The organism is Mesorhizobium sp. WSM4311 (genome assembly GCF_002295115.1).
In the GTDB taxonomy this organism is placed as follows: domain Bacteria; phylum Pseudomonadota; class Alphaproteobacteria; order Rhizobiales; family Rhizobiaceae; genus Mesorhizobium.
The window spans coordinates 169,286-225,299 of record NZ_NSFV01000008.1; the positions used below are offsets into that span (position 1 = coordinate 169,286).

The 56,014-nt window shown below is 62.7% G+C and carries 56 protein-coding genes, 2 tRNA genes and 2 pseudogenes (2 of these 60 cut by a window edge); 26 read left to right on the forward strand and 34 right to left on the reverse strand.

From position 1 onward, the window contains the following. Positions 1-665 carry the 3' portion of an alpha/beta hydrolase gene (locus CK226_RS22060; protein ID WP_095774430.1) on the forward strand. It extends 247 nt beyond the left edge of the window, so only the last 665 of its 912 coding nucleotides appear in the window; the start codon falls outside the window, past its left edge; the stop codon is at positions 663-665. Between the two features lie 70 nt (positions 666-735). Here CK226_RS22060 and CK226_RS22065 read toward each other — a convergent pair whose 3' ends face one another. Continuing rightward, the gene (locus CK226_RS22065) at positions 736-1,131 is read right to left on the reverse strand and encodes a rhodanese-like domain-containing protein (RefSeq protein WP_032930276.1); all 396 of its coding nucleotides are present in this window, start codon (positions 1,129-1,131) and stop codon (positions 736-738) included. Positions 1,132-1,195: 64 nt separating this feature from the next. Beyond that, positions 1,196-1,306: pseudogene (locus tag CK226_RS35610) on the reverse strand (TetR/AcrR family transcriptional regulator); the annotation flags it as partial. 5 nt (positions 1,307-1,311) lie between these two features. Here CK226_RS35610 and CK226_RS35615 point away from each other — a divergent pair. Then, positions 1,312-1,419, forward strand: a pseudogene (locus CK226_RS35615) (oxidoreductase); the annotation flags it as partial. Between the two features lie 210 nt (positions 1,420-1,629). After that, positions 1,630-3,510, forward strand: coding sequence for a murein L,D-transpeptidase (locus CK226_RS22080; protein WP_095793069.1), 1,881 nt, complete (start codon positions 1,630-1,632; stop codon positions 3,508-3,510). 4 nt (positions 3,511-3,514) lie between these two features. On the opposite strand, the gene CK226_RS22085 is transcribed toward CK226_RS22080, so the two are convergent. The 5 genes from CK226_RS22085 to CK226_RS22105 form a co-directional block, all read right to left on the reverse strand. Further along, the gene (locus CK226_RS22085) at positions 3,515-3,997 is read right to left on the reverse strand and encodes a hypothetical protein (protein ID WP_179295965.1); all 483 of its coding nucleotides are present in this window, start codon (positions 3,995-3,997) and stop codon (positions 3,515-3,517) included. A 111-nt stretch (positions 3,998-4,108) separates the two neighbouring features. Continuing rightward, a complete protein-coding gene (locus tag CK226_RS22090) occupies positions 4,109-4,816 on the reverse strand; it encodes a lysozyme inhibitor LprI family protein (protein WP_245437819.1) in 708 nt (235 codons plus the stop codon). A gap of 182 nt (positions 4,817-4,998) precedes the next feature. Then, entirely contained in the window at positions 4,999-5,256 is a 258-nt protein-coding gene (locus CK226_RS22095) for a PepSY domain-containing protein (protein WP_095774432.1), read from the reverse strand. A 160-nt stretch (positions 5,257-5,416) separates the two neighbouring features. Continuing rightward, positions 5,417-5,491: transfer RNA gene (locus CK226_RS22100), tRNA-Val, on the reverse strand. A 137-nt stretch (positions 5,492-5,628) separates the two neighbouring features. Next, positions 5,629-6,312: a phosphoglycolate phosphatase gene (locus CK226_RS22105; RefSeq protein ID WP_095793070.1), complete on the reverse strand. Its 684-nt coding sequence runs from the start codon at positions 6,310-6,312 to the stop codon at positions 5,629-5,631. 179 nt (positions 6,313-6,491) lie between these two features. Between CK226_RS22105 and rpiA the strand changes: the two genes are divergently transcribed. The 3 genes from rpiA to gor all read left to right on the forward strand — a co-directional run bounded on the left by rpiA (position 6,492) and on the right by gor (position 9,345). Beyond that, positions 6,492-7,223: a ribose-5-phosphate isomerase RpiA gene (rpiA, locus tag CK226_RS22110; RefSeq protein WP_095774434.1), complete on the forward strand. Its 732-nt coding sequence runs from the start codon at positions 6,492-6,494 to the stop codon at positions 7,221-7,223. Further along, positions 7,210-7,833: a DUF2059 domain-containing protein gene (locus CK226_RS22115; protein ID WP_095774435.1), complete on the forward strand. Its 624-nt coding sequence runs from the start codon at positions 7,210-7,212 to the stop codon at positions 7,831-7,833. Before rpiA ends, CK226_RS22115 begins: the two co-directional genes overlap by 14 nt. 120 nt (positions 7,834-7,953) lie before the next feature. Beyond that, entirely contained in the window at positions 7,954-9,345 is a 1,392-nt protein-coding gene (gene gor, locus CK226_RS22120; protein WP_095774436.1) for a glutathione-disulfide reductase, read from the forward strand. A 102-nt stretch (positions 9,346-9,447) separates the two neighbouring features. Here gor and mgtE read toward each other — a convergent pair whose 3' ends face one another. From mgtE to CK226_RS22140, 4 genes are all read right to left on the reverse strand, one after another. Further along, on the reverse strand, positions 9,448-10,812 hold the full coding sequence (gene mgtE, locus CK226_RS22125; RefSeq protein WP_095793071.1) for a magnesium transporter: 1,365 nt from the start codon (positions 10,810-10,812) through the stop codon (positions 9,448-9,450). A gap of 272 nt (positions 10,813-11,084) precedes the next feature. Then, positions 11,085-12,977, reverse strand: coding sequence for an ABC transporter ATP-binding protein/permease (locus CK226_RS22130; protein WP_179295973.1), 1,893 nt, complete (start codon positions 12,975-12,977; stop codon positions 11,085-11,087). A 502-nt stretch (positions 12,978-13,479) separates the two neighbouring features. Next, positions 13,480-14,160 (reverse strand): DsbA family protein, encoded by a 681-nt coding sequence (locus CK226_RS22135; RefSeq protein ID WP_095788755.1) that lies wholly within the window; start codon positions 14,158-14,160, stop codon positions 13,480-13,482. Positions 14,161-14,176: 16 nt separating this feature from the next. Then, on the reverse strand, positions 14,177-15,997 hold the full coding sequence (locus CK226_RS22140) for an extracellular solute-binding protein (RefSeq protein ID WP_095793072.1): 1,821 nt from the start codon (positions 15,995-15,997) through the stop codon (positions 14,177-14,179). Positions 15,998-16,231: 234 nt separating this feature from the next. Between CK226_RS22140 and CK226_RS22145 the strand changes: the two genes are divergently transcribed. Continuing rightward, entirely contained in the window at positions 16,232-16,861 is a 630-nt protein-coding gene (locus CK226_RS22145) for an invasion associated locus B family protein (RefSeq protein WP_027046833.1), read from the forward strand. A gap of 99 nt (positions 16,862-16,960) precedes the next feature. On the opposite strand, the gene hspQ is transcribed toward CK226_RS22145, so the two are convergent. Then, positions 16,961-17,284, reverse strand: a complete 324-nt coding sequence (hspQ, locus tag CK226_RS22150) for a heat shock protein HspQ (protein WP_179295972.1) — start codon at positions 17,282-17,284, stop codon at positions 16,961-16,963. A 149-nt stretch (positions 17,285-17,433) separates the two neighbouring features. Continuing rightward, positions 17,434-18,648: a UbiH/UbiF family hydroxylase gene (locus tag CK226_RS22155; protein WP_095774440.1), complete on the reverse strand. Its 1,215-nt coding sequence runs from the start codon at positions 18,646-18,648 to the stop codon at positions 17,434-17,436. A gap of 112 nt (positions 18,649-18,760) precedes the next feature. Here CK226_RS22155 and CK226_RS22160 point away from each other — a divergent pair, with 112 nt between their 5' ends. From CK226_RS22160 to CK226_RS22195, 8 genes are all read left to right on the forward strand, one after another. After that, positions 18,761-19,648 (forward strand): DUF2182 domain-containing protein, encoded by an 888-nt coding sequence (locus tag CK226_RS22160; RefSeq protein WP_179301108.1) that lies wholly within the window; start codon positions 18,761-18,763, stop codon positions 19,646-19,648. A gap of 14 nt (positions 19,649-19,662) precedes the next feature. Next, positions 19,663-20,277 carry a DUF1326 domain-containing protein gene (locus tag CK226_RS22165; protein ID WP_095774442.1) on the forward strand — a complete coding sequence of 205 codons (615 nt, stop codon included), beginning with the start codon at positions 19,663-19,665 and terminating at the stop codon, positions 20,275-20,277. A gap of 23 nt (positions 20,278-20,300) precedes the next feature. Further along, positions 20,301-21,107, forward strand: coding sequence for a phosphatidylcholine synthase (pcsA, locus tag CK226_RS22170; RefSeq protein ID WP_179295971.1), 807 nt, complete (start codon positions 20,301-20,303; stop codon positions 21,105-21,107). A gap of 28 nt (positions 21,108-21,135) precedes the next feature. Next, entirely contained in the window at positions 21,136-22,113 is a 978-nt protein-coding gene (locus CK226_RS22175) for a quinone oxidoreductase (RefSeq protein WP_095793074.1), read from the forward strand. 133 nt (positions 22,114-22,246) lie between these two features. Continuing rightward, a complete protein-coding gene (locus tag CK226_RS22180; RefSeq protein ID WP_179295963.1) occupies positions 22,247-23,824 on the forward strand; it encodes an ABC transporter ATP-binding protein in 1,578 nt (525 codons plus the stop codon). Next, positions 23,821-24,951, forward strand: a complete 1,131-nt coding sequence (locus CK226_RS22185) for an ABC transporter permease (protein ID WP_095774445.1) — start codon at positions 23,821-23,823, stop codon at positions 24,949-24,951. The genes CK226_RS22180 and CK226_RS22185 overlap by 4 nt, the downstream gene beginning before the upstream one ends. Next, positions 24,951-25,871 carry an ABC transporter permease gene (locus CK226_RS22190; RefSeq protein ID WP_095774446.1) on the forward strand — a complete coding sequence of 307 codons (921 nt, stop codon included), beginning with the start codon at positions 24,951-24,953 and terminating at the stop codon, positions 25,869-25,871. The genes CK226_RS22185 and CK226_RS22190 overlap by 1 nt, the downstream gene beginning before the upstream one ends. Before the next feature lie 51 nt (positions 25,872-25,922). Continuing rightward, positions 25,923-26,990: a BMP family ABC transporter substrate-binding protein gene (locus CK226_RS22195; protein WP_095774447.1), complete on the forward strand. Its 1,068-nt coding sequence runs from the start codon at positions 25,923-25,925 to the stop codon at positions 26,988-26,990. A gap of 77 nt (positions 26,991-27,067) precedes the next feature. Here CK226_RS22195 and rimO read toward each other — a convergent pair whose 3' ends face one another. From rimO to CK226_RS22230, 7 genes are all read right to left on the reverse strand, one after another. Continuing rightward, positions 27,068-28,381: a 30S ribosomal protein S12 methylthiotransferase RimO gene (rimO, locus tag CK226_RS22200; RefSeq protein WP_095774448.1), complete on the reverse strand. Its 1,314-nt coding sequence runs from the start codon at positions 28,379-28,381 to the stop codon at positions 27,068-27,070. A 164-nt stretch (positions 28,382-28,545) separates the two neighbouring features. Next, positions 28,546-29,232 carry a TerC family protein gene (locus CK226_RS22205; RefSeq protein WP_095774449.1) on the reverse strand — a complete coding sequence of 229 codons (687 nt, stop codon included), beginning with the start codon at positions 29,230-29,232 and terminating at the stop codon, positions 28,546-28,548. 185 nt (positions 29,233-29,417) lie between these two features. Then, positions 29,418-29,825, reverse strand: coding sequence for a DUF930 domain-containing protein (locus CK226_RS22210; protein WP_179295962.1), 408 nt, complete (start codon positions 29,823-29,825; stop codon positions 29,418-29,420). Between the two features lie 127 nt (positions 29,826-29,952). Next, entirely contained in the window at positions 29,953-30,216 is a 264-nt protein-coding gene (locus CK226_RS22215) for a TfoX/Sxy family protein (protein WP_210202250.1), read from the reverse strand. Positions 30,217-30,304: 88 nt separating this feature from the next. Then, positions 30,305-30,976 (reverse strand): DUF2161 domain-containing phosphodiesterase, encoded by a 672-nt coding sequence (locus CK226_RS22220; protein WP_095774451.1) that lies wholly within the window; start codon positions 30,974-30,976, stop codon positions 30,305-30,307. Between the two features lie 67 nt (positions 30,977-31,043). Then, positions 31,044-31,850 carry an alpha/beta hydrolase gene (locus CK226_RS22225; protein WP_095793076.1) on the reverse strand — a complete coding sequence of 269 codons (807 nt, stop codon included), beginning with the start codon at positions 31,848-31,850 and terminating at the stop codon, positions 31,044-31,046. 143 nt (positions 31,851-31,993) lie between these two features. Continuing rightward, positions 31,994-32,791 (reverse strand): sterol desaturase family protein, encoded by a 798-nt coding sequence (locus CK226_RS22230; RefSeq protein ID WP_095793077.1) that lies wholly within the window; start codon positions 32,789-32,791, stop codon positions 31,994-31,996. 333 nt (positions 32,792-33,124) lie between these two features. On the opposite strand from CK226_RS22230, the gene CK226_RS22235 reads away from it, so the two are divergent. Further along, the gene (locus CK226_RS22235; RefSeq protein ID WP_010909424.1) at positions 33,125-33,358 is read left to right on the forward strand and encodes a hypothetical protein; all 234 of its coding nucleotides are present in this window, start codon (positions 33,125-33,127) and stop codon (positions 33,356-33,358) included. Between the two features lie 306 nt (positions 33,359-33,664). Here CK226_RS22235 and CK226_RS35000 read toward each other — a convergent pair whose 3' ends face one another. Then, the gene (locus CK226_RS35000; RefSeq protein ID WP_179295961.1) at positions 33,665-33,823 is read right to left on the reverse strand and encodes a hypothetical protein; all 159 of its coding nucleotides are present in this window, start codon (positions 33,821-33,823) and stop codon (positions 33,665-33,667) included. Positions 33,824-34,093: 270 nt separating this feature from the next. On the opposite strand from CK226_RS35000, the gene CK226_RS22245 reads away from it, so the two are divergent. Then, a complete protein-coding gene (locus tag CK226_RS22245; protein ID WP_142887649.1) occupies positions 34,094-34,378 on the forward strand; it encodes a hypothetical protein in 285 nt (94 codons plus the stop codon). Between the two features lie 131 nt (positions 34,379-34,509). Here CK226_RS22245 and CK226_RS22250 read toward each other — a convergent pair whose 3' ends face one another. Together CK226_RS22250 and CK226_RS22255 are read right to left on the reverse strand one after the other, a co-directional pair. Continuing rightward, entirely contained in the window at positions 34,510-34,752 is a 243-nt protein-coding gene (locus CK226_RS22250) for a hypothetical protein (protein WP_095788745.1), read from the reverse strand. Positions 34,753-34,978: 226 nt separating this feature from the next. Continuing rightward, positions 34,979-35,068: transfer RNA gene (locus CK226_RS22255), tRNA-Ser, on the reverse strand. Between the two features lie 275 nt (positions 35,069-35,343). Here CK226_RS22255 and CK226_RS22260 point away from each other — a divergent pair. From CK226_RS22260 to CK226_RS22290, 7 genes are all read left to right on the forward strand, one after another. Continuing rightward, entirely contained in the window at positions 35,344-36,567 is a 1,224-nt protein-coding gene (locus CK226_RS22260; protein WP_095793079.1) for a septal ring lytic transglycosylase RlpA family protein, read from the forward strand. Positions 36,568-36,650: 83 nt separating this feature from the next. Beyond that, positions 36,651-37,817, forward strand: a complete 1,167-nt coding sequence (locus CK226_RS22265) for a D-alanyl-D-alanine carboxypeptidase family protein (RefSeq protein WP_095793080.1) — start codon at positions 36,651-36,653, stop codon at positions 37,815-37,817. A gap of 76 nt (positions 37,818-37,893) precedes the next feature. Next, on the forward strand, positions 37,894-38,568 hold the full coding sequence (gene tmk / locus CK226_RS22270; RefSeq protein WP_095793081.1) for a dTMP kinase: 675 nt from the start codon (positions 37,894-37,896) through the stop codon (positions 38,566-38,568). Next, the gene (locus CK226_RS22275) at positions 38,565-39,620 is read left to right on the forward strand and encodes a DNA polymerase III subunit delta' (RefSeq protein WP_095793082.1); all 1,056 of its coding nucleotides are present in this window, start codon (positions 38,565-38,567) and stop codon (positions 39,618-39,620) included. Before tmk ends, CK226_RS22275 begins: the two co-directional genes overlap by 4 nt. Positions 39,621-39,710: 90 nt before the next feature. Next, complete coding sequence (gene metG, locus CK226_RS22280; protein ID WP_095793083.1) at positions 39,711-41,264, forward strand: methionine--tRNA ligase; 1,554 nt, start codon at positions 39,711-39,713, stop codon at positions 41,262-41,264. Next, the gene (locus CK226_RS22285; protein WP_095793084.1) at positions 41,264-42,058 is read left to right on the forward strand and encodes a TatD family hydrolase; all 795 of its coding nucleotides are present in this window, start codon (positions 41,264-41,266) and stop codon (positions 42,056-42,058) included. The genes metG and CK226_RS22285 overlap by 1 nt, the downstream gene beginning before the upstream one ends. 3 nt (positions 42,059-42,061) lie before the next feature. Then, positions 42,062-42,880 (forward strand): MBL fold metallo-hydrolase, encoded by an 819-nt coding sequence (locus CK226_RS22290; RefSeq protein WP_095793085.1) that lies wholly within the window; start codon positions 42,062-42,064, stop codon positions 42,878-42,880. 426 nt (positions 42,881-43,306) lie between these two features. Here the strand turns inward: CK226_RS22290 and CK226_RS22295 are convergent, their stop codons facing one another. From CK226_RS22295 to CK226_RS22320, 6 genes are all read right to left on the reverse strand, one after another. Beyond that, positions 43,307-44,086 carry a pyrroline-5-carboxylate reductase gene (locus CK226_RS22295; RefSeq protein ID WP_095793086.1) on the reverse strand — a complete coding sequence of 260 codons (780 nt, stop codon included), beginning with the start codon at positions 44,084-44,086 and terminating at the stop codon, positions 43,307-43,309. Positions 44,087-44,123: 37 nt separating this feature from the next. Beyond that, positions 44,124-45,008: an aldose 1-epimerase family protein gene (locus tag CK226_RS22300; RefSeq protein WP_095793087.1), complete on the reverse strand. Its 885-nt coding sequence runs from the start codon at positions 45,006-45,008 to the stop codon at positions 44,124-44,126. A gap of 165 nt (positions 45,009-45,173) precedes the next feature. Then, positions 45,174-45,890 carry a Bax inhibitor-1/YccA family protein gene (locus CK226_RS22305; RefSeq protein WP_095775749.1) on the reverse strand — a complete coding sequence of 239 codons (717 nt, stop codon included), beginning with the start codon at positions 45,888-45,890 and terminating at the stop codon, positions 45,174-45,176. A 23-nt stretch (positions 45,891-45,913) separates the two neighbouring features. Further along, a complete protein-coding gene (locus CK226_RS22310; RefSeq protein WP_095775750.1) occupies positions 45,914-46,687 on the reverse strand; it encodes an anti-sigma factor in 774 nt (257 codons plus the stop codon). Continuing rightward, positions 46,684-47,235: a sigma-70 family RNA polymerase sigma factor gene (locus tag CK226_RS22315; RefSeq protein ID WP_095775751.1), complete on the reverse strand. Its 552-nt coding sequence runs from the start codon at positions 47,233-47,235 to the stop codon at positions 46,684-46,686. The genes CK226_RS22310 and CK226_RS22315 overlap by 4 nt, the downstream gene beginning before the upstream one ends. Positions 47,236-47,313: 78 nt before the next feature. Beyond that, a complete protein-coding gene (locus tag CK226_RS22320; RefSeq protein WP_095793125.1) occupies positions 47,314-47,907 on the reverse strand; it encodes a histidine phosphatase family protein in 594 nt (197 codons plus the stop codon). A 177-nt stretch (positions 47,908-48,084) separates the two neighbouring features. Here CK226_RS22320 and CK226_RS22325 point away from each other — a divergent pair, with 177 nt between their 5' ends. Continuing rightward, positions 48,085-49,269, forward strand: a complete 1,185-nt coding sequence (locus CK226_RS22325) for an amino acid aminotransferase (protein WP_095793088.1) — start codon at positions 48,085-48,087, stop codon at positions 49,267-49,269. Positions 49,270-49,349: 80 nt separating this feature from the next. Then, positions 49,350-50,174, forward strand: coding sequence for a nucleoside triphosphate pyrophosphohydrolase (gene mazG, locus CK226_RS22330; RefSeq protein ID WP_095775753.1), 825 nt, complete (start codon positions 49,350-49,352; stop codon positions 50,172-50,174). A 61-nt stretch (positions 50,175-50,235) separates the two neighbouring features. Here the strand turns inward: mazG and hflX are convergent, their stop codons facing one another. The 5 genes from hflX to CK226_RS22355 all read right to left on the reverse strand — a co-directional run. Next, on the reverse strand, positions 50,236-51,627 hold the full coding sequence (gene hflX / locus CK226_RS22335; RefSeq protein WP_095775754.1) for a GTPase HflX: 1,392 nt from the start codon (positions 51,625-51,627) through the stop codon (positions 50,236-50,238). Then, positions 51,628-51,873, reverse strand: coding sequence for an RNA chaperone Hfq (gene hfq, locus CK226_RS22340; RefSeq protein WP_006202172.1), 246 nt, complete (start codon positions 51,871-51,873; stop codon positions 51,628-51,630). A 145-nt stretch (positions 51,874-52,018) separates the two neighbouring features. After that, complete coding sequence (locus tag CK226_RS22345; protein ID WP_095775755.1) at positions 52,019-52,882, reverse strand: D-amino-acid transaminase; 864 nt, start codon at positions 52,880-52,882, stop codon at positions 52,019-52,021. A gap of 100 nt (positions 52,883-52,982) precedes the next feature. Then, on the reverse strand, positions 52,983-54,344 hold the full coding sequence (locus CK226_RS22350) for a sigma-54 dependent transcriptional regulator (RefSeq protein WP_095775756.1): 1,362 nt from the start codon (positions 54,342-54,344) through the stop codon (positions 52,983-52,985). Beyond that, positions 54,334-56,014 carry the 3' portion of a PAS domain-containing sensor histidine kinase gene (locus tag CK226_RS22355; protein ID WP_095775757.1) on the reverse strand. The gene runs 605 nt beyond the window's last position, so 1,681 of the gene's 2,286 nt are visible here — the last part of the coding sequence; its start codon lies off the right edge, out of view — the gene reads right to left on this strand; its stop codon occupies positions 54,334-54,336. Before CK226_RS22355 ends, CK226_RS22350 begins: the two co-directional genes overlap by 11 nt.

Genomic DNA, 56,014 nt, shown 5'->3' on the forward strand with positions numbered 1-56,014 from the left:
CCGCACTTGGCACGGTGCTTGTCGTTCATGGCTGGCGTTCGCGCACCGAATATATGCGCGCCTTGATCGAGGGCTATCGCGCCGCCGGCTACAGGGTCGTTTCCCTGGACCTGCCGGGGCACGGCCATTCGCAGGGCCGGCACCTGAACATGGTCAACGCGGTCGACGCGGTGCGGGTCGCCGGCGAATGGTTCGGCCCGTTCGTCGCGGCGGTGGGTCATTCCTTCGGCGGCGCCGTTGCCGCCAATGCCATTGCCGGTTCCGTCAAGAACATTCCGCCGCTGGCGGCCGGACGTCTCGTGCTGATCGCCGCACCCAGCTCCCTGCCGGCTATCTTCGCCGATTTCAGCCGCATGCTCAACGTCGGGCCGCGCTCGCAGGTGGCGATGGCGGACCGCGTCCAGCACCTGTCCGGCCGGCCGCTGCATGAATTCACCGGTGACCGCCAGCTCGCCCAGGCGCCGGTGCCGACGCTGGTCATCCACGCGCCTGACGATCGCGAGGTGCCGGCCGAGCACGCGAAACGCTACGCCGGCGCTGGCGGCCATGTGCGGCTGCACTGGGCCGACGGTCTCGGCCACCGCCGCATCCTTGCGGACAAGGGCGTTGTCGAACGCGCCGTTGCCTTCGTCGCGGAACACCGCGAGCCGTCGCGGCTGCATTGAGACGCAATCCTCGTTCCAGGCATGTCGTTGTCTCAAAACCGGGACCACTCTCGAGCGACATGCATTGGGGCTATTTCTTCTTCTCGCCGGGCTCGACAGGCAGTCCGGCCGCCTTCCAGGCGGTGTAGCCGCCAAGGATGTGCTTGACGGGCACAAGCCCCATGTCCTGCGCCGTCTTGGTGGCGAGCGCTGAACGCCAGCCGCCGGCGCAGAAGAACACGAAGCTCTTGCCCGAGGCGAAGAACGGCTTGTGATAGGGACTTTCCGGATCGATCCAGAATTCCAGCATGCCGCGTGTCACATGTTTGGCGCCGGGAATCCTGCCGTCGCGTTCGACCTCGCGCGGGTCGCGCAGGTCGACGAAGATGGTGCCTTCGTCCTCGAGCAGTCCCGCGGCTTCTTCAGGTGAAACCACTTCGATCTCGGCGTTGGCTTCATCCAGCAGTTCGCGATAACCCTTTTTCACAGCTTGTTCCTCCCGACCGCGCGTTTGGCTGGATTTCCACCATAATGGCCAGCGTTTGTCACGCTCAGTCGGGGCCTGCCAGAGTTTGCCAGGCAGCCATCGCGCCAGTGACGGTGGCCATCAGCGCTGGGCGCGACGCGCCGTCGCGCGCCTGGATCGACATGCCGTGCTGCACCGCGATTCGGCAAGGCCGATGACATCGCCGGCATGGTTGCCTGGCTCGCCGGTCCGGAGGGGCGTTTCGTTACCGGTGCCGCATTGACCATCGATGGCTGCGCCAACGCCTGAATTTTGGGGATTTCTCCAGGCTGGAGCGAAACGCCCGCGCTCCAGCCGACACGATCTTGTGAAACCGTTCTGCAACAGGCTTTCCAAAATTTATGAAAGCTTAACCAAATCGGTATGAATCGGTATAGTCGCGCCTTACATCCGCCATGCGGTGAGCGAGACGGTCTAGCGTGCGGAACGGGAACCGGTTGCGACCGGAGCGGGTGATCCATGAAATTCCTCGGTAAAAAAGCAACCGCGATGCCGCTTGTGGCGATCGCGGCAACGCTCGCCCTGGGCGCGCCTCAGGCAGGCGCCCAGGGGCTCTTCGACATGCTGTTCGGCGGCGGCATCAGGCATGAGCCGCAGGGCGAATTTCCGCCTCCGCCAACGCACAAACCCAAAGCCCCGGCTGGCGGCGGCGGCGGCGCAAAGATCAGCGGGCCGTCCTATTACACCTACAAGGCTGACAAGCTTATTCGCGTCGACTTCTCGACGCTGTCCGCCGCGCCGCAGCCGGCGACGGCGCAGGACGCGGCGTTCGTTCCGTCAGCAACGGGGGCTGCTTTCCACGATGCCATTGCCGGTCTCAGCGACTACGAACTCTACGCCGAGCCCGACATCGCCAAGGCGTTGATCGCCTATTACTCGGCCAATCCGGACTTCATCTGGGTGAACGGACCCAGCCCCAACAACCGCGCCCAGGATGCGGTGCGGGTGCTGGGCGAGGCCGCGAGCTACGGCCTGACGCCCACCGACTACACCGTCGATGTGCCGGCCACGACTTCGGCGTCGACGGATGACGCGGCCAAGCTCAGGGAACTCGTGCGCTTCGAGATGGCGCTGTCGGCACGCGTCCTGCGCTATGCCCATGACGCCCAGAACGGCCGTGTCGAGCCCAACCGGATGACCGGTTACTATGATTTCCCGGCCAAGCCGCTCGACATGGTCGGCGTGCTGAAGACGCTGGCGCATACACAGGAAGTGCGCACCTACCTCGAATCGCGGCATCCGCAGAATGCGGAATATCAGGCGCTGCGCGTCGAGCTGGAGGCCCTGCAGGCCAGTGCCGAAAATGAGATCGTCGTCGATCCCAAGCTGCTGCTGAAGCCGGGCGAGACCAGCCCCGAACTGCCGAAGCTGCTGTCGCTGATCGCGCGCAATCTCGATGACGGCATGGGCGGCACCTATGGCGAGCTCTTGTCGCGGCTGGCGACCAGCGAGGTTTATGTCCCCGAGCTGGTGCCGCTGATCAAGGCGGTGCAGGTGAAGGAAGGCATGAAGGGCGACGGCGTCATCGGTCCGCGCACTGTCGCCTTGCTGGCCGGCACGTCGAAGGCTGACAAACTGCTCAAGGTGCAGGTGGCGCTGGAGGAGCTGCGCTGGCTGCCTTCCGATCTCGGCAGCCCACGTGTCTTCATCAACCAGCCGGCGTTCACTGCGAGCTACATCGACAACGGCGAGGAGAAGCTGAAGACGCGCGTCGTCGTCGGCCGGGTGACCAACCAGACGGCTTTCTTCTACGACCAGATCAAGCAGGTAGACTTCCATCCCTATTGGGGCGTGCCGCAGTCGATCATCGTCAATGAGATGCTGCCCAGATTGCGCAGCGATCCCGGCTATCTCGATCGGGCCGGCTACGAGGTGACGGATTCGCGCGGCAAGCGCATTCCGTCGTCGGCGGTCAATTGGGGCGGCTATGGCGCCAACATTCCCTACAGCGTGCGCCAGCAGCCGAGCGAGGCCAATGCGCTGGGCGAACTGAAGATCCTGTTCCCCAACAAGCATGCGATCTACATGCACGATACGCCGCAGAAATCGTTCTTCAAGGAGGACATGCGCGCGCTCAGCCATGGCTGCGTGCGCCTGCAGGATCCGCGCGGCATGGCGGCGGCGGTGCTCGGCACCACGGTCGACTATGTCGCCGAAAAGCTGAAGCACGGGCATTCGACCGAGGATGTGACGCGCAAGATTCCGGTCTATGTCGCCTATTTCACCGCATGGCCCGACATGTCCGGCAAGGTCGAGTATTTCAGCGACGTCTACGACCGCGATTCGCGGTTGAAGCAGGCATTGGACGCCACCGAGGCCGTGCGCTCGCCGTCGAGCTGATCGTTTAGAATTGCGACAACGGGCGGCGGAACCCCGCCTCCCGCCCGGCGATTAGCCAGTAGATCAATCCGGCGACGAGGCCGGCCGCGGCGATGATGCCGATATCGGCCCAGCGCTCCGGGTCTATGTCTTCCGCTGAACTCGGCCAGATCAGGAAGAAGCCGCCGGCGGCGGCAGCGGCGCCGAAGACCATGTGCATCAGGGCATTGCGCAGCGAGAAGAACTCGGCGATCAGCGCGAAGATCAGTGTCTGCAGCCCGGTCACGACAATCGTCAGGAAGTAGACGAACATGCCGAGCGGCGGCACCACCAGGACGGCGATCGGGCTGACGCCCATGATGTCGAAATAGGCCGGCGCGTTGGGCAGCGAACTGAGCGCGGCGTAGATCGCCGCCACGGCGACCAGGCCGACCAGCACGGCGACCAGATAGCCGGCCAGCATCATCAGGATGCGTTTCATCACATGCTTCGCCGTCGCCATGCCCATCCCCCATGCGGCGCAGTCAACCGTTCCAATCAGCCATCAAAGACGATCCGGCGCAAGGGCAGGCACAGAGCGGATGCTTTGGCAGGCTTCGTGGATTGGGAAGCACGCCGATCAGGCGCCGCCGCACAGATGCTCGGAGTCCGGCAAGGCCCAGGAACCTTTTGCAACCAGATCGATCGAATAATAGACCCGGCCGCGGTCGTCATCCCTGGGACAATCCCTGGGAATCGCGATCAGGCAAGTCACGACGGGTTCGCCGACCTTCGAGGCGGCAAGGCCCGGTTCGCGATCATAGGAGACGGCCCCACCGCCATTGGTGAAGGTGGCTGCGCTGCCGGCGTCGGGCGAGGCGGTTTCCAGCGGATCGTCGCCAAGCCGCGTGGTCAGCGTCTTGATGTGCGTGGACGCGCATTGTCCGACGGCCGAGGGCAGGGGCTGATCGTTGTTGCCGGGATTGCCCGCGGCGGTATCCAGAGCCTTCTTGCCGATCAGGGCGATGTTGTAGTCCTGTACCCATGAGGGCGCATTGCCATAGGTCTGCAAGGCGTTGTTCAGCGCGCTGACGATGCAGGCTGTATCGCTCCTGCAGGCATTGCGGTCGGCAATCAGCCCGCGGGCGATCTTGCGCTTGTCGCCGCCAAAGGCCGGCTCGAACCCCTTGTAGGCCTTGGCGACCAGCAGATCGATCGCCGACAGCTGCGGATCGGCGCAGATCGCCTTCTCCGCCGGCAGGCTGGCCTTGGCGCAATCGAAGGATGGCCCGTCCGCGCGCGCCGAAGGCGCCGCAAGCATGCCGCCAGCCAGGATGACAGCAAGCACAAGCAAGACTTTGGTTTGGATGGAAGATCGCATCGGTGCCCCCAAGCATCAGGATAGCGCAAGGCACGGCCGCGCCTCGGCGTACATATCACACGCCAAGGATGGACAATTTGCGGCACGCCGATTGGTCCATCGAGCGTGTGCAAAAGCGGATCCGTCTATCGGATATCTGCCGGCGGCTCCTACCTGGGCTCGGCGGTCACCGGATCATAGGTGATTTCGACCTTCGCCTTGTCCGACGTGTAATAGGTGACGGTGTAGGCGCCATCGTCCCAGTCGACCTCTTTCACATAGCGAAAACCGTCGCGGTGCTCGACCTTGGCGAGGATCTCCGACAGCTTCTTGGCATTGGGCGGCGGCAACGGCTTGTCATCCGCCGCCAGGGCCGGTCCGGCGGCGAGAAGAACGGCAACGCTGGTTGCCACGAGAAATCTGGACATAGTTTTCCCTCAAGTTTCGACGCAAGGAAACGAGCTGGTGCGGTGGTTGGTTCCGGATGGGACGCCATGCGTGCCCGGCCATGTCCGCACAAGCTGCAATTCGCCGCGCCGCTGCCAACAGAGCGTCAACGGGCTAAGGCTGGAAAACCATTTGGGAAAATGGTGGGCGATGCAGGGATTGAACCTGCGACCCCACCCGTGTGAAGGGTGTGCTCTCCCGCTGAGCTAATCGCCCGCTCGTTGCCCGAAGGCCAAGCGAGCCGCGATATAAGGGAGGCCGGCCGGTTAAGTCAAGGCGCTGTCTGGCGTTCTCACAGCGATCGGATTCTTCGCTCCTCGAGCCGTCCCGATGGGATGCCGGTCGCCGTCGGCTCAGTGGCCCGCGGCGCGGATCAGCCGCTCGGCCAGTTCCACGGTCAGCGCGTCGAAATGCGAGATCACCGCCGAAGGTTCGAATTCGCGGACATGCCGGTCGGTGTAGCCGAAATCGACGGCCACCACCGGAATGCCGGCGGCCTTGGCGGTGTCGATGTCGGTCTGCGAATCGCCGACCATCAGGGCGCGGTGCGGGTCGCCGCCGGCCAGCCGGATGGTTTCGGTCAGGTGACGCGGATCGGGCTTGCGGAAGGCGAACGTGTCCTGGCCGGCGATGGCCGCGAAATGCCTGGTCAGGCCGAGCGCCTCGATCAGCGCCAGGGAATTGGCCTCGTATTTGTTGGTGCAGATGGCAAGGAGATAGCCAGCCTTCTCGAAACGCCCGATCGCGTCGACGACACCGGGGTAGGGGCGCGATTTGCCGGGGATGTTGTCGGTGTAGTGATCGAGGAACAGCTTGAGCAGCCGGTCATGCTCGGCGACGTCAAGCGAGCGCTGCTGGGCGGCGTGCGCCCGCTCTATCATCACGCGGCCGCCATGGCCGACAAAGCGCCTGAAGCCGGCCTCGTCGACGGCCGTGAGTTCGCTGGCAGCCAGGCTGTGGTTGAGGCTGTCGAGCAGGTCCGGCGCCGTGTCAATCAGCGTTCCGTCGAGGTCGAACACGATGATCGGGCGACTCATGATCCATCCTGCGCAGGTTTGTACATCCGGAGGCGATAGCGGCTGCGGCGCGTCAAGGCAAGCAAAGCGGTGGACAGGCGCCCAATGGTCAAAGGCTTTGGCCACGGTCAAAAGCTTTGACCCGGCCGGCAAAAATGCTAGGAGCCCGAAACACAAGGTTCCCCGGGGCAGCAAGCGGCATGGATGCAAGACAGTTGAAGGTCGAGGCCGCGCGGGCCGCCCTTGCCCATGTCAGCGACGGCATGCGGCTCGGCATCGGTACCGGCACCACTGCGGAAGAGTTCGTACGGCTGCTCGCCGACAAGGTCGCCACCGGCATGACCGTCATCGGTGTGCCGACTTCGGAGCGCACCGCAGCACTTTGCCGCGAGCTTGGCGTGCCGCTGTCGACATTGGAGGAAACCCCCGAGCTCGATCTCACCGTCGACGGCGCCGACGAGGTCGACCCGGAGCTGACCCTGATCAAGGGCGGCGGCGGCGCGCTGCTGCGCGAGAAGATCGTTGCCGCGGCCTCGCAGCGCATGATCGTCATCGCCGACCGCTCGAAGATGGTCGAGACGCTCGGCCGGTTTCCGCTGCCGATCGAAGTCAACAAGTTCGGCCTGCGCGCCACCGAGATCGCCGTAGCCAAGGCGGCTGCAGAGCTCGGCCTTTCCGGTCCGATTACATTGAGGATGACGGGAGGCCAGGCTTTTGTTACAGACGGCGGCCATTTTATCCTCGATGCATCTTTTGGCCGCATTCCGGATACAAGAGCGCTTTCGAATGCTCTCCACGCCATTCCGGGCGTGGTCGAGCATGGTCTTTTCATCGGGCTGGCGTCAGCGGCCATCATCGCCGGCGGCGACGGTATCCAAACCGTCCATGCCGCCCGAAAACCAGGGAGTTCTACCAACCATGATGTTGCATAACCGGGTTCGCGGCCTTTGCGTCGTTCTGGCGGCTTCGGCCGTTTTGGCCTTGTCGTCGCCGGCGTTTTCGCAGGACGTCACCGAATCGCACCTGAAGGCGGCCCGCGCCGCGGTCGCGGCGATCCATGCGACCGACCCGTTCGACAACATCCTGCCGCAGGCGGCCGCCGCGCTCGAATCGCAGCTCATCCAGAAGAACCCGGACATGCAGGAACTGATTGGCAAGACGATCAGCGAGAAGGCGCTGGCGATGGCGTCGCGCCGCGCCGATCTCGAGAAGGAAGCGGCCCTTGCCTATGCGAAGGTGTTTTCCGAGAAGGAACTCAACGACATCGCAGCCTTCTACAGCTCCGAGTCCGGCAAGAAGCTGCTCGACAGCGGCCCGACCGTGACGCGTGACTTGGTCAAGGCAGCCGACATCTGGCAGAACGGCCTTGCCCGCGATCTCGCCCAGCAGGTCGGCCAAACGCTGGCCGCGGCCGCCAAGGCAAAGGCTCCGGCTGCGCCTGCTGCGCCCGCTGATGGTGCTGCTCCGGCCGACAATGCGGCTCCGGCGGATGGCGCTGCACCGGCCGACGGTTCGGCTCCCGCCGACGGCACGCAGAACTGATCCTGCGTTTTCAAATGCGGCCTTGCGGCCATCTGCGAAGCCCGGCTTGTCCGGGCTTTTCTTTTGGCCTTTGGCGGCCTACCTGTCACTCGCATTTTCCGACGTTCAAGGAGCCGCCTCATGGCCGGTTATGACTATGATCTTTTCGTCATCGGCGGCGGCTCCGGCGGGGTGAGGGCGGCGCGCGTTGCCGCCGCACTCGGCAAGCGCGTCGGCATCGCCGAGGAATACCGTTTTGGCGGTACCTGCGTCATCCGCGGCTGCGTGCCGAAAAAACTCTATGTCTACGCCTCGCAATTTCCGGAGCATTTTGCCGATGCCGCCGGCTATGGCTGGACGGTGCCGGAAGCCAGTTTCAACTGGCAGACGCTGGTGGCCAACAAGGACCGCGAGATCAGCCGGCTGGAGGCGATCTACAAGAAGAATGTCGAGGGCGCCGGCGGCGAGACCTTCCATTCGCGGGCGATGATCGTCGACCCGCATGTGGTGCATCTCCTGGACGACGACCGCACCGTCACCTCCGACCAGATCCTGATCGCCACCGGTGGCCGTCCGGCGGCCCACCCAGCGCTTCCCGGTCATGAGCATTGCATCTTTTCCAACGAGGCTTTCGACCTCAAGGAACTGCCGAAGGCGATCATGATCGAGGGCGGCGGCTACATCGCGGTCGAGTTCGCCAACATCTTTCACGGGCTCGGTGTCGACACCACGTTGGTCTATCGCGGCAAGGAGATCCTCAGCCGCTTCGACATGGATCTGCGCCGCACGCTGCACGAGACCATGGAAAAGAAGGGGATCAAGATCCTCTGCCACGCCGTATCGGAGTCGATCCGCAAGCGGCCGGACGGCCGGCTCGATGCCCTTCTCACCAGCGGCCAGACGCTGACGGTGGATCAGGTCATGCTGGCCATCGGACGCATCCCCAACACCGAGAATATGGGCCTGGAAGGCATCGGCCTCGAGATGACCCAGGTCGGCGCGATCAAGGTCGACGCGTATTCCCGCACCAACATCGACAATATCTGGGCGATCGGCGACGTCACCAACCGCGTGCAGCTGACACCGGTGGCGATCCACGAAGCAATGTGCTTTGTCGAGACGGCATTCAAGGGCAACCCGACCGCGCCCGACCACGACACGATCGCGACCGCGGTCTTCTCGCAGCCGGAAATCGGCACTGTCGGCCTGTCGGAAGACGAAGCCGTCAAGCGTTTCGCCGATGTCGAAATCTACCGCGCCAGCTTCCGGCCGATGCGGCACACGCTTTCGGGCCGCGACGAGAAGATGCTGATGAAGCTGGTGGTCGACGGCGCTTCCCGCAAAGTGCTAGGCGCCCACATATTGGGGCCGGATGCCGGCGAAATGGCGCAGCTGCTAGGCATTCCGCTGAAGGCCGGCCTGACCAAGGATGATTTCGACCGCACAATGGCCGTGCACCCGACCGCGGCGGAAGAACTCGTCACCATGTACAAGCCGACCTACCGCGTGAAGGACGGCCAGCGCGTCCAGTGACGGGCGCGTTTTGCTCGATGAAGGTCGACTGAACCACCTAAGGCAGGCAGCCTAGGGCGGAAGCCGCCGCCGGCCATGGCCAGCGGAGGAGACAGCAATGCGCTACAGCAGCGTGCCGCGCAGGATGACCAGCGCCACCGAGAAATAAATCACCAGCCCGGTGACATCGACCAGTGTGGCGACAAACGGCGCCGATGCGCTGGCGGGGTCGAAACCGACCCGTTTCAGCGCGAAGGGCAGCATCGATCCCGAGAGTGAACCAAAGGTGACGATGCCGACCAATGCGGCCCCGACCGTCGCGGCAATCAGCGGCCAGTGCGGACCGTAATCGTAGAAACCGAAATACTGCCACAGCGTGATGCGGCAGACGCCGACCACGCCAAGGATCGATCCCAGCACCAGGCCGGTCGGCAGTTCGCGCAAGGCAACCCGCCACCAGTCGCCGAGCCCAATCTCGCGCAGAGCCAGCGCCCGGATGACCAGCGAGGTCGCCTGCGAGCCGGAATTGCCGCCGGAGCTCATGATCAGCGGGATAAAGAGGGTGAGCACGATCGCTTTTTCCAGTTCGCTTTCGTAGCTCTGCATGGCGTTCGCGGTCAGCATTTCGCTGAGGAACAGGGCGCACAGCCAGCCGGCGCGCTTCTGGATCATGGCGAGGAAGCTCATCTTCATATAGGGCTCGTCGAGCGCTTCCATGCCGCCGAAGCGATGCACGTCCTCCGTCGTTTCCTCGATCATCGTGTCGATGATGTCGTCGATTGTCACGATGCCGAGGATCTTGCCGTGGTCGACGACGGGTACGGCGAGCAGATCGTATTTGGAGATCGTCTGCGCCAGGGTTTCACGATCGGTCAGCGGGGTGACCGTCACCGGCACACGGTCCGGCGCCACAGACAGGATCGGGTCGTCCGGCTCACCGGTGATGAGCCGGCGCAGGCCGGTCGACCGCACCAGGAGGTCCGTTTGCGGATCGACGATGTAGATCGCGTAGACGGTTTCGCGCGTCCGCTCGACCTTGCGGATGTAGTCCAGCGTGCGTCCGACGGTCCAGTCGGAGGGAACGCTGACGAATTCCGTCGTCATGATCGATGCGGCGCTGCCTTCGGGATAGCCCAGAATGGACAGCAGGGTGGCGCGCAGCGGCGGCGCCAGTGCGCCGAGCAGTTCGGAGCGTGCCGGCTCATCGAGCTCGCGCAGTATGTCGGCCGCACGGTCGACCGACATGGCGGTGAGCAGCTTGCTTGCCTTGGCGCGGGGCAGGGCCTCCGCGAGTTCGGGCGCGCCGTCGAGTTCAGGCTGGTCGAAGATCTCGACCAGCCGCTCGAACGGTACGGCGCAAAGCAGATCCGTCGCGGTTTCGCGCGATTCATGGTTGAGCCCCTCGACCACGTCGGCGACATGGTCGTTTGCAAGGATGCGGGCGATGGCGATGGCCTCGTCGTCCGCTACGGGGGAAAAATCGTTCATGGTTCACTCCTAGCCGTCCGGCAGGACATGAACCATGTCAGGTCACGTCTAGGCGGACGGCGGTTGCGTTCGACTAATACTGTCGCCAGGCATGGCGCGGTGACCTTTCCGCTTGCGGGTTCGCGTTTGACTGTCAGCAAGCCGGCGCAACATAGGAGCGCGCCTTGCCGAGTCAATCGCGGTGAGTGAGGAAAACGGCGCCTGATGGCTCCGATCGCGATACTGTGATCGCCGACTGCCGCGCTGCCCGGCAAGTCGCGGTGAAATCAACGTTATTTCTGCTTCAGCCGACGTGAGAAACGCAGCCATTTGTCCTCGACCGGACGTGGCTGGGTCAGAATCGTCGTGAGTTCGACCGGCAGGGTCGGAACCAGCGGCTTCTTGGTGGCGACGCCGTCGGCGATCAACACGATCGAATGGTAGAACTCGGTGCCGGCAGCCGATCGTGGCGCCACCGCTTCGTGCATGACGCTGATCACAGTGACATCGGGGCAGTTGTCCTTGATCGCCTGGTGGAAGGCAATCTTGCCTTCCGGGTCAAGGGCGCCGGTCGCCTCGTCAAGGAACAGCAGCCCCGGCTGCTGCAGGATGATGCGGGCCACCACCAGCTTCTGCTTCTGGCCGCCCGACAGGACCTGATCCCAGCTTTTGCCTTCACGGCTTTCATTGGCCATATGCTCGATGAAGTCGCCAAGGCCGGCCTTGTGCAGCGCGGACGCGACCTGCGCATCGCCGTGGTCGTGCTCGGAGCCCGGCAGGCAGACCAGCTGCTTCAGCGACACCTGCTGGAGCTTGACCTCCTGGGCGGCATAAAAGCTCTTCACCCCGTCGGGGAAGACAATGGTACCGCGGCCATAAGGCCAAAGACCGTTGATCGCCTTGATCAGTGAAGTCTTGCCGCAACCGGATTCGCCTTTGAGGAACGTCCACTCGCTGCGCCGGAAGCGCAAATTGGCGGCGCTGAGGAACGGTGTCGCGTCCTCTCCCTGATGCGCCAGTTCGAGCTTCTGGATGGTCAGGCCGAAAACCGGGTTCTGGCTGGCATAATGGAAGTCGGACTGACCGGTCTGGCTGTAGAACGCCTGCGGATGCTGAACGTTCTCGATCGCGTTCGCCAGTTCCGTGACACGCTGGCTGTTGGCGCGCAGCGTGGCGATGGCGGGCATGACATGAATGAACCACGAGCACTGGCTGATCAGCTGAGCGACCATTTCGGAGCCGGTTATGTAGCCCTTGTAGTCCAGGCGATTGTGTATGAACGACACCAGACCGGGGCCATAGGCGACGATCCGGGCGCCGAGGAAGTTGTAGATCAGCTCGAACGACGTGTAGCCATTGTTGACGACATTGAGCTTGCCCCAGGTCTTGTCGATATCGACGTAGAGCTTGTCGTGCATCGACTTTTGCACGTCTTCGCCATGCGAGGCGGCGACATGGAAGCTGCGGCGCAGGAACGTCGTCAGTTCGCTGCGGTAGCTGCCCTCGGCCTGCTGCATGCGGATATTGAGCCGCTCGAGCAAGCGGCCGAGCTTGACCGCGATCCAGGTGTTCAGCGGCACGTAAATGGCGACGGCGAGGAAGGCCAGCACGGCGCTGCCATAACTGCCGAGGAACTCCAGTCCTTTGACCTCAACCGAGGACCCGATCAGATTTTCGCCGATAAAATAGAGCGAGGTCGCGACACCCAGAACGCCCATGGCGAGACCGATCGCCCCGCCCGTCATGTCCTTGATCGATTCCTGGATGCGCTGGTCGATGTTGTCGGGCGCGACGATACCGCCAGCCGCCGAACCATGCTGAGCATGGAAGTGGGTGTGATTGCCGTCGAGCAGAGCCTTGTTGAACTGGCTATTCAGCCAGCCACGCCACTTTCGGTGCAGGGTTGCCGAGACAAGACCACGCACGCCGGTGAAGCCGGCATCCTTGAGCACGACCAGCAGAACCAATATGCCGGCATTGGTCAGGATTGCCTGCAGCGGGCTGGTGTTGGCTGCATCGTGGAAGAAGGCAATCGAATTGCCCAACTCGCCCAATGCCAGGGCAAACCAGACGCCGGCCTTGCTGGAAAGCGCCGTCAGCAGAGCGATGACGATGGTGAGCGTCCAGGCTTCCTTCCAGCGCTCGGAGAACCAGTAGGCCTTCATCAGCCCCCAGAAACTGCGCATCGAGGATACCGGCGTCAAATGCGACCGCCCTGCGGCGCCGCGGTGTAGTCTATCCGGTACTGACTCCTGCGATCGTCTGCCGATCCGAATCACGATCCCGCCCAAACCTTTTTTGTTTTGTTACGGATGGTAACACCAATTGATCATTTTCCATTAATTTTTATAGGGGGTCAGCGAGATTTGAAGATCCGGCCGTGTCGGGAAGGCAACAGAGCAGGCTTTCCAACTGCTTCGCGTAAGCCGGCAGGAAGGCGACTTAACATAACAATGTCAGATGGTTACTTGGTTACGACGCGGTGAGCCACAACCTTCCCTTAGGGAAGGCGTCCACACGATTTCGTGACTCATTTTGGCTTGTCCGGCGAGCCGATTTTTCGTTGGGGCTAACCAAATTCCCGAAAACCGGCCGTCCTTTGACGTCTGATTCCTGGCGCGATCGGCCTTTCCGGGAGCCGAGAAGTGACCTGAAACGGTCTCGTCGCAGGCGAAGGAATGACCGGCTTCAGCCGACCTTGTCCAATTCGCCGCGCGCCTTCGCCGCCGCCACCTGGCGGATGGCGTCAGCCAGCGTGTCGACGTCCTGAGCGCCCATCACGGCATATTTGCCTTCAAGCAGGAAGCACGGCACGCCCGATATGCCCATGCGCGACGCCGTGGCGATCTCGGTGCGCACCGCCTCGACATCGGCGTCGGTCGGCAACAGCGTGGCGACCACGGATGCGTCCATGCCGGCCTCGCGAGCGGCTTCGACCAACACGGCATGGTCGCCGATGTTGACGCCTTCCTCGAAATTCAACTGGAAGAGGCGGCGGACCAGCCTGTTCTGCACGGCTTCACCGGCAGCACCCGCCCAACGGATCAGGCGGTGCGCATCCAGCGTGTTCGACGCCACCTTGATGGCATCGAAGGCAAAGGAGATGCCCTCTGCCTCGCCGAGCGGCTCGATGCGGGCATGAATCTCGCGAATGCGCTCATCGCTGCCGAACTTGGCCCGCATATACTCCCGGCGGTCCTTGCCTTGCGGCGGAATGGTCGGATCGAGCTGGAACGGCCGCCAGCGTATACGCACATCGACGTCGCCGGCCGCGGCAACGGCCTTGTCCAGCCGCTTCTGACCGATGAAGCACCAGGGGCAGACGACATCCGACACCACATCGACGGTTATGGCGTTCGCTTCGCTCATCTCGATCTCCGGATTTTCAGTTCGGTTTGCGCCACCATGTCGGCAGCTGATAACCGAATATGGGCGTCTTCTTCGGATGTTCCAGATAATTCCAGTAAGCAAGCCACTGCTGCGTGTTGTACTGCATCGGCACCATGTAATTGCCCGAAATCAGCAGCCGGTCGAGAACGCGAACGGCGGCGACATAATCCTCCTTCGAGCGCGCGCGCAGCATCGCTTCGATCGCCGCATCGACTGCCGGATCGGCAACGCCGGCGAGATTGAACGAACCTTCGGCCCTGGCCGCCTCGGAGCCCCAGCGCCCGAGTTGTTCGAAGCCTGGCGACAGTGAATTGCTGAAGCCGCTGGATCCGATCAGAGCCTCGAAATCGAAGCGCTGCTTGCGTGACTGGATCTGGTCGCCGTCGAGGCTACGGATGCTGACATTGATGCCGATCTTCTCCAGCGTGCGCTGATAGATGCCGGCCAGGCGCTCCTCGTCTTGCGAAGCGGTCAGGATCTCGAACCCGAAAGGTTTGCCGTCGGGATCGAGCATCGTGCCGTCCTGCACGTGGTAGCCGATGCTCTTCAGGAGATCGAAGGCTGTCTTCAAAACCTTGCGGTCCTGGCCCGAACCGTCGGTCACGGGCGGTTTCCAGGTGCCGTCCATGACGTCAGGCGGCACACGGCCGGGGTAGGGGGCGAGCAACGCCTTTTCCCTATCGTCGGCCGGATGGCCGAGCGCGGAAAGCTCGGAATTCTGCCAATAACTCATCGTGCGGGTGTATTTGCCGCCGAACAGGTTCTTGTTCGCCCATTCGAAATCGTAAAGCATGCCGAGCGCGCGCCGAACCACCGGATTGGAGAACTTCGGCAGCCTGGTGTTGAACAGGAAACCGGTCACCACGGGCGGAATGCCGGTATCGAAGGTTTCGGAAACCACCTCACCTCTGTGGAAGGCCGGGAAATCCAGATCGCGCTCCCGTTTGACAGGATCGCCGTCGTCGTCGATGGCGCAAAGGCCTTTCTTGAAAGCCTCGAGCTTGGCGTTGGCGTTGAGGAAATATTCGATGGTGATCTGTTCGTAATTGTCGAAGCCGCGCTTGGCCGGGACATCCTTGCCCCAATAGTCGGGGTTGCGCTTGAACACGATGCGCTGGCCCGGAGCCACCTGGGAAATGGTATAAGGTCCACTGCCAATCAACGGCTTGAGCGTTGTCTTGTCGAAAGTCTCCTTGTCGAAGGCATGTCTCGGCAGGATCGGCGTCAGCGCGATGATCATGGGCGTTTCGCGATTGGCCTTGTCATTGAAGGTGAAGCGCACGCTGTGATCACCGGTCTTTTCAAGCTTGGCGATCAGGCTCATGCGTGCGTTGTAGGGCGGGCGGCCCTTGTCGGTGAACACATCGTAGGTGAACAGCACATCCTCCGGCGTCACCGGCTCGCCGTCCGACCACTTTGCATTGGGATTGAGATGGAATTCGATCGACTTGCGGTCGGAATCCATGTCCGCGCTGTCGGCGAGCAAGCCATAGAGACTGAAGGGCTCGTCGTAGTTGCGCTGCATCAGCGGTTCGAAAACGAGGTTGCCGTAGGTCAGATCCATCATGCCACGCGCCGTCGTGCGCAGGCTTTTCAGGATGAAAGGGTTGAGGTTGTCGAAGCTGCCGACAACACAATAGGTGATGTTGCCACCCTTCGGCGCATCGGGATCGACGTAGTCGAAATGGGTGTAGTCGGGCGGCAGTGCCGGCTCGCCCTGCATGGCGATGGCATGCTTCGGTTCCGACATGGCCGGTCGCAGCGAAAGGGTGAAAAGCGATATCGCGGTGACCAGCCAAACAAGAACGCGGCCCATGACCGTCTCCTTAACAGGTCGGCTTGATGATTCGGTGCGCAGCCTAGCATGAGGCAGTCGCGTACCGGCCAATCGTGTCATCAAGAATTAGAAGTGAGCGGGGCTGGATTCGGCACCGCTTGCAGTGTAACACGCCGTCCGAAGTCATTCTGTTGCCTCATTTCGGCAACAGGTAGCTGGACCACACGGCGTAGAGAAGCCGGTTCCGGGATTATTTGAGAGGAAGTGCACGACATGACGAGCCTGAACAGCAATGCGTACCGCCTTTCGGTCATGGCCGCGGGCGTGGTCGGCTTTCTGGGCGCAGGACTTCCCTCTGCTTCCGCACAGCAGCAGCAACAGATCCCTCAGGGCTGGTTCAAGGCCTGCACCAAGCAGGAAGACGTTGATATCTGCAACGTCCAGAACATCGTCACTGCCGGCAACGGCCAGCTCGTCACCGGTGTCAGCCTGATCGAGCTCAAGGGCAAGGTGAACCGCAAGGTGTTTCAGGTGACGGTCCCGACCGGCCGCCTGGTGCCTCCCGGCATCGGCCTGCAGATCGACACCGGCAAGGCCGTAAAGCTCGACTATGTCATCTGCTTTCCGGATCGTTGCGTGGCCGAAGTGCCGCTGACCGACCAGCTCGTCGCCTCGTTCAAGAAGGGTCAGGGGATCACGCTGACCTCGATCAATTTCCAGAATCAGGCCAACCCGATCAAGATCGCGCTCCAGGGCTTCAGCGGCGCCTATGACGGCCCTCCGCTGCAGCAGTCGGACATCGAGGACCGGCAGAAGAAGCTCCAGGACTTCGTTGCCAAGAACAACCAGGACTTCGCCAAGAAGCTCAAGGACGAGCAGGACAAGGCCAAGACCGCCAACTGATCACCGGCTTCGGTCGCTCCCAAGCCAATGAAAAAGCGGGGTCATGCCCCGCTTTTTTCGTGTCTGGCCTTTCCTGACGGCGGCCGGAATGCCGGAAGGTCAGTGCCTGGACTGGCGTTTCGGCTCGTAACGCCCGTCCGGCCTCTTGTCGAACATCTCCTTGATCTGCGGATGGCGGACCGGCTCGCCTGACCGATCCTCGAGGAGATTCTGCTCCGACACATAGGCGATGTACTCGGTTTCCGAATTCTCGGCGAGCAGATGGTAGAATGGCTGATCCTTGCGCGGCCGCGCATCGGCGGGGATAGCTTCGTACCATTCGTCGGTGTTGGCGAATTGAGGGTCGACGTCGAAAATGATGCCTCGAAACGGAAACAGCCGGTGGCGAACCACCTGTCCGATCGCGAATTTGGCCGTTTTCATCGTACTCACCACTGAATTCCTTGACTTTATTTGGCGCAGACTCCGAGTCAATTCAATCCCGAAGCGTTCGAGCGCCTTCAAGCTACGCAGAATGCGACGCAAAGGTTTTGATTGATGTCGCGATGTCGCGATAAAAATCCGCAAAATCGCTACTGCTGCCGCATGGGTTTCCGCAGGCCGCCCGCGAGTGCTGCAAAACCACTGCCGGGGCGAAGCCCTTCGCGCATGAAGAAGGCGCGCAGCGGTGCAAAGCCGCCGAGCACGCCGAGACCGGCGCCGCGTGCCATCTGCGCCGGCAGCATGTCGGAGAGCAGCGACATGTTGAGCAGGTTGACCGCGCTGCTGCGCGCCAGAATGTCGGGACGACGCTTGAAATCGTAGGCGGCAAGGACCTTGGCCGCGCCTGGATCTCCGCTATTTTCTTTTGCAATTCCAACCAGATCGTCAATATCCCTGATGCCAAGATTGAGGCCTTGCGCACCGATCGGCGGGAACACATGCGCGGCTTCGCCGACAAGCGCCACCCTGTCCCGTGCGAAACGCAGGGGCGTCACGGTCGAAAGCGGATAGATCTGGCGGCCCGGCTCTACCGTCACCCGACCCAGCATCGACTGCATCTGCTGCTCGACCCGCAACGAGAGCGTTGCGTCATCCAGGGCGGCAAGCTCCTTGGCGGTCTCGGGCTTCACCACCCAGACGAGGCTTGAGCGATTGCCGGGCAACGGAACCTGAGTGAACGGACCGGTTTCGGTGTGGAACTCGGTCGAGGTGGAGGCGTGCTCACGGCTATGGCCAAAATTAAGCACGAGCGCGGCCTGCGGATAGGCGTGCGAGCCGGTCGAAATGCCTGCCGCCTCGCGCGCAGGCGACTGGCGACCATCGGCGGCGACCGCCAGTGACGCGCCAACCTCGCTGCCGTCAGCGAGGACGGCATGGGCCCGATCGGCATCGAGATGCCAGGTCCTCACCATCGACCTGCGCCATTCGATCCCGGAATGGGCGGCGACCTTGTCGGCAAGCGCCGGGCTAAGCACGCTGTTGGGCAGGTTCAGCCCGAACTGGTCCTCATCGATCTCGCTGGCGCGGAAGGTGACGACGGGGCTGCGGATCAGCCGGCTGGTCGCGTCGACGATGCGCATGACTTTCAAGGGAGCGGCCTTGGGCCTGATGACTTCGAGGACCTCGAGCCGCTCAAGCACCTTCAGGGCAGGGTTCATCAGCGCCGTGGTGCGGCCATCGGGGGCCGACGCCTCGGGCCCCACCAGCGTCACCGGGAAGCAGGCATCGGCAAAAGCAAGCGCCGCGATCAGTCCTGCCGGACCAGTGCCGGCAATCAGTATCGGCGCTGTTTCGTGATGCTCCAAGATCGGTTTCCGGCTTGCGATGCGAGGCGGGCCACCAGACCTGCCAGTCGAGAAGCATATAGGTCAGTTCATGCGGCTTGATCAACGCGGCGATTCGGCTCATTCGGGTGTCATGACCGGCCCCCAGGACGATTTCAGCCATCTCGACCGCGCCGGCCGCGCCACGGCTGATATTGCGCGCAACCCGCGTTTGACGGTCAATATCGTCGTCGGCGCCAGCATTCTGCTCGCCTGGTCGTCGCTGGCCACGATGGCGATTCGCGGCGCCGAGGCCAGGGGCAGCGCGCCCGGCGACATGCTCCTGCGCGGTCTGCCGCAGCTGCCGCTGCCCGATTTCCTGGAGCGGTTCTTCGCGCTCTGCCTGTCGCCGGCGCCGCTGGATGCAAGCATCGTCCCGCATGCCCTGGCGCTGATCCTGATGTGGTTCCTGATGGCGGTCGCCGCGATGCTGCCGTCGGTGGCACCGATGATCCGCACCTATTGTGAGATCGCCGATACGGCCCGGATCAAAGGCGAGCCGGTCGTCCATCCGCTGGTACTGGTTGCCGGCTATCTCGGTGTCTGGCTCGCCGCCTCGATGCTGTTTGCGGCGCTGACATTGGGCGTGCATGCATTCGCCGCGTCCGGCGAAATCTACGATCCGCTGCTTGGCGTTGCCGGGGCGCTTGCACTGCTGGTTGCAGGCCTCTACCAGTTCAGCGGCCTCAAGGAGGCCTGCCTGAAAAAATGCCGCAACCCGTTCTCGATCCTGTTTTCGAACTGGAGCGCCACGCCGATCCGCGTCTTCCGCCTTGGTGCCGTGCAAGGCATCTGGTGCCTCGGCTGCTGCTGGGCGCTGATGCTGGTGATGTTCGCAGTCGGCGTGATGAACATCTTCTGGATGGCGCTGATCGGCGTGTTCACCCTGATTGAAAAACAAACCACGGGCCGTCTTCCAACCCGGCTGGCCGGTGCGATACTGCTTGTCTGGGCAGCCGCGCTGTTAGTAATCTCGTTGTGAGTGGGGGAAATTCAATGACAGATCAGGGCTGGGCAATGAAAGGAGAGCTCGTACTCTCCTGCAATTGCACGGTTTTTTGCCCTTGCGTGCTGTCGCTCGGCAGCCACCCTCCGACCGAGGGCTACTGCCAGACCTGGGCAGGTTTCCGTATCGATGCCGGCCATTTCGGCGAGGTCGACCTGTCCGGCCTCAACCTTGGGCTGATCATGGAAATCCCCGGCTACATGAGCCGCGGCAACTGGACCGCGGGCCTCTTCATCGACAAACGCGCCTCGATCTACGCGGTCAAGGCCTTGACGAGGATTTTCACCGGCAAGGCCGGCGGAACCACATCGCTGCTGTCGATCCTGGTCGGAAAATTCCTGGGTGTCGAACAGGTGCCGATCACCTATGAGACACGGGACAAGACGCGTATCTTCCAGATACCGAAGATCATCGATGGCGCGGTCACGCCAATCGCGGGCAAGGATCGCGAGAAGGATACGGTGATCACCAATTCGGAATACTGGATTGCACCGGAGATCATCGTGGCGAGGTCCGACAAGAGCAAGATGCGAGCCTTTGGCCGCAACTGGAATTTTGCCGGTCGCTCGGCCGAAATCTGCAAGCTGGATTGGCGGGGCCCGTGAGCAAGAACACATCGGCCAGGAACATGGCGGCACGGAAAGCCGCCAAGAAGCTCACGGACCGGATTCCGCGACCGAAGAAGAAGGTCACCTGGCCGCAGGCGAGGGCGTTCTCGGTCCATCTGCTGACGGCGTCAGGCTCGTTCCTCGCGTTCCTGTCGCTGGTGGCGGCGAGTGAGGAACGCTGGACGGCAATGTTCTGGTGGCTTGGGCTGGCGCTGTTCGTCGACGGCATTGACGGGCCTATCGCCAGGAAGCTCGAGGTCAAGGAAATCCTGCCGACCTGGTCGGGCGAGCTCCTCGACAACATCATCGACTACGTGACCTACGTGCTGATCCCGGCCTTCGCGCTCTACCAGCGCGGCTTCATGGGCGAAGGTCTGTCGTTCCTGTCGGCGGCAATCATCGTCGTCTCCAGCGCGATCTATTACGCCGACACCGGCATGAAGACGAAGGAGAATTTCTTCAAGGGCTTCCCCGTGGTCTGGAACATGGTGGTGTTCACGCTGTTCGTCATCGAGCCCGGACAATGGGTATCGTTCGCGGTGGTGGTGGTAGCCGGTATTCTGACCTTCATCCCCATCAATTTCATTCATCCGGTGCGGGTCGTGCGGCTGCGGCCCATCAATCTCACAATGACCCTTTTGTGGTGCGCCTTCGGCGCGCTTGCTCTCGCACAGGCGGCACTTGCCGCCTTCTACGACCAGATCGGCGTGTTGGGCGCACAGGTCAGCACCTTCATCAAGATCGGCATCACCATTACCGGGCTTTACCTGGCCTGTATCGGTGGCATCATGCAGTTCTTTCCAAATCTCGGCGCCAAAAAGGCCTGACGAGCCGCTCCCAGAGGAATCCCGGTCCATGTCCAAAGCTATCCGCATCCACGCCCATGGCGGCCCGGAAGTTCTGACCTATGAGGACGCCGATCCCGGCCAACCGGGTTCTGGGCAGATCCTGGTCAGGCATACGGCGATCGGCCTCAACTTCATCGATGTCTATCATCGCTCCGGCCTTTATCCGCCGCCCGGAGGCTTTCCTCTCATTCCGGGCAGCGAGGCCGCCGGCGTGGTGTTGCAGGTGGGCCAGGATATCGACTGGCTGAAGCCGGGAGACCGGATCGCCTATGTCGTAACGACAGGCGCCTATGCCGAGGAACGCGTCATCGATGCCAGCCGGGTCGTCAAGGTTCCGGACGGCATCAGTGACGAACAGGCGGCCGCAATGATGCTGAAGGGCATGACCGCCGAATATCTCCTGCGCCGAACCTTCAAGGTGAAGGCGGGCGACACGATCCTGTTCCATGCCGCTGCCGGCGGCGTCGGGCTCATTCTCGGCCAATGGGCGAAACATCTGGGCGCAACCGTCATCGGCACTGCAAGCTCGACCGACAAGATCGAGCTCGCCAAGGCGCACGGCTTCGATCATGTCATCAATTACAGGGAGCAGGATTTCGTCGCCGGCGTCGCGGCCATCACCGGCGGCAAGAAATGCGACGTCGTCTACGATTCGGTGGGCAACGACACATTCCCGGCCTCGCTCGACTGCCTCAGGCCGCTCGGCATGTTCGTCAGCTTCGGCCAGTCGTCGGGACCGATCCCGCCCTTCTCGATGTCATTGCTGGCACAGAAGGGCTCGCTGTTCGCCACCAGGCCGACGCTGTTCGTCTACAACGCGAAACGCGAGGACCTCGACGCCTCCGCGGCCGCGTTGTTCAAAGTGGTGCTCAGCGGCGCCGTCAAGATCCAGATCAACCAGCGCTATGCGCTGAAGGATGCGGGCAAGGCGCATGCCGACCTCGAGGGGCGCAGAACCACAGGGACGACCATTCTCATCCCTTAGTCCCGCCGGGCTTGCTATCCCTTGAATTTCCGCTGAAATTCTTGAAGCTCTTTCAAGACGCGTGCCGCTTTCCGTTGAGAGCCGGCGGCGCCTACCATGTTTGCGGGAACACAGAACATATCTGGTGAACCAGATGGGAGGCACTGTGAGTGCAAATCACGATGGGGCGAACCTGCTCGAGGTTCGTGGCCTGACCAAGATATTCGGCACGCTGACGGCGTGCGACCATATCGATCTCAACATCGCCAAAGGTGAAATCCACGCGCTGCTCGGCGAGAACGGCGCCGGCAAATCGACGCTGGTCAAGATGCTGTTCGGCTCGCTGGAGCCCAATTCCGGCGAGATTTTCTGGAACGGCCAGGCGGCGCGGATCACCAGCCCGGGTGTCGCCAAGAAGCTAGGCATCGGCATGGTGTTCCAGCATTTTTCGCTCTTCGAGGCGCTGACCGCGGCCGAGAACATCGCGCTTTCCCTGGACGACGGCTCGCCCATCAGCAGCATCGCCGCCAAGGCGAGGGCGCTTTCCTACAGCTACGGCCTGCCGCTCGATCCGGATTCGCTGGTCGGCGACCTGTCGGTCGGCGAACGCCAGCGCATCGAGATCATCCGCTGCCTGCTGCAGACGCCGCAGCTCATCATCCTGGACGAGCCGACCTCGGTTCTGACGCCACAGGAAGCCGACAAGCTGTTCGAGACGCTGGAGCGGCTGCGCTCGGAAGGCAAATCGATCCTCTACATTTCGCACCGGCTGGAAGAGGTCAAGCGCATCTGCGACCGCGCCACCGTATTACGGCACGGCAAGGTGGTCGGCCATTGCAATCCGCGCGAGGAGACAGCCGCCTCGCTCGCCCGCATGATGGTCGGCAATGAGGTGCAGGCCGTGGTGCGTGCCCCGGTCGAGGGGATCGAGACCGCGCAGCCGCTGCTTGAAGTCCGCGGTCTCACCCGCAAGCCGGCAACGCCGTTCTCCATTCCGCTCAAGAACATCAGCCTCAATGTCCGTGCCGGCGAGGTGATCGGCATCGCCGGTGTCGCCGGCAACGGGCAGGGCGAGTTCTTCGAATCCGTTTCAGGCGAAGTGTTGCAGCAGGATGCCGCCTCGGTGCGCATCCGCGGCAAGGATGCGGGTGGGCTGACCATCACCGGACGGCGCTTGCTGGGTGCCGCCTTCGTGCCGGAAGAGCGCCTCGGCCATGGTGCGGCGCCGCGCATGAAACTTTCGGAAAACCTTTTGCTGTCGCGCCATGCCACTGACGGCAAGGCGTTTGTCGGCACCGGTGGAATGGTCAAGAGCGGCGCCATTTACGCTGCCTCCCAACGCATCATCGAGGCGATGGACGTGCGCAAGAGCGCGCCGGATCCGGAAGCTGCGGCACTTTCGGGTGGAAACCTGCAGAAATTCATCGTCGGCCGTGAACTCGACCGCCGGCCCAGCGTCATGGTGGTGAACCAGCCGACCTGGGGCGTCGACGCCGGCGCCGCCGCACACATCCGCCAGGCGTTGATCGAACTGTCGCGCAGCGGATCGGCGGTGCTGGTGATCAGCCAGGATCTCGACGAGCTGTTCGAAATTTCGGACGCGATCGCGGTCATGCACAATGGCGAATTGTCCAAGCCGATGCCGATCGCCGAAGCAACCTTCGAGAAGGTCGGCCTGCTAATGGGCGGCGCCGAGCCCGGCCACGCCGAACATACGCTGGAGACGGCATGATGCGCCTCGAACTCGTCAAACGCCCGCAGCGCTCCGCGCTGTTTTCAGCCCTGTCGCCGTTCATCGCCTTCGCCCTGACGATCATCGCCGGTGCCATTCTGTTCGCTCTGCTCGGCGTCAATCCGCTGACCGCGTTCCGGATCTATTTCATCGAACCGATCAGCCAGGTCTGGCAGTTGCATGAACTGGCGATCAAGGCGGCACCGCTGATCCTGATCGCGGTCGGCCTGTCAGTCTGTTACAAGGCCAACATCTGGAACATCGGGGCCGAGGGCCAGTTTATTTTCGGCGCCATCTTCGGCTCGGCCATTCCGGTGCTGTTTCCGCAATTCGAAGGCCCGCTGGTGTTGCCGCTGATGCTTTTGCTCGGCATGGTCGGCGGCGCGGCCTATGCGGCGATACCCGCGTTTCTGAAGACCCGCTTCAACACCAACGAGATCCTGACCAGCCTGATGCTGGTCTATGTCGCCCAGCTCTTCCTCGACTGGCTGGTGCGCGGCCCATGGCGCGATCCGCAGGGCCATGGTTTCCCGCAGACGATCCAGTTCGGCGACTCCGCCGTGCTGCCGGAACTGATGCCGGACGCCGGACGCGCCAACTGGGGCTTTGTCTTCGCGCTGGTTGCCGCGGTGCTGATCTGGATCCTGATGGGTCGCATGCTCAAGGGCTTCGAGGTGCGTGTGCTGGGTTCCAGCCCGCGGGCAGGGCGCTTTGCCGGTTTCGGCCTCAGCCGCATGGTGTTCTTCGCCTTCTTGCTGTCGGGCGCGCTGGCCGGACTTGCCGGCATTTCTGAAGTCTCCGGCGCCATCGGGCAATTGCAGCCGGTGATTTCGCCCGGATACGGCTTCACCGCCATCATCGTGGCGTTCCTCGGCCGCCTCAATCCGCTCGGCATCATCGCCGCGGGCCTGGTTCTGGCGCTGACCTATCTCGGCGGCGAGGCGGTGCAAAGCGCGCTCGGCATTTCCGACAAGGTGGCGCGGGTGTTCCAGGGCATGCTTTTGTTCTTCGTGCTCGGCTGCGACACGCTCATCCACTACCGCATCCGCCTGATCGGCCTGGCGCTGACGGAACAAGAAGGCGCGGCAAAGCTCGACGCTGCACCGAAGTTGAAGGAAGCCCGCTGATGGACATCACCGTCAACATCCTCCTGACCATCGCGACGGCGGCGACACCGCTGTTGATCGCTGCGATCGGCGAACTGGTGGTCGAGCGCTCCGGCGTGCTCAATCTCGGCGTCGAAGGCATGATGATCATGGGTGCGGTCGGCGGCTTCGGGGCCGGCTATCTGACCGGCTCGCCCTGGATCGGCCTTTTGGCGGCGATCGCCATGGGGGCGCTGTTCTCGCTGCTGTTCGCCGTCATGACGCTGTCGCTGGCCACCAACCAGGTGGCGACCGGCCTGTCGCTAACGCTGCTCGGCCTCGGCCTCTCCGGCATGATCGGCACGAGCTTCGTCGGCCAGCCCGGTGTCAGGCTGCCCAATCTCGACATTCCAGGCCTGAGCGCCATCCCGGTCGTGGGCAAGCTGCTGTTCGGCCAGGATCCGGTGTTCTACATCTCGATCGTGCTGACCGCCGCCGTCATGTGGTTCCTGTTCAAGACGCGGACCGGGCTGACGCTGCGCTCGATCGGCGACAGCCACACCTCGGCGCACGCTCTCGGCATCAAGGTCATCCGCTACCGCTATCTCTCGGTGATCTTCGGTGGGGCCTGCGCCGGTCTTGCCGGCGGCCATCTGTCGCTGGTCTACACGCCGCAGTGGGTCGAGAACATGACCGCGGGCCGCGGCTGGATCGCGCTGGCGCTGGTGGTGTTCGCGTCGTGGCGGCCGTGGCGGGTGCTGGCCGGTGCCTACATCTTCGGCGCGGTGTGGATCGGCCAGCTTCATGCACAGGCTTTTGGCATTCCGGTGCCCTCGCAGATGCTTTCTTCTCTGCCCTATCTGGCAACCGTCGTGGTTCTCGTTCTAATCTCGCGCAACAAGCGTCTGACGATGATGAACACGCCGGCATCCCTGGGGCAGCCATTCGTTCCGGATCGTTGACAAAAACAAAAAGACGGGAAGCTCCAAGGCTTAACACAGAGAGGTAACACGATGAAAAAACTGCTTATTGCCCTGATGACGACGACAGCGGCACTGTCGCTGGCCGCGTCCGCGGAGGCTGCCGAAAAGTTGAAGGCCTGCTGGGTCTATACCGGCCCGATCGGCGATTTCGGCTACTCCTACCAGCACGACCAGGGCCGGCTCGAAGTCGAGAAGGCGCTCGGCGACAAGGTCGAGACCGCCTATCTGGAGAACGTCTCCGAAGGTCCCGATGCCGACCGTGCTTTCGAGCGTCTGGCGCGCGAAGGCTGCAAGCTGATCTTCGGCACCTCTTTCGGCTTCATGGATGCCGAGGTGAAGGTCGCCAAGAAGTTCCCGAAAGTGATGTTCGAGCACGCCACCGGCTACAAGACCGGTGACAATCTCGGCATCTACAACGCACGCTTCTACGAAGGCCGTTATGTGCTCGGCCAGATCGCCGCCAAGGAATCGAAGTCCGGCGTTGCCGGCTACATCGTCTCCTTCCCGATTCCCGAAGTGGTGATGGGCATCAACTCCTTCATGCTCGGCGCGCAGTCGATCAACCCGAACTTCAAGGCCAAGATCGTCTGGGTCAATTCGTGGTTCGATCCGGGCAAGGAAGCCGACGCCGCCAAGGCGCTGTTCGATCAAGGTGCCGACATCATCGTCCAGCATACCGATTCGACCGCCGCCCTGCAGGTCGCCGAGGAGCGCAAGCTGCATGGCTTCGGCCAGTCGTCCGACATGATCAAGTTCGCGCCGAACGCGCAGCTGACCTCGCTAACCGACGAATGGGGTCCGTACTATATCAGCCGGGTACAGGCAGCCATCGATGGCACCTGGAAGCCGGACAATGTGTGGCTCGGCATCAAGGACGGCGCGGTCAAGCTCGCGCCCTACACCAACATGCCCGACGACGTGAAGGCGATGGCCGAGGCAACCGAGAAGAAGATCGCCGGCGGCTGGAACCCCTTCACCGGACCGATCGCCAAGCAGGACGGTACACCGTGGCTCAAGGACGGTGAAGTCGCCGATGACGGCACACTGCTCGGCATGAATTTTTACGTGAAGGGCGTCGACGACAAGCTGCCGCAGTAAGCGGCGCATCACATTTCGAACAGGAAAGGGCGCCGCGAGGCGCCCTTTTCATTTGCTGGGAGAAAGTGACGAAACGCTCAGACGGCCGAACCGTAGAGGTCGTAAGCGTCGGCGCGCTCGATCTTGACGGTGACGATGTCACCGGCACGCATCGGGCGGCGCGACTGGATATGGACCGAGCCATCGATCTCGGGCGCGTCGTATTTGGTGCGGCCCTTCGCCGAATTGCCATGGGCTTCGTCGATCAGTACCGGTAGGCGCTTGCCGACCTTCCTGGCCAACTGCGTCGCCGAAATCTTCTGCTGACGCTGCATGAAGCGGTGCCAGCGTGCTTCCTTGACGTCCTGCGGTACCTGTTCGAGGCCGAGGTCGTTGGATCGGGCGCCCTTGACCGGTTCGTATTTGAAGCAGCCGGCGCGGTCGATCTTGGCCTCGTCCAGCCAGTCGAGCAGCATCTCGAAATCCTCATCCGTCTCGCCGGGGAAGCCGACGATGAAGGTCGAGCGGATAGCGAGATCCGGGCACACGTCACGCCAGCCGCGAATGCGCTCCAGCGTCTTTTCGCCATGTGCCGGACGGCGCATGTTTTTCAGTACTTGCGGCGAGGCATGCTGGAACGGGATATCCAGATAGGGAAGGATTTTTCCTTCGGCCATCAGCGGGATGACGTCGGCGACATGCGGGTAGGGGTAGACATAGTGCATGCGCACCCAGATGCCGAGCTTGCCCAACTCCTCGGAGAGATCGAGGAATTTCGCGCGCACTTCGCGGTCGCCGAACATCGACGTCTGGTACTTGATGTCGATGCCGTAGGCGCTGGTGTCCTGCGAGATGACGAGGAGTTCCTTGACGCCTGCCTTGGCCAGTTTTTCGGCTTCGCGCAGCACATCGGCGGCCGGGCGCGAAACGAGATCGCCACGCAGGGCGGGAATGATGCAGAAGGTGCAGCGGTTGTTGCAGCCTTCCGAGATCTTCAGGTAGGCGTAGTGGCGCGGCGTCAGCTTGACGCCCTGCGGCGGCAGCAGGTCGATATAGGGATCATGCGAGGGCGGGGCTGCCTCATGCACGGCTGCCATGACGCTCTCATAGGCCTGCGGCCCGGTGATCGCCAGCACATTGGGATGCTTTTCGCGGATCACCTCCGGCTCGGCGCCGAGGCAGCCGGTGACGATGACCCTCCCGTTTTCCGAAAGCGCGGAGCCGATGGCGTTGAGCGACTCGTCGCGGGCGGAATCGAGGAAACCGCAAGTGTTGACCACGACGAGATCGGCGCCGTCATGCTTGCGGGCGATCTCATAGCCTTCGGCGCGCAGGCGCGTGATGATGCGCTCGGAATCCACGAGCGCCTTCGGGCATCCAAGGCTAACGAAACTGACGCGAGGGGCGGACATAGGCAAGCTTCCAATGGGGGCACGGGCCGAAACGCTGATCCGGCCTCAAATCGCTGTAAATGTCGGTCTATGGCGCATGGCAGGAGCCAATACGCGCGGCGCAATAGCATGGGTTGCGCAATCAAGCAAACCGGCCGACGGGCTGGTCCGCGCCATCGGATGGCTCAGTGGCCCCCGGATCCGAACCAAGGCGCCAGGAAGGCGAAGTGCTCGGGGAATTGCTGCACGGCCCCGTCAAGCAGCATCTTGACCGCGACATAGAGGATGATTGCCAGGCCGACATAGGCAATCCAACGGTATTTGTGCAGCAGGCGCGCGACGAACGACGCGGCAAAGCCCATCAAGGCGATCGACAGGGCCAGTCCGATGATCAGCACCGTCGGATGGTTCATGGCCGCGCCGGCCACGGCCAGGACATTGTCGAGCGACATCGACACGTCGGCAATGACGATCTGCCAGGCGGCCTGTGAGAAGGTCTTGCCGGATCCCTTGCCGCCGATGACGCCGTCCTTGTCGAAATCGCCATTCGACAGCGCTTCGGTCGCGTCGCGCTCCTCATCCTGGCTGACGCGCAATTCGCGCCACATCTTCCAGCAGACCCACAGCAAAAGCAGGCCGCCGGCGATCAGCAGCATCGGGCCGATGGTCAGCAGCCATTGCGTGATCAGGGCAAAGAAAATGCGAAGCACGGTGGCCGCCGCGATGCCGACCAAAATGGCGCGCTTGCGCTGGGCGGCGGGCAGGCCGGCCGCCGCGAGGCCGATGACGATGGCATTGTCGCCCGCAAGTGCAAGGTCGATAGCGATGACTTGAAAAAGAGCCGATATGCCCGCGGCGGTAAATATTTCCATCGACCGGGAAGCCCTTCGCCGAGTGTTCGTTGTCGATTGTCCAGACGGGCCTAAAGGCATGGTCCGCTGGCGTCAAGACGCCGCGACGGACACCACTGGAAAACCACTTTCGTGGCAGGGGTATTACAGGGGATTCTTAGCCGCTGCCGGCACGTGAGCCAAAGCCTACGCAAGCCCGCGAAAAACTAATCGTAGAGATTGTACTTCGCCCAGTCGGCTTCCGGAATTTCGTCGCCGATCCGGTAGCGCAGTTGCAGGACTTCCATATGGTCCGGCCCGGTCTGGCATTTGAATTTCAGCCGGTACCACTGTCCTTTGCTGCGGAATGCCGCACCCGGACTCCTGATCGCATCGGCGCTCATCTCGGGCGTCGCAAAGGCGTAGGCGACGACCCGGTCGGCCTTGAACTTGCGATCATCGTGGGTGATCCGGTCCAGGACTTCGGCATCGCACCGCTGTTCGAGGCGTGTTTGCGGGTCAAGTTTCATCAGCCCGGCACGCAAAGCATTGTCCATCGCGCTGGCCGGGAAAGTCAGCGTCAGGGACGCAATGGCCATCATGCAGAGTGTCTTCATGGGCGGGACTAGCAGCATGTTTTGTCTGAAAAATCAACCAAAGGACCCGGCAGGTTCCCGTGTTCAGGCGGCCCTCGCGTTCAAAATCCCGTGTCGTGTTTCGTCGTCGGACCGAATTCCTGGTGAACGTTTGGAGCGCCGTCCTCTAAGACTTGGCCGCGCCAACCTGTTGTCGGAGAAACGCCTTTGTGTCCGGTTTGAGATCCCGCCAATCGCAATCGGATAATGCAGCTTCCATCGCATAGAGCGCGAGGATCGTCACATGTCGGCCAAATCGAAAATTTAGGCGACGATAGGCTTCGACCGAGCCAAGATGGCGCAAATCCTCATCGTCGATAATGTCGATTTCCGCCAACATCCGCGCCGTCGCCGGTCCAAGATTTCGCATGCCCTGAATGCGTACCGTCATCATGCCTCCCTGTCAGAAAGTTGATCGGAACGTCCGTTCGATCGGCAAATCCTGCGCGAACTGGATGACGGCTAGAGCACGTTCACGGTCATCCCGCCGAACTGTCCGAGGCCTGCGGCCAACGGATCAACGAGGCGCGGCCGGCGTCGGTGAGGTCGTAGACGCCGCGATCGACGCGCGCGAACCAGCCATAGACATTGTGCTGCAGGATTTTCGGCGCGATCGGCGTCAAGGCCTTCAGATCGCGTGGTCGTTTGGGTCCGTCCGCCATCGCGGCCGCACAGGTGAGGGCACTCTGGCGATAGGCGGTCATGATCGGATTGCGCGATCCTCCACCGGCGACAGGATCGCCGCGGCGGCGCTGGTGCTCGTCGACAAGGCGTGAGCGCCGCCGTGCATTCCTGCGCGGCTCCGGCGCGGCGGGACTGACAAGCACCTCGACCTTGTCGTTGGCTGTCACGCCAAGCACGCCGAAGCCAAGCCGGCGGCAGAGGTTGCGGAACCGGGCGTCGCTTTCACGTCCCTTGCCGCGCGCCGACATGCGCGCCGCCAGCCAGACTTCGTCGCAAGCGGCCGCACGGTCGACGCCCTGCAGCACCAATTCCAGATTGAATTGCAGCTTCAACTCGCAGATGACGACGATTGGCGGCTCACCGTCGCGCAGCGCGACGATGTCGCACCCGCCGATCTCGCCCTTCACGACGAAGTCGAGGCTTTCGAGGAACCGCTTCACCGGCGCATAGAGTGAGGTCTCGTTCATGCCGCAAGGCTTAGCCGATTCGACAAAAAAAGCCTTCCCGCATCGGCGCGCGCTGCGCACCGAGCTCTCAAGAATGCATTTTTTCGAGCAAGGCCAGCAGCACGCTGTTGAACTGCCCGGGCAGTTGCAGCGGTGCGAAATGGCTGACGTCGGGCAGGATTATCAATTGCGATGCCGGGATGCTGCGGGCCAGATAGCTCGCGTGCTCGTGTCTGATGAACTCGTCATGCTCGCTTTGAACGATTGCCACGGGCACGCGCGTCCGCGCCAGGTCGGCGGCGGTGTAATTGGGTTCGGACTTCATCATCAGGCCGACGGCTTCGACGAATGCGTCGAACTGGTCCGGGGTCGCCGACAATTCGGCATAGTCCCTGGCATGCCGGTTGAAACAGCGATCGATGACCGGACTGGGCTCGAATTCCCTGGTGCCGCTCGGATCCATGTTGCAGCCGAAGAAGAACACGCCGGTGATGCGGTCGGCGGCTTTCATGCCGAGGATCAGGGCAACGCAGGCGCCATCGCTCCAACCCACCATAGCCGCCTTTTTCAAGTGCAGCCTGTCCATCACGGCCAGGACATCGGAAGCCATCAGTTCATATTTGTATGGCCGCTCGTCGCGGCTGCTGCGCCCATGGCCACGGCTGTCGATCACCACGACCCGATAGCCGGCCTTGACCAGCGCGGGGACCTGAAATCCCCAATTGCCGCTGTGACCGAGGCCGCCATGCAGCAGGATCACGGGGAGGCCGGCGCCAAACGTGGCGTACCAGATTTCGGCGCCATCATGTGCCACCCGGCCTTCGTCCCTTGCGGCCGGCAGGGGCGTCGCGCCATGCGCTTCGAATTTCCTGAGATCGTCATCGTGATGGTCCATGCCGGGAATGCCTCGAGGCGAACGCGCGGGACCCACAATTATTGCCGGTATCAGCCAAAGCCAACCCGCGACGCAACGTCTGCTGCCACCTGGCGACACCGCCGGTTTCGAGCGGCGAAAGACCTGCGTGTCGGTGTCAGCCGTCAGGCTTCGGTGCTCGGCACTGGACGGTTCGATCGCTTCTCGTCCGGCAGGAGCGGATAGCTGACCTGCCCGAAATAGCTGGAGGGGATCGGATCATCGACGCCGTATTTTTCCGGCACCTTGTCGCCGGTGGCATTGTAGGTGCCGAACACCATGTCGAGGACAGGCAATTGCCCGGCGAAGTTCTTGTCATAGGCCTCGCGCTGGTTGGCATGGTGCCAGCGATGGAACTGCGGGCTGGCGATCAGCCACTTCAAGGGACCGAACGGAATCCGCACGTTCGAATGAACGAGCAGCGTGTGCCAGAAGTAGATGACCGAAAAGACGGCGATCGAGGCTTCGGAGAAGCCGAGGAAAAAGATCGGCGTCAGCGACAATGCCTTTGTGAGGATGGCGTCGACCGGGTGGGAGTGAAAAGCGCCGAGCCAATCCAGTTCCTCAATGCCGTGGTGTACCGCATGGAATTTCCAAAGCGCCGGGATCGTGTGGAAAGCCCGGTGTGCCCAGTAGACGCCGATATCGGTGATCACGATGATTTCGGGAACCTGCAGCCAGACGGGCTGGCCGCCAACGGTCTGCGTGATTGATTGCGGAACGAGGATCGCAGCGGCTTCGAGTGTGTTGGCCGCGATCAGAACGATGACCAATTTTACGATGAGGCCATTGAACAGCACATAGATCAGATCGACACCCAGGCCCTTGCGCAGGACCTTCTGGGGCCGTTCGTGAAACAGATGTTCGAACGGAATGAAGATCAGCGCGCAGATCAACAGCCCCTTGATGCCAAATATATCCATTCGCTCGCCTCTATTGCCTAGCCTGGCCAGCACCGCACGCGCCTCAGCTTCCGAACAGAACCACATTTCTCCTTTCCAAAGGCTTGATGCCGGCGTCCGAGCTATACGCATGGCCGAGGATGGAATTGTGCCGCTGACCAGAGTGTCACATCGGTGTCGCAACCGGGCGATATGAAGACAAGGCGCGGTCGGCGAACGCAGCGCGTGCCGTGCGTCCTCCCAGGACCAACCCCTCCGGTTCCCTGCCGGTGGGGTTTTCTATTTCAGCTACCATCTTGGCAGTCGCGAATTATCCTTGCTATCGTGGTCTACGGTCAGCACAGGACACCCGTCATGGACGCAAGTGAAATGAGCGCGATCGGCGACACCCTCATGAGGATCGTCACGCCCGACATGTCTCCCAAACAGCTTGTCAAGGCAGCCCAAAAAGCGCACCCCAAGGCCTCGAAGAAGGACATCGCCAGAGCGGCCTTCTTTTCGATCATCGCAAATGCGGATCAGGACATCGGCAAGGCCAAGAACCTTCAGGCATTCGCCATCGCGGAGCGTACCCAGCCGTCGGATTGAGCAATCGCCTGGCATGCACGGGCCTGTCGTCGCCGCACGCGCTCATCGCCGTGGATAGGCCGCCCGGCAAACCGACATTATGGTGTCGCCCCAACGGCTGGATCGAACGCCCAGTTCGTGGATCAGCGCCTGGATCCGTGCGGTCTTGGCTCGGCCCGCATCACCCCCGCCAACGTGATGCAGGCGCCATTTGACGCGGCCGACCAGCTAAGGTCATGCCGAACGTTGGCCAGCGGCCGCGCGGGCTGCCACGATTGCAACCACAGGAAAAACCTGGGCGCGTAAAGCATCTAGGCGCTGGCTCTCTCAAGCCCGTTTATTAGCCCTCGAAAGGATTTCACGAGACCGCTCTATAAGCCTACGGTTCCGCTCGATGAGTTCCTGAGTTTCCTTAATGCGGATGAGGCTTTGCCGCTCCCGTTCATCGAACTCAACCGGCTTTTTGGTGTCGTCGATCTGTTGCATGCAATGGCCGCCTTTAAATCGTTGCGCGTCCGCCTGCATTAGAAACTCGCGAGGGGTGGAACTGTTCCTCGGCAAGCAACAGAGCGTGGCAGAGGCTTCGGCGGTGGGAGGGATGCTTCGCCGGTGTAGGACGGAGCCTTTGGCCGCTGGGCCGCTAGTAGTCCGGCCAGCGAGCGTTTCTGCGGGCCGCGCTGTCGGCCTGATCTACACGCCAAGAACTTGCTAATATTCGACTGGAGGCGCAAGATTTTCTGACACATGAGGCTCTTTTTGATCGCACTCGTTGTCGCTCACAACTGGTATACCGGCTACCATGATCCGGTCACCGGATATGAATGCTGCGACGACAAGAAGGATTGTAGGGTCATTAGCTCGCGCTATGTCGAGCCGCTACCGGGCGGCGATTTCAATATCCGCACGGGGTCCAAGGGTCGATACTTCATCCCCAAGAACCGCGTCCTAGAGAGCGAAGACAACCAATATCACATCTGCACGTCTTCCCCGAATATGACCATCCGCTGCTTCTTTGCGCCGCACACGGAAGCCAGTCGATAGCGAGGAGGTGGCTGAGGCCACACGATGAGCCGGGAGGAAGTGATATCCGCCTACGCGGCACGGGAGTGGCCGATGCAGACCCACAGTAGCCCGCTGCCTAACAGTTACGGGCCTTCCGCGTTATGGAGCGCCTAGAGTCCGAATGAGGGAGTCCAAGGGTTGGTATCGTACCCAAGGTGCGGCTTAGGACTACTTGAATCGGCCTGTGGTGAAATGGCCGTACCGGTTGCCGCACAGTCCAATTTCGCGGCAACTGCAGCCTTGATCGAAAGGCCGGCACACGCGTCGGCAACGACCTTTGCCTTCTTGTCGTGCGCCATGGCGGCGCTCGACGCGGCAAGCACAATTGCCGCGCAAAGAATAGCGGTTTTCATTAGAAGCCCCTCTTTTAGCAAAAGCTAATACGAAGTTAACGCTGCGGAAGGGTTACCGTCAATCACAGATCATTGGTCCACCGAAGTCGAGGTCAGCGTGGATCGAAACGGGGGGCGAACTCTTAGCCCGCCGGCTCGGCTTCCCGGCTTTTTATGTAGGGGATTGGGGCAAAAGTTATGGCAAGGCCCATCCCATAACCCTAACCATTTGTTTTTATTGATATTGTGGCGGAGGGAGTGGGATTCGAACCCACGGTGAACTTGCGCCCACGCCGGTTTTCAAGACCGGTGCCTTAAACCGCTCGGCCATCCCTCCAGTGACATCAGTCACATGCGACTGCTCTAGTGTGCCCGGCAAAGGCCTGTCAACCGGCATGCGTGGCCGCGCGTGTTCCTTCACTGAACCATGCAGCAGGGCAGCGCCACAATCTTGCCCGGTTCCGGCCACAATCAATTAATACCGTGATAAACAATTCCTGCGCACAAAGGATCGGGGTTCAGGGTGCCGTTGGTATTGTCGAGCGAGTGCTTTGGCTCCTCTGCTGTTCATACGACGGCGTCTTGATTGAGACTGTAGGGGATTTCAGGACAATGCAGGCTATGACGCGCCCGCGTCTTCGTCGCGCTTCCACGCTTACGCTGCTTGCTGCGTCGGCTGCTCTGCTGGCGGCTTGCGCGTCGCAGCCTGAGCCGAAGGGGATGGTCAATCCCAAGCATCGCTCCAAGGAATATTTCGCCGAAACCGAATATGGCGTGAAGGCGAGCCCGCGCGCTGGCTTCATGCGGCGCGGCGGTGGTCGCGACCAACTCGGCAAGCCTTACCAGGTGCGCGGCAAGTGGTACTATCCCAAGGAAGATCGGCACTATGCCAAGGTCGGCCTGGCCTCGTGGTATGGCGACGCCTTCCATGGCCGGCTGACCGCCAATGGCGAAGTCTACGACATGACGCATCTGACGGCCGCGCACCCGACCATGCCGCTGCCCAGCTACGCCCGTGTCACCAACCTCGAAACCGGCAGTTCGGTCGTCGTGCGCGTCAACGACCGCGGACCGTATCATGAGGGCCGCATCATCGACGTCTCGGAGCGCGCGGCGCAGATGCTCGACTACGACAAAGTCGGCACGGCGAAGGTCAAGGTCGAATATGTCGGTCGTGCGCCGCTCGATGGCAATGACGACCAGTATCTGATGGCCTCCTACCATCCCGGCAACAGGATTCCGGATCCGTCGGATGGCCTGCCGACCGGCGTCATGGCGGCCATGAACGGACCGTCGCCAAGCCTGCCGGTGGGCGCGGCCGCCGTGCCGTTCCCCGGTCAGCTGACGGATTCAAGCGAGGCCGCGCAACCGTCTTTGTCGGCGCAGGCGCCGGCTTTCGGCGATCTGGCGCTGCCCGATTTCGGACCGATCGTGCCGGAGCGTCCGGAGATCGGCCTGCCGCCGCAGTCGCCGTTCGCGGTGGCCTCGCTGTCCTATGCGGATGAACGCGTGCAGCGCGCCGACGTCTTTGCCGCGCTGGATGACAGCGGCATGTCGCCCGCCGATATCCTGCGGTCGTGGAAAAAGTCCAATCCGCAGGCGTCACCGTCCAGCGCCGACTATGTCGCCGCCGGCACGTTCGACGACGCCACCGAAGCCAAGCGCGTGGCAACGGCACTTCAGCCCTTCGGCCGAACGGAAATCCAGCGTTCCGACCTCGACGGCAATGACTGGTACGCGGTCAATCTCTATCCGAACGGCCATGGCGGCCTGGACGAATTGCTGCAGGCGGCATGGTCGCACGGCGCACCCGATGCGCTGGCTGTGCGCAACTGATCTATTTTCTCCGCGCGGTTGATCCGGCGGAAAAAACCCTGATAGCTTGGCTGTGCCAAAACCGGCAAACGGGTCGAGATTTCATGCAGTTGCGCGCCTTTCCGCCATTTGCCGGCTTTCTGGGACTGGCTTTGCTGCTGCTTTGCCTCGCACCAGCTCAAGCGCAGCTTTTCGAGACCAAGGCCACTCAGGCCTTCATGATCGATGCCGACACCGGCACGGTCCTGTTCTCGAAAGACGCCGACAAGCCGATCCCGCCGGCCTCGATGGCCAAGCTGATGACCATGGAGGTGGTTTTCAACGCCATCAAGTCCGGGCGCCTCAAGCTCGACGACACGTTCGTGGTCAGCGAAAACGCCTGGCGCAGGGGCGGCGCGCCATCGGGCACATCGACGATGTTCGCCAAGCTCAAATCCGCGATCCGACTCGAAGACCTGATCCAGGGCGTGACGGTGCAGGCGGCCAATGACGGCTGCATTGTCATCGCCGAAGGCATGGCCGGCTCCGAGGACAATTTTGCCGCGCAAATGACCGAGCGCGCCCGCCAGATCGGGCTCAAGACATCGACCTTCGTCAATTCGACCGGCCTGCCGGCAGACGGCCAGCAGACGACGGTGCGCGAGCTGGCGCTGCTGGCGCTGCATTTGTGGCGCGACTATCCGGATTTCTATCGCTACTACGGGCTGAAGGATTTCACCTGGAACAAGATCTCGCAGAAGAACCGCAATCCGCTGTTGGCCATGGACATCGGCGCCGACGGTCTGGCCGTCGGTGCCAGCGAGGTGGCCGGCTTCGGCATCGTCGCTTCGGTCGCTCACAACGGCACGCGGGTGATCATGGCGATGAGTGGGTTGGCCAACGACAAGGAGCGTGCCGAGGAGGCGCGAAAGCTGCTCGACTGGGGCGCGCGCTCCTTCGAGAAGACCGAGATCTTCGCCAAGGACGAGGTGGTCGGCGAGGCCCAGGTTTTCGGCGGTGCGAAATCCGGCCTGACGCTGAAGGCAAAAGGGCCGATCGACATCTTCCTGCCGATCACCAACCGCGACAAGCTGACGGCCAGGATCGTCTACACCGGGCCGGTTGCGGCGCCCGTGGAGGAGGGCCAGCCGGTGGGGGCGCTGCGCGTCTGGATCGGCGACACGCTGAGCCAGGAGACGCCGCTTTTCGCTGCCGAATCGATCGGCGTCGGCACATTGCCGCAGCGCGCGCTCGATGCCGTCAAGGAACTGGCGATCGGCTGGCTGCGATAGCACCGACGGCATGGACGTTTTCCCGAACGCGGACTATCTAGAGCGCAACAATCCACCTGGACAAAGGCCCTTTCGATTGGCGCGCGGATTTTTCATCACCTTCGAAGGCGGCGAGGGCGCAGGCAAGTCGACGCAGATCGAGCGGCTGGCGAGAAAGATGCGCGCCAAGAAGTATGATGTCCTGCTGACGCGCGAACCGGGCGGCTCGCCGGGCGCCGAAGCGGTCCGGCATGTGCTGCTTTCGGGTGCCGCCGAGCCCTTCGGACCGAAGATGGAAGCGCTGCTCTTTGCCGCCGCGCGCTCCGACCATGTCGAGCAGGTCATCCGGCCGGCGGTCGAGCGCGGCTCCATCGTGCTTTGCGACCGCTTCCTGGATTCCTCGCGCGTCTACCAGGGCGTCACCGGCGGGATCGACCCGGCGTTCATGGCCACGCTGGAACAGGTCGCCATCAATGGCATGATGCCCGATTTGACGCTGATCTTCGATATCGATCCGGCCGAGGGCCTCAGGCGCGCGACGCTGCGGCGCGGCAGCGACGCCGACCCCGACCGCTTCGAAAAGGAGACGCTGGCCATTCATCAAGCCCGCCGCGCGGCCTTTCTGACGATCGCCGCGGCCGAGCCGGAACGCTGCATCGTCGTCGATGCCTCCGTCGATCCCAATATGGTGGAGGACGTCGTCACCGCGGCCGTCTTCGCGGCGCTGGAGGCGAGGGCGCCCGCGCGCAACAGGCAGGCCGCACCCGTATGATCTTCGAACGCATCGCGCCGGAACAGCATGACACGCTGGACGGCGTTCCCGAACCCTCCGAAACACCCCGTCTGGTCGGTCACAGGCAGGCGGCGGAAATGCTCGCCGCCGCCTATCGATCGGGAAAGCTGCCCCATGCGCTGATCTTCACCGGACCGGTCGGCATCGGCAAGGCCACGCTGGCCTTCCACCTGGCGCACCATCTCTTGAAGCACCCGGCCTTCGGGCAGGCGCCGGAAAGCCTTGCCAGTCCCGATCCGGCCTCACCGCTGTTTCGCCAGATCGCGACCGGAGCACATCCTGGCGTGCTGCACCTGACCCGGCCGATGAACGACAAGACCAAGAGCTTCAAGACGGTCGTCACCGTCGACGAGATCCGCCGGGTCAGCCGCTTCCTGTCGATGACCTCGCATGACGGCAGCTACCGGGTGGTCATCGTCGATCCGGCCGACGACATGAATGCCAATGCCGCCAATGCTTTGCTGAAGAATCTTGAGGAGCCGCCGGCGCGAACGCTGTTCATTCTCATCGTCCATGCGCCGGGCAGCCTGCTGCCGACGATCCGCTCACGCTGCCAGGTGATACGCCTGACACCGCTCGACGCCGACGAGTTGATGGCGGTGCTGGAAACAGCCGAACCGCCGCCGCCGGACGATCCGGCCGCGCGGGCGGCACTGGTCGAGCGGGCAGGTGGAAGCGCCCGCAACGCGATCCTTTTGACACAATATGGCGGGTTGGAGATCGCCTCGACGCTCGACGCGCTGGTTGCGAAGGGAAAAAACGACATCGGCGGCGCCTATCGGCTCGCCGAAGCCGTCGCCGGCCGCGACCAGGCGATCCAGTTCGATATCTTCAACCGCCGGGCGCTCGACCTTTTGTCGGATGCTGCAAGCCAGGCCGCGCTCGCAGGCGACCTCGCAAGGGCGAAAACGCTGTCGGACACTTGGCACGAGGCGCTGGACGCGATATCTGAAACCGACACCTACAATCTCGACAAGAAGCAGCACGCCTTGATCATGATCGACCGCCTGAATTCCGCAATGCGAATGTGACAGGCCCAGCCTCGTGTCGGGATGGCAATCGCTGTCTCGATGCGATATCCACCGCCTCACATTCATTCGGACATTCATGACGGTTCATTCATGTCACGCGACACATTCTACATCACGACCGCGATTTCCTATCCAAACGGCAAGCCGCATATCGGACATGCCTACGAGTTGATCGCCACCGACACGCTTGCGCGCTTCCAGCGCCTCGACGGCAAGCAGGTCTTCTTCCTCACCGGTACCGATGAGCACGGCATCAAGATGCTGCAGACGGCGAAGCGCGAAGGCATTTCGGCGCGCGCGCTGGCCGATCGCAACGCGGCCGATTTCAAGCGCATGGCGACCGCGCTCAACGCCTCCAATGACGATTTCATCCGCACCACGGAAGAGCGGCACTATGCGTCCTCGCAGGCGATCTGGAAGGCGATGGACGCCAATGGCGACATCTACAAGGGCGGCTATGCCGGCTGGTACTCGGTGCGCGACGAAGCCTATTACGGCGAGGAGGAGACGGAGGTCCGTCCCGACAATGTCCGCTACGGACCGCAGGGAACGCCGGTCGAATGGGTCGAGGAAGAGAGTTATTTCTTCCGCCTCTCGGCCTACCAGGACAAGCTCATCGCGCTTTATGAAAGCCAGCCCGACTTCATCGGCCCGGCCGAGCGCCGCAACGAGGTGATGAGTTTCGTCAAATCGGGACTGAAGGATCTGTCGATCTCGCGCACGACCTTCGACTGGGGCGTGCCTGTGCCGGGCGACGACAAGCATGTGATGTATGTCTGGGTCGACGCGTTGACCAATTACATCACCGGTGTTGGCTATCCCGATGAAAACGATGAGAAATGGCGCTTGTGGCCGGCCGATGCGCACATCATCGGCAAGGACATTGTGCGTTTCCATGCGGTTTACTGGCCAGCCTTCCTGATGTCGGCCGGCATCCCGCTGCCGAAGCGGGTTTTCGGCCACGGCTTCCTGTTCAACCGCGGCGAGAAGATGTCGAAATCGGTCGGCAACGTCATCGACCCGTTCACCATGATCGAGCATTACGGTCTCGATCAGGTGCGCTACTTCTTCCTGCGCGAGGTGCCGTTCGGCCAGGATGGCAGCTACAGCCATGAAGCGATCGTCAACCGCACCAACGCCGATCTTGCCAATGGCCTCGGCAATCTGGCGCAGCGGTCGCTGTCGATGATCGCCAAGAACTGCGGCGGCGTGGTGCCGAAGCGCGGCGATTTGGCGGAAGCCGACAGCGCGATCCTGGATCAGGCGGTGACCGCTCTCGCCACCGCGCGCAAAGCCATGGCCGGGCAAGGCATTCATTTGGCACTGGCGGCGATCTTCGATGTGGTGGCGGAAGCCGATCGATACTTCGCTGGACAGGCACCATGGGCGCTGAAGAAGACCGATCCGGAACGCATGGAAACGGTGCTGTGGACGACCGCCGAACTGGTGCGGCGCGTGGCGGTGCTGTGCCAGCCCTTCATTCCCGGATCGGCAGCGAAGCTGCTCGACCTGCTGGCGGTGCCCGCGGACAGACGTGATTTCGCGCATGTCCACGCCGACCATGCGCTGGTGCCGGGCACTGCCTTGCCGGTGCCGGAAGGCGTGTTTCCACGTTACGTCGAACAGCCGAGCGCGAACGCCTGATGCTTGTCGACAGCCACTGCCATCTGGATTTTCCAGATTTCGCCGAGGAGCGGGCGGCCATTGTCGCCCGCGCCAAAGCGGCCGGAATTGGCCGCATGGTGACGATCTCAACCCGTGTGAGGCGGTTTCAGCAAATACTTGAAATCGCGGAAACTTTCGACGATGTATACTGCTCTATCGGTACCCATCCGCACAATGCGGCGGAAGAGTTGGACGTGACGTCGGCGGAGCTGATCCGCCTGTCGGCACACCCGAAGGTGGTGGCAATCGGCGAAGCGGGGTTGGATTATTTCTACGACAAGGCGCCGCGCGATGCGCAGGCACAGGGCTTTCGCAATCACATTGCCGCCGCTCGCGAGACCGGCCTGCCTCTCGTCATCCATTCGCGCGATGCCGATGACGACATGGCAGCCATTCTTGAGGACGAAACAGGGAAGGGCACCTTCCCCTTCATCCTGCATTGTTTCTCCTCTGGGCGCCGGCTGGCCGAGGTGGGCGTCTCGCTCGGCGGCTACGTGTCGTTCTCGGGCATCCTGACCTTCAAGAACTCTGCCGAACTGCGCGCCATCGCCGCCGACGTGCCGCATGACCGGCTGCTCGTCGAAACCGACGCACCCTATCTGGCGCCGATCCCGTTTCGCGGCAAGCGCAATGAGCCGGCCTATGTCGCGCACACCGCCAAGGTGCTGGCGGAGACAATTGGTGTCAGCGAAGCTGAAATCGCCGATCTGACGACGAACAATTTCTTCCGCCTGTTCGGCAAGATGCCGCGACCTGCTGAACTGAGCGCCTGAGCGATGGCTGACCGGCTGCGCCTCACCATTCTCGGCTGCGGCTCGTCGCCGGGTACGCCGCGCATCACTGGCGACTGGGGCAATTGCGACTCGACCAATCCGAGGAACCGGCGCATGCGCACGGCAGCGCTGGTCGAACGGATTGCGGCCGACGGCGGCCGTACCACCGTGGTCATCGACACTGGGCCGGATTTCCGCGAACAGATGCTGCTTGCGTCGGTCAAACGCATCGACGCGGTCGTTTACACGCACCCACATGCCGACCACATTCACGGCATCGACGATCTGCGCGGCTATGTGCTCGAGCAGCGCCACCTGATCGACATCCATGCCGACCAGCCGACGATGCTGCGCCTGCGGCAGGCGTTCGGCTATTGCTTCGAGACGCCGCCGGGCAGTTCCTATCCGCCGATCGTGCGGGCACATATCATCGACCACGCAACGCCTGTCATCATCGAAGGCGAGGGGGGCGCCCTCGCCCTCGAACCGCTGCCGCAGATTCATGGCGACATCATCTCACTCGGCTTCCGCGTTGGAGGGCTGGCCTATTGCCCTGATATCAGCGACTTTCCCGACGCCACCGCCGAGCGGCTGCGCGGCCTGGAGATGCTGGTCATCGACGCGTTGCAGTACAACCCGCATCCCAGCCATCTGTCGCTGGCCCAGGCGCTCGGCTGGATCGAGAGGCTGGCACCGAGGAAGGCCGTGCTGACCCACATGCACGTGCCGCTCGACTATGCCACGGTCAAGGGCGAACTGCCGGCCAACGTCACCCCGGCCTATGACGGCATGGTGATCGAAATTCCCTTTGAATCAGCGTGATACGAACGGGCTCTGATGAAGGTGCTCTGCGTTTTGGGGCGAATATCAGCAGCGTTCACATCCGTTCATAGCCCGTCATGCACGAACACTTCAATCGGCCAGTTCGATCTCCACGCTTTGCTATCATCATTCGCGCAGCGTCGGCCGTTAGCTCAAGGCAACACGCCCCGATCGAGCCAAATCCATGAAAATCAACGGCAATTTCCAGATGCTGGCCAACAGATAAGTTCCATAATCTATCTTATGCGACTTTCGGACGTCGTAAACGCTGGACGTTGCGCTTGCCCCATGCGTGATCCTCAAACTCCTCCGCCCGCCGACATTGACGGCCTGTCGGCGCTGACCGTCGCGCGCCTTCTGGTCAATGTGATGGGCACCATCGCCCGGCAGGTTTGAAACCCCGGACCATCCTCGCAAGCTTTCCCGTCACGTAGCGCCGGCCGCTGAAATGCGCCGATGCACGCCGTCCAGGCTTTCCGCCAGCGCATCGAAGACGTTGCGGGCCGTAAGTTCGTTCAGGACCTGCTCGTTGATGCCGCCACGGGTCGCATAATCCTGCGCCAGATGCGTGAAGTCCGCATCGGGCGCCGTCTCCGGAGCGTGTCCGAGCGCCATGAAGAGCGCGGCGATATAGTCGCGCCCCTTGGTGTCCGGCACCTCATGCGCTTTCAGCCAGCGATGGATCGTATCGAGGTACTTGAAATAGGTGGCATAGGTCGCGGTAACGACGCTCAACGCATCGAACTCGCTGGAGCTCTCGACCTCGATCACGGTCCCCAGCCCGCCGAACAAAGCGGTCATGTCCCGATCAGGCGGATAAATGATCGTCGCCCCCCGCCGCCGGGCGATCATCGGCATCGGCAGCGCTTTGGTCACGCGGCTCGCGGGTGCGGTCAGGCCGGCTATTTCCTCGCGTGACAACGTGGCGATCAGGCTGATGAGGTGATGGGTTCTCCGAAATTTCAGTTGACGCAGCACCTGGTGGGCATCTTGCGGTCGGACAGCCAGCATGACGGTATCGCAATCGTCGAGCACCGCCTGATTGTCGGCGGCAACACGTATGTTCGGATAGCGGGAAGCGAGGTTCGCCGCGATCTCTTCGTTCCGTGGCGACAACACCACCGATACCGGATCGCCATCGAGGGATTTGAGCCCGGTGACAATGGCTGAAGTCAGCGCACCTGTGCCGATGAAGCCGAGTTTCATTGGGTACTCCCAGGTGTTGGCTCAGCGGCTCGGTCGGTCACCGCCGCCCCTGCTCCAGACCGATCCGGTAGCTTAGCGAACGCTTCGCCCCCGGTTCGATCAGCATCACGCCGGGCTTGTCGCTGAACTCGCCGTTGAAATCGGCCGGGCTCGCAATACCACGCCAGGGTTCGATGCACAGGAAGGGCGCGCCGCCGGGCTTGGACCAGATGCCCAACTCTTCGGCTCCCTGCCATGACATTTCGATTGCCGGACCGCGCTCGGCTGCATATCGCACACTGGTGCTGGCGGGCCGATCCAGGATGACGGCGTCGTCATCGAACAGCCGTTCGGACAGCGCAAGCGTTCTGCCATCGATGGGCGTCGGCCGCGTTTCCGAGAGCAGAAGGCCATCCTTCAGGCGACGAACCGGCGCCGGCTCACTCGCGGCAAAGGTCAGCCGATAGGCCTCCTTGGGCAACTCCGGCAGCAACGGCCAGTTGAATGCAGGATGAGCACCGATCGAGGCCGGCAATTTCTCGTCGCCGGTGTTGGTCACTTGCAAGGTCACATCGAGCTGCTGTCGGTCCAGCGTATAGGTGACGCCAAGGCGAAAGGCGAAGGGATAATGCGCACGCGTGTCGGCGTCATCGGTGAGCACCAGCGTGCAGGAGCGGGGTCCCCTCTCCTCCCAGGTGAACGGTTTGTCTCGAGCGAAGCCGTGTTGCGTCATCGGATAGGTTCGGCCGCGATGACGCAGTCGATCGCCCTTTAGCCGGCCGACGATCGGGAACAGCACCGGCGAATGGCGCCGCCACTCCGGCCCGGCCTGCCACAGAAACTCAAATCCCCGCCCATCCTGCAGCGAAACCAGTTCGGCACCCTGCCCTGTTATGACAGCCGAGATGCCGTCGCCATGAAGCGTTTGGCTGTCCTGTGCCACATGTCCTCGCGGGCCGGTGTTGAAGGCTGGTGCGGCGGCAGACTAGCAAAACCTATTGGGGACTCAAGGTGCGGCCGGAACGATTTATGGCCGGAGGATCTCTCCTCCGGCCACCTCTCCGCATCAAGGGCGAGAACCCCCGCCCTTGCCCATGGCGGACGGTCGCTACTCGCGCTCACCGGTGAAGTTTAGCAGCAGCTGGAAGATGTTGATGAAGTTCAGGTAGAGCGAGAAAGCACCGAAAACAGCCAGCTTCTGGCGCGATTCCGCATCGAAATTCTCGGCATATTGTTCCTTGATCGTCTGCGTGTCCCAGGCGGTCAGGCCGATGAAGACGGCGATGCCGATCACCGAAATGGCGAACTGCAGCGCGGTCGAACCGAGGAAGATGTTGACGATGCTGGCGATCACCACGCCGATCAGGCCCATGATCAGGAAGGACGAGAACTGCGTCAGGTCGCGCCTGGTCGTGTAGCCGTAGAGGCTTGTGGCGCCGAACATGGTGGCGGCGATGAAGAAGGTGCGCGCGATGCTGGTGCCGGTGAAAACCAGGAACACGGAGGCGAGCGACAGGCCCATCACCGCGCAGAAGGCCCAGAACATCGCCTGGGCGCTGGCCGCCGACATGGTCTGCATCTTGAACGAAAACAGCATGACGAAGGCCAGCGGCGCCAGCATCACCACCCATTTCAACGGGCTGGAGAAGATTGGCACGTAGAGCGCCGGCGTCGATGACACCAGGAACGCGACCAGGCCGGTGACCACGAGGCCAAGGCCCATATAGTTGTAGACGCGCAGCATATGCTGGCGCAGGCCCTCGTCAAAGACGGCTCCGGCCTGGGCGCCGGCGCCGACGCGATATCCCAGATTGGGCGTGTTCATTTGCAGTCTCCTTTGTGGATCGGTCAGTAAAGCGTTCTGGCGAGCGTCTCGGCGGCGCGGTCGAGATCATGAACCCCGCTCCGCGCGACCACCGCATAGGCGACCTCGCCGATCTGGAAATAGGCCGAGGAAATGTCGCCCGACGGCGCGACGGTCGGCTTGACCACGTCGAAGGTTCCCGGCCGGATCGCAAACAGCGACACCAGGCCCATATCCTTGGTGTCGACAGCCATCTCGACGCTCGGGCCGAAGCGCGACGGGTAGATCTGCACGTCGCGCACCTTCCAGTCCTTTGGCAGTGACGGCATGACGATCGCGGTCGCCGCACGGATCTCGCCGGCACTGTAGTTGGGCGCTTCCGGCTGCGAGGGCATGGTCTCGCGCACCAGCGTCGTCCGGTGCGCGCGCACCGCCTCGTCGACATAGGCGGGCGGCTGCGGCGACGCGACGACCTTGGTCACCGACATCGGCCCGATGATGCCGTTTGCCAGCCAGCCGGCGGCAACGAAGGCGGCAACGGCTGCAGCACGCTGCAGCACGCCGAAGATGCGGCCACGGACAAGTCCCCTCTCCAGCCGCCGCGCCGCGTCAGCGGTGGCCGGCCGTGCCATGCCCTTGGAGCCGGCAAGCGCCACGCGCAGTTCATCGCGGGTCCGCAGATCCGACATGACGCGCGCGGCGGCCTCCGGGCGTGTCGACAGGAAGGCTTCGACCTCGATGCGGCGGGTGACATCCAGCTGGTCGTCGACATAGGCGTCGAGGTCAGTTTCCGTCACAGGGTCGACAAGAGCGCTCATGGCTCACCTCCCACGATGCTGAGATGATTTCTTCCGCGCGCCGGGGCGGCGTCTTCCATCTGGCGCAGTGCCGCGCGCGCCCTGCCGATGCGCGACATCAGCGTGCCCAGCGGCACGCCGGTGGCATTGGCCGCCTGCTGGTAGGAAAGCCCTTCTATGGCGACCAGATGCAGCGCCGAGCGCTGCTCTTCCGGCAGGTTGAAAAAGGCGTCCCGCACCTGCGCCAGGCGCACCGAATGTTCCTGCGGCGCCGGCGTAGCGGCGTCGGCGAGGTATCCGGCCTGTTCGATGCGCATCGCTTCCGAGCGGCGCGAGCGCATGCGGTCGACAAATGCGTTGTGGACGATGGACAGCAGCCAGGCACGCAGGTTTGCGCCCGAGCGGAAGGTGCCGCGCCGCTCATAGGCGCGCACAAGCGCGTCATGCACGAGATCCTCGGCATCCGCGCTGTCGCGCGTCAGCGACTGCGCATAGCGCCGCAGCGACCCGAGCTGTCCTATGATGTCAAAGCGTGGCATCGACCGTTTCATGCCCTGTTTACGGAGCATGTGGGGATGTTAATCCCGACCCGTGCCATTTTTCTTTGGCGGTTTCCCCGGAGGATTGCCCCTCCGCCCGCCCGGCTCTTAGGGGCGAAGTGGTTTTGCCGGTTTGGGTGTAGTCACACCGCAAGCGCGCAACACCCATCGGCGGCCGTCGCTGCGAAAATCGGTGATGCTCAGCGGCTCGATATCAATCTTCCGACAGGCGGCAAGCGGAGCACCCAGAACATGCACGATCGCGGTGCGAATGACACTGGCATGGGTCAGCGCGATGGTGTGGCCAGGCTCTGCCATCAACCGGTCCATCAACTCGGAAGCCCGGCGGCCAACGTCGGCCAGCGACTCGCCGCCATGCGGCGCTGCGTTGGGGTCGGTCAGCCAGGCGGCGATGTCGCCGGGCTGTTGGGCCTGCACGTCCTCAAAACTCTTCCCGGCCCAGCCTCCATGATCCTGGTCCGCCAGGAGCGGTTCGACCGATGCGTCCAGCGATAGCGCCTCGGCGGACTGGCGGGCGCGAAGCGCGGGCGCTGTCCATGCGCGGTCGGCGCGGCGCAGCGTCCCGCGCATCGCCTTCGCCTGCGTCAGCGAGCGCGGGTCCAGCGGCTCATCGAGCGGAAACGAACCCCGCCGGGTCGCGGCCGTGGCGCCGTTGCAGATCATCGTCAGCCGTACGAGCATGAGGCAGTCATTCCTTGAGCCGCTTTCGAAGCGAGGCATACGCTGCAATTAGAATAGCTGCTATCGTTTCGAAAGGCCGCGCCCCCGGGGTGCCGCCCTCCGTTTTGCGCAATTAAAACCGCTGGCGAAGCGCCTTCGATTTGCGTATCACTCCGCCGCGCAAACGGAACCATAACGATGTTCGAAGACCTGCAGCCAGCTCCCGCCGACAAGATCCTGGCCCTGATCGGCCTCTATCGCGCCGATCCGCGTCCCAACAAGGTCGACCTCGGCGTCGGCGTCTACAAGGATCGCGACGGCAAGACGCCGGTAATGCGCGCGGTGCGTGAGGCTGAAAAGCGGCTGCTGAGCAGCCAGGACACCAAGACCTATCTCGGGCTCGCCGGCGACACCGGCTTCAACGCGGTGATGGCCAAGCTCGCCTTCGGGCCGGGCGCGGACATGACGCGCATCCGGGCGGCACAGGCGCCCGGCGGCTCCGGTGCGCTTCGCCTGGTGGCGGAGCTGCTCAAGCGGACGCGTTCGGACGCCACGATCTGGCTGTCGGACCCGACATGGCCGAACCACATGCCCGTGATGCGCGCAGCCGGCCTGCAGATCCGCGAATATCCCTATTTCGACGCGGCCTCCGGTGCTGTTCGTTTCGACGACATGCTGGCGGCGTTGCGAACGGCCAAGAGCGGCGACGTGGTGCTGTTGCATGGCTGCTGCCACAACCCGACCGGCGCCAACCTCGATGCGGGGCAGTGGCAGGCCGTCACCGATCTGGTCGTCGAGCGCGGCCTGCTGCCGTTCGTCGACATCGCCTATCAGGGCTTTGGCGACGGCCTCGAGGCCGACGCTCTCGGCCTGCGCCTGCTGGCGGCGAAAGTTCCGGAAATGGTCGTTGCCTCGAGCTGCTCGAAGAACTTCGCCGTCTATCGCGATCGTGTCGGCGCGGCGATGGTCTTGGCCAGGGACAGCGCGCAGGCCGACGTGGCGATGAGCCAGATGCTGTCGGCCGCACGCGCCATGTATTCGATGCCGCCGGACCATGGCGCGGCGGCGGTGCGCATCGTGCTGGAAGATGCAAGCCTGCGCGCCGACTGGGAAGCCGAGTTGGAAGAGATGCGCCTGCGCATGCTGAGGCTTCGCGTGGCTTTCGCCGAGGCGCTGCGCCGGCAGTCCAACTCCGACCGCTTCGACTTCGTCGCCAGCCATCGCGGCATGTTCTCGCGGCTTGGTCTCACGGAAGCGCAGGTCGAGCGGTTGCGTGCCGAGCACGGCGTCTACATGGTTGGCGATAGCCGCATCAACGTCGCTGGATTGCCGGAGGACGGCATGGACGACCTCGCCAAGGCGATCGTCTCCGTGCTCGACTGAAGCGGCTCAGCTGTGGACAAGGCCCCCTCGCCGGCTGACAGTGTTGGCCGTGCGTCGGGTCGCAGGATAGCATCCGCCGCATGACGCCATCCAAAGACATTTCGCGCCTGATCGAGATCATGGCCGCGCTGCGCGCGCCGAGGACCGGCTGCCCCTGGGACATCGAGCAGGATTTCTCGACCATCGCGCCCTATACGATCGAGGAAGCCTACGAGGTGGCGGATGCCATCGCGCGCGGTGACCTCAACGATCTGCGCGATGAGCTCGGCGACCTCCTGCTGCAGGTCGTCTACCACGCGCAAATGGCCGAGGAAGCGGGCGAATTCGCGTTCCCGGATGTCGTCCAGGCCATCACCACCAAAATGATCCGGCGCCACCCGCATGTCTTCGGCGACGAGGAAGCCCGCGGCGCCGGCATGGCCAAGGGCATGTGGGAGAAGATCAAGGCCGAGGAGAAGGCGGAGAAACGGCAAGGCCGTCTCGCGCGCGGCCTCGACCCCGAAGACAATGGCAAGGGATTTCTGGACAGTGTTCCGGTCGCCCTGCCCGCTTTGACGCGAGCGCTAAAACTTCAGGAGAAGGCTGCCCGTGTCGGCTTCGACTGGAGCGAGGCAGCCCCCATCCTCGACAAGATCGAGGAGGAGATCGGCGAGTTGCGCGAGGCTCTGGCGAAGGGCGAGACGGCCTCGATCAAGGACGAGTTCGGCGACATGCTGTTCGCCGTCGTCAATCTCGGCCGTCATCTCAAGCTCGATTCGGAAGCCGCTTTGAGCGGCACCAACGAAAAATTCCGGACGCGCTTCCACTATGTCGAGCAGGCTCTCGAGAAGTCCGGCAACACACTGGAGAAGGCCACCCTGAACGAGATGGAAGCGCTCTGGCAGGAAGCGAAGAGCGCGAAGTAGGCCTGTAGATCGGCAATCCGGGACGGAAACGCGTTTACACTTTTCCTATAGTTGCTCCGGCCTAGCCGTTGTTTTTGCGACGCAATCGGCTTTCGATCTCTTCGCGAGCGCTTTGTGTAGCCTTGAGCGAGATGGTGGCGCTGCCGTCTTCATTGTCGGTGCGCGAAACGATATCGCCATTGCGATACAGCCAATCGACAAGGCCAAACTGTGCCGGCTCGATCGTCACCGTCAGATCTTCGAGCTCGCCGGCCATGCGCGTCTCGATGAGCGCCTTAAGCGCATCGATGCCCTCGCCGGTCACCGCCGATATGGCGATCGGCGGACCCTTGCTGCCGTCCGCGGCATCGGCAAGCAGGCGGCTCCTGTTGCCTTCGTCCAGCAGATCGATCTTGTTCCAGACTTCGATCACACGCTTGGTGTCACCGGCGTCGACACCGAGGTCGGCCAGGATGCGCTCGACATCCTCGGCCTGTGCCGCCGTGTCGGGATCGGAAATGTCGCGCAGATGGATGACGAGATCGGCCTCGACCACCTCTTCCAGCGTGGCGCGAAAAGCCGCGATCAAATGCGTCGGCAGGTCGGAGATGAAGCCGACCGTGTCCGACAGGATGATCGGCGTGCCATGCGGCAGGCGCACGCGGCGCAGCGTCGGATCGAGCGTGGCGAACAGCATGTCCTGCGCCAGTACGTCCGCCCCGGTCAGCCGGTTGAACAGCGTCGACTTGCCGGCATTGGTGTAGCCGACGATCGCCACCACCGGGAACGGCACCTTCTTGCGCTTGGCGCGATGCAGGTCGCGGGTGCGACGCACCGTTTCCAGCTCGTGCTTCAGCTTGATGATCTTTTCCTGCAACTGCCGCCGGTCGGATTCGATCTGGGTTTCGCCGGGACCGCCGAGGAAGCCGGCGCCACCGCGCTGGCGTTCTAGGTGGGTCCAGCTGCGGACCAGGCGGCCCTTCTGATAGTTGAGATGGGCAAGCTCGACCTGCAGCGTGCCTTCCTTGGTGCGGGCGCGCTCGCCAAAGATTTCTAGGATCAGCCCGGTTCGGTCCAGAACCTTGGCATGCAGTTCCCTCTCGAGATTGCGTTGCTGCACCGGGGTCAGCGGATGGTCGACGATGACCAGCTCGGCGTCGTTGTCCTTGACGAATTGGGCGAACTCTTCGACCTTGCCGCTGCCGAGCAAGGTTGCTGGACGCGGATCGTTGACCGTCACGACAGCCGTGTGGACAGGGTCGAGATTGATGGCGCGCGCAAGGCCGATCGCCTCGTCATGGCGAGCGTCGGCCGAACGCGTCAGCCGCGGGCGGTTGGTGTCGTCGTCGCCGCGCGGCTGACGAGTAAGTACAGGCACAATGACGACAGCCCGGGTCGGCCCCTTGGCTTCCGTCCCGGGATGATGCGCTGGTTTTCCGCGAACCGTGCCGTCCGCGTCCTTCTCACGTGCCAATCAGGCGCCCTGGCTTTCCTCGCCATCGAACATCTGAACCGGCTGGCTCGGCATGATCGTGGAAATGGCGTGCTTGTAGACGAGCTGGGAGTGACCGTCGCGGCGCAGCAGCACACAGAAATTGTCGAACGAAGTGACCACGCCGGTCAGCTTCACGCCGTTGATGAGGAAGATGGTGAGCGGGTTCTTGCTCTTGCGAACTGAATTCAGGAACAGGTCCTGAAGATTTTGCGATCGTTCCGCCATTGTTCTTGTCTTTCGCCGATCCCCTTCGGTTTGCAAGCCAATGCGCCAAATTGTCGGGCACATGTCAAGCGCGCAAACACCGTCTTGTCGTCAGTAACGACAAGCAGAACGAGATATATTGATGTTCATTCCACCTGTGCGGTTATCAGGCTGGACTTTTTTCCGCAATGTCAAAAAAGGCCTGCCGTAACGAAAGTGTCACTGAGCCGGGGTGCCCGTTGGCCACAGGATCGCCGTCAATGGCCACGACCGGCATGGCGATCGTCGTGGCGGAACTGATGAACGCCTCGCGCGCCGCCTTGGCCTCGGCGACGGAAAAACCGCGCTCTTCGATCTTCAGGCCGAGCTTCGCCGCAACCTCGAACATGGTCGTGCGGGTGATGCCGCGCAGGATGCCGTGATCGGCCGGTCTGGTAACCAGGACGCCGTCCCTGGTGACGATCCAGGCGTTAGACGAGCCGCCTTCCTTGACGTTGCCTTCGGGGTCGACGAACCATGCCTCCTGCGCGCCGGCCTCCTTGGCTTTTTGCTTGGCCAATACATTGGGCAGCAGTCCGACGGTCTTGATATCGACCCGGTCCCAGCGATTCTCTGGCACGGTAATGATCGAGATCCCGGTCTCGGCTCGCTTTGCTCCAGCCGCCGGATCGGCCTTTTTGGCAGTGACCACCAAAGACGGCTTGGTGTCCGCCGACGGGAACACAAACTCGCGGCTGGCGACACCGCGCGTTACCTGCACATAGACCAGGCCGTTGACGACATGGTTGCGGTTGACCACTTCGCGCAGGATGAGCGGCAGCACGTTGCGCGCGACCGGCCATGCAATCGACAGTTCGGTCAGCGAGCGGTTGAGCCGGGCAAGATGGCGCGGCATGTCGACGATGAAGCCGCGCGCCACCTCGCAGACCTCATAGACGCCATCGGCGAACTGATAACCGCGATCCTCGATATGCACGGAAGCGTTCGCGTGAGCGACATAGCGCCCGTTGACATAGGCAATGCGCGGCATTGGCGACCCCTGAAAAATCTCGGGCCTTCTTATGCGATTCCGCCGCCGCCGTAACCGGCAAATGCTTGGACCACGCGCTGTTCAGCACAGGTCCCGCGCGTCAGACGCCCAGCGACTTCAGTTTGCGGTGCAGCGCCGAGCGCTCCATCCCGATGAACTCGGCGGTCTTCGAGATGTTGCCGCCAAAGCGGTTGATCTGGGCGATCAGATAGTCCTTCTCGAACTGTTCGCGCGCCTCGCGCAGCGGCAGCGCCATGATGTGCTGGTCGGACTGATTCGGCGTGCGCGGCATGACATCGCCGATCTCGGACGGCAGAAGGTCCGCGGTGATCGGCGCATCGACGTCGTCGCCGCGCGCCAGGATCATCAGGCGCTCGACATTGTTGCGCAGCTGACGCACGTTGCCCGGCCAATTGTGCGCCTGCAGCACGGCAAGCGCATCGTCGCCGATACGGCGCGGCTTGATGCCGGCCTGGCGGGCGATCTGCTTCATGAAATTGTCGACGAGATAGGGAATATCCTCGCGCCGTTCGGCCAGCCCCGGCACCATCACCGGAACCACCGCCAGGCGATGATAGAGATCCTCGCGGAAACGCCCGTCGGCGATCATGGCTTCCAGGTTCTGCGAGGTCGAGGAGATGATGCGGACATCGACCTTGACCCGTTTGGTGCCCCCTACCCGCTCGAACTGCTGCTCGACCAGCACACGCAGGATCTTGTTCTGCGTCTCGCGCGGCATGTCGGCCACTTCATCGATGTAGAGGATGCCGCGATGGGCTTCTTCCAGCGCGCCGACCTTGCGCTCGACACCGTTCGATTCGGTACCGAACAGTTCGATCTCCATGCGCTCGGGCGTGATGTTGGCAGCGCTCAGGGTCACGAACGGCCCGCCCTTGCGGGCCGACAGCGTGTGGATGGCGCGCGCCGCCAGTTCCTTGCCTGATCCGGACGGGCCGATGATCATCACACGGCTGTTGGTCGGCGCGACGCGCTCGATGGTCTGGCGCAGTTGGCTCATCGCCGACGACATGCCGATCAGGTCGAAGGTTTCGCCGCTGCGCTGCTTGAGGTCGGAAACCTCGCGCCGCAATTTCGAGGTTTCGAGCGCACGCTCGGCGATGAGGATCAGCCTGTCGGCCTTGAACGGCTTCTCGATAAAATCGTAGGCGCCACGGCGGATGGCCGAGACCGCCGTTTCGATGTTGCCGTGACCGGAGATCATCACCACCGGCAGAGTGGGATGCATGGTCTTGATCTCGTCGAGCAGCGCCAGGCCGTCCAGGCGCGAGCCCTGCAGCCAGATGTCGAGGAAAATCAACCTCGGCGCCCGATCGGCTATGGCCGCCAACGCGCTGTCGGCGTCAAATGCCGTACGGGTTTCGTGACCTTCGTCGCTCAGTATGCCTGCGACGAGCTCGCGGATGTCTTCCTCGTCATCGACGATGAGAATATCAGACGCCATTACCGACCTTTTCAGTTTCTCTTTCGTGTTCCGTCTTGCCTTCGCCGCGCAACGGCGTGACGGCCGCGGGCGGCAGGATGATGCTGATCATCGCCCCGCGGCCACCATGGAAGTCCGCAGGCGCATCATGAAGTTCCAGCCTGCCGCCATGGTCCTCCACGATCTTCTTGACGATAGCGAGACCAAGCCCGGTGCCCTTCTCGCGCGTGGTCATATAGGGCTCGAGCAACCGTTGGCGATTCTCCCGCGGCAGGCCTTTGCCATTGTCGATGACGTCGATTCGAATCGCGCCATTCTGACGGCCGGCTTGAATCCGGATTATGCCGTGCGAGCCGTCCTTTTGTTCCAGTCCGTCGATCGCCTCGGCGGCGTTCTTGATCACATTGCCGAAAGCCTGCGCCAAAAGGCGGCTGTCGAACGTGCCCTTGAGCGGTTCGTTGCCGAAAATCCGCTCGAAGGTGATGTCGGCGCGGCTGACTTCGACCAGGAAGGACGCCTCACGCAGCGATTCGCGCAGATCGATGGCTTTCATCTCGGGCTTGGGCATGCGCGCGAAGGCGGAGAATTCGTCGACCATCCGGCCGATGTCCTCGACCTGCCGGATGATGGTGTCGGTGCATTGGTCGAAAACCTCACGGTCTTCGGTGATGACCTTGCCATAGCGGCGCTTGATGCGCTCGGCCGAAAGCTGGATCGGCGTCAGCGGGTTCTTGATCTCGTGGGCGATGCGCCGCGCCACATCGGCCCAGGCGGAAGAACGCTGCGCCTGGACCAGATCGGTGATGTCGTCGACGGTCACGACGTAGGATTTCTCCTCCGAGCCGTCATCGCCCGCCTCGACGGTGATCTGCACGTTGAAAGTACGCTCGGTCCCGGCGCGGAAAAACGTCACCTGCTCTCGGTAGACGGGCTTGCCCGACTGGCGACCGATCTCGAAGACACGGCCAACATGCGGCAGAATGGCGGAAAGGTTCTGCCCGAGTGCGGCACTGGCGGAGACGGCCAGCATCGATTCGGCTGAACGGTTGACGATGGTGACGATGCCGTAGGGATCGACGCCGATGACGCCGGCGGTGACACCGGCAAGCACGGCTTCGGAAAAGCGCCGCCGTTCGTCGATCAGGTCCTTTGCCGACAGGATCTCGTTGCGTTGCGATTTGAGCTCCAGCAGCATCTTGTTGAAGGTGTCGCCCAGCGAGGCGACGTCGCCGTCGGAAGGCCTGACCGGAACCGCGACGTCCAGATTGCCTGTCGCCACCTCGTCGGCAGCGCCGATGAGCTGGCGAATCGGCCGCACGAGACGGTCGGCGACCGCGATGCCGGTCCAGATTGCCGACAAGATGATGATCAGGGTCAGCGACAGATAGGGCAGCGCGAAGGCCACTTGCGAGGTGCGCCTGTTGTCTTCGAGATTGCGATACTCGTCGGTGTTGGACCTGACGATCTGCCGCGCCTTGATCACCTCGGGATCGACAAGGCGGATGGTGTAGAGGTAGAGGCCCTCGATCTCGCGCAGCTTGACGATGGCGCCCATGATGTTGCGGGTGCGAGGCTCTATCAGCACCGGTTTGCCGTCGGTGGCGCTACTGACCGCGCCTTCCGGCGGTTCCGGCATGGCGAAATCGGCATCGGTCTGCGCGCTCATGACGAACGAACCGTCGGGCTTGATC

What these genes read in the sequence shown, in the direction of transcription:
- CK226_RS22305 (WP_095775749.1), bottom strand. Translation starts at nt 45,890, where the DNA reads ATGAACACGCCCAATCTGGGATATCGCGTCGGCGCCGGCGCCCAGGCC.
- CK226_RS22165 (WP_095774442.1), top strand. Translation starts at nt 19,663, where the DNA reads ATGACAGATCAGGGCTGGGCAATGAAAGGAGAGCTCGTACTCTCCTGC.
- CK226_RS22350 (WP_095775756.1), bottom strand. Translation starts at nt 54,344, where the DNA reads ATGGCGTCTGATATTCTCATCGTCGATGACGAGGAAGACATCCGCGAG.
- CK226_RS22225 (WP_095793076.1), bottom strand. Translation starts at nt 31,850, where the DNA reads ATGGACCATCACGATGACGATCTCAGGAAATTCGAAGCGCATGGCGCG.
- CK226_RS22175 (WP_095793074.1), top strand. Translation starts at nt 21,136, where the DNA reads ATGTCCAAAGCTATCCGCATCCACGCCCATGGCGGCCCGGAAGTTCTG.
- CK226_RS22210 (WP_179295962.1), bottom strand. Translation starts at nt 29,825, where the DNA reads ATGCTGCTAGTCCCGCCCATGAAGACACTCTGCATGATGGCCATTGCG.
- CK226_RS22105 (WP_095793070.1), bottom strand. Translation starts at nt 6,312, where the DNA reads ATGAGTCGCCCGATCATCGTGTTCGACCTCGACGGAACGCTGATTGAC.
- CK226_RS22215 (WP_210202250.1), bottom strand. Translation starts at nt 30,216, where the DNA reads ATGACGGTACGCATTCAGGGCATGCGAAATCTTGGACCGGCGACGGCG.
- CK226_RS22310 (WP_095775750.1), bottom strand. Translation starts at nt 46,687, where the DNA reads ATGAGCGCTCTTGTCGACCCTGTGACGGAAACTGACCTCGACGCCTAT.
- CK226_RS22185 (WP_095774445.1), top strand. Translation starts at nt 23,821, where the DNA reads ATGATGCGCCTCGAACTCGTCAAACGCCCGCAGCGCTCCGCGCTGTTT.
- rimO (WP_095774448.1), bottom strand. Translation starts at nt 28,381, where the DNA reads ATGTCCGCCCCTCGCGTCAGTTTCGTTAGCCTTGGATGCCCGAAGGCG.
- CK226_RS22320 (WP_095793125.1), bottom strand. Translation starts at nt 47,907, where the DNA reads ATGCTCGTACGGCTGACGATGATCTGCAACGGCGCCACGGCCGCGACC.
- CK226_RS22265 (WP_095793080.1), top strand. Translation starts at nt 36,651, where the DNA reads ATGCAGTTGCGCGCCTTTCCGCCATTTGCCGGCTTTCTGGGACTGGCT.
- CK226_RS22295 (WP_095793086.1), bottom strand. Translation starts at nt 44,086, where the DNA reads ATGAAACTCGGCTTCATCGGCACAGGTGCGCTGACTTCAGCCATTGTC.
- gor (WP_095774436.1), top strand. Translation starts at nt 7,954, where the DNA reads ATGGCCGGTTATGACTATGATCTTTTCGTCATCGGCGGCGGCTCCGGC.
- pcsA (WP_179295971.1), top strand. Translation starts at nt 20,301, where the DNA reads ATGGCGGCACGGAAAGCCGCCAAGAAGCTCACGGACCGGATTCCGCGA.
- CK226_RS22315 (WP_095775751.1), bottom strand. Translation starts at nt 47,235, where the DNA reads ATGCTCCGTAAACAGGGCATGAAACGGTCGATGCCACGCTTTGACATC.
- CK226_RS22180 (WP_179295963.1), top strand. Translation starts at nt 22,247, where the DNA reads ATGGGAGGCACTGTGAGTGCAAATCACGATGGGGCGAACCTGCTCGAG.
- CK226_RS22275 (WP_095793082.1), top strand. Translation starts at nt 38,565, where the DNA reads ATGATCTTCGAACGCATCGCGCCGGAACAGCATGACACGCTGGACGGC.
- CK226_RS22130 (WP_179295973.1), bottom strand. Translation starts at nt 12,977, where the DNA reads ATGCGCAGTTTCTGGGGGCTGATGAAGGCCTACTGGTTCTCCGAGCGC.
- CK226_RS22220 (WP_095774451.1), bottom strand. Translation starts at nt 30,976, where the DNA reads ATGAACGAGACCTCACTCTATGCGCCGGTGAAGCGGTTCCTCGAAAGC.
- CK226_RS22235 (WP_010909424.1), top strand. Translation starts at nt 33,125, where the DNA reads ATGGACGCAAGTGAAATGAGCGCGATCGGCGACACCCTCATGAGGATC.
- hspQ (WP_179295972.1), bottom strand. Translation starts at nt 17,284, where the DNA reads ATGAAAACGGCCAAATTCGCGATCGGACAGGTGGTTCGCCACCGGCTG.
- CK226_RS22080 (WP_095793069.1), top strand. Translation starts at nt 1,630, where the DNA reads ATGAAATTCCTCGGTAAAAAAGCAACCGCGATGCCGCTTGTGGCGATC.
- CK226_RS22205 (WP_095774449.1), bottom strand. Translation starts at nt 29,232, where the DNA reads ATGGAAATATTTACCGCCGCGGGCATATCGGCTCTTTTTCAAGTCATC.
- mazG (WP_095775753.1), top strand. Translation starts at nt 49,350, where the DNA reads ATGACGCCATCCAAAGACATTTCGCGCCTGATCGAGATCATGGCCGCG.
- CK226_RS22285 (WP_095793084.1), top strand. Translation starts at nt 41,264, where the DNA reads ATGCTTGTCGACAGCCACTGCCATCTGGATTTTCCAGATTTCGCCGAG.
- CK226_RS22260 (WP_095793079.1), top strand. Translation starts at nt 35,344, where the DNA reads ATGCAGGCTATGACGCGCCCGCGTCTTCGTCGCGCTTCCACGCTTACG.
- CK226_RS22190 (WP_095774446.1), top strand. Translation starts at nt 24,951, where the DNA reads ATGGACATCACCGTCAACATCCTCCTGACCATCGCGACGGCGGCGACA.
- CK226_RS22140 (WP_095793072.1), bottom strand. Translation starts at nt 15,997, where the DNA reads ATGGGCCGCGTTCTTGTTTGGCTGGTCACCGCGATATCGCTTTTCACC.
- CK226_RS22230 (WP_095793077.1), bottom strand. Translation starts at nt 32,791, where the DNA reads ATGGATATATTTGGCATCAAGGGGCTGTTGATCTGCGCGCTGATCTTC.
- CK226_RS22085 (WP_179295965.1), bottom strand. Translation starts at nt 3,997, where the DNA reads ATGGGCATGGCGACGGCGAAGCATGTGATGAAACGCATCCTGATGATG.
- CK226_RS22145 (WP_027046833.1), top strand. Translation starts at nt 16,232, where the DNA reads ATGACGAGCCTGAACAGCAATGCGTACCGCCTTTCGGTCATGGCCGCG.
- CK226_RS22250 (WP_095788745.1), bottom strand. Translation starts at nt 34,752, where the DNA reads ATGAAAACCGCTATTCTTTGCGCGGCAATTGTGCTTGCCGCGTCGAGC.
- mgtE (WP_095793071.1), bottom strand. Translation starts at nt 10,812, where the DNA reads ATGAACGATTTTTCCCCCGTAGCGGACGACGAGGCCATCGCCATCGCC.
- CK226_RS22160 (WP_179301108.1), top strand. Translation starts at nt 18,761, where the DNA reads ATGACCGGCCCCCAGGACGATTTCAGCCATCTCGACCGCGCCGGCCGC.
- metG (WP_095793083.1), top strand. Translation starts at nt 39,711, where the DNA reads ATGTCACGCGACACATTCTACATCACGACCGCGATTTCCTATCCAAAC.
- CK226_RS22095 (WP_095774432.1), bottom strand. Translation starts at nt 5,256, where the DNA reads ATGTCCAGATTTCTCGTGGCAACCAGCGTTGCCGTTCTTCTCGCCGCC.
- CK226_RS22290 (WP_095793085.1), top strand. Translation starts at nt 42,062, where the DNA reads ATGGCTGACCGGCTGCGCCTCACCATTCTCGGCTGCGGCTCGTCGCCG.
- hfq (WP_006202172.1), bottom strand. Translation starts at nt 51,873, where the DNA reads ATGGCGGAACGATCGCAAAATCTTCAGGACCTGTTCCTGAATTCAGTT.
- CK226_RS22325 (WP_095793088.1), top strand. Translation starts at nt 48,085, where the DNA reads ATGTTCGAAGACCTGCAGCCAGCTCCCGCCGACAAGATCCTGGCCCTG.
- CK226_RS22115 (WP_095774435.1), top strand. Translation starts at nt 7,210, where the DNA reads ATGATGTTGCATAACCGGGTTCGCGGCCTTTGCGTCGTTCTGGCGGCT.
- rpiA (WP_095774434.1), top strand. Translation starts at nt 6,492, where the DNA reads ATGGATGCAAGACAGTTGAAGGTCGAGGCCGCGCGGGCCGCCCTTGCC.
- CK226_RS22195 (WP_095774447.1), top strand. Translation starts at nt 25,923, where the DNA reads ATGAAAAAACTGCTTATTGCCCTGATGACGACGACAGCGGCACTGTCG.
- CK226_RS22345 (WP_095775755.1), bottom strand. Translation starts at nt 52,882, where the DNA reads ATGCCGCGCATTGCCTATGTCAACGGGCGCTATGTCGCTCACGCGAAC.
- CK226_RS22135 (WP_095788755.1), bottom strand. Translation starts at nt 14,160, where the DNA reads ATGAGCGAAGCGAACGCCATAACCGTCGATGTGGTGTCGGATGTCGTC.
- CK226_RS35000 (WP_179295961.1), bottom strand. Translation starts at nt 33,823, where the DNA reads ATGCAACAGATCGACGACACCAAAAAGCCGGTTGAGTTCGATGAACGG.